46 protein-coding genes and 1 riboswitch (1 of these 47 cut by a window edge) are annotated in these 54,666 nt (G+C 60.6%); of the genes, 12 read left to right on the top strand and 34 right to left on the bottom strand.

Annotated elements, in window-relative coordinates; translation table 11 throughout:
• Positions 1-378: 378 nt before the first annotated feature.
• The 12 genes from lysS to pth all read right to left on the bottom strand — a co-directional run bounded on the left by lysS (position 379) and on the right by pth (position 15,283).
• Positions 379-1,869, bottom strand: coding sequence for a lysine--tRNA ligase (gene lysS / locus HII33_RS12370; protein ID WP_179396127.1), 1,491 nt, complete (start codon positions 1,867-1,869; stop codon positions 379-381).
• Positions 1,870-1,930: 61 nt separating this feature from the next.
• The gene (dusB, locus tag HII33_RS12365; RefSeq protein ID WP_179396126.1) at positions 1,931-2,956 is read right to left on the bottom strand and encodes a tRNA dihydrouridine synthase DusB; all 1,026 of its coding nucleotides are present in this window, start codon (positions 2,954-2,956) and stop codon (positions 1,931-1,933) included.
• Entirely contained in the window at positions 2,949-3,842 is an 894-nt protein-coding gene (gene hslO, locus HII33_RS12360) for an Hsp33 family molecular chaperone HslO (RefSeq protein ID WP_179396125.1), read from the bottom strand. The genes dusB and hslO overlap by 8 nt, the downstream gene beginning before the upstream one ends.
• Before the next feature lie 142 nt (positions 3,843-3,984).
• The gene (gene ftsH, locus HII33_RS12355; protein ID WP_179396124.1) at positions 3,985-6,111 is read right to left on the bottom strand and encodes an ATP-dependent zinc metalloprotease FtsH; all 2,127 of its coding nucleotides are present in this window, start codon (positions 6,109-6,111) and stop codon (positions 3,985-3,987) included.
• Positions 6,112-6,180: 69 nt separating this feature from the next.
• Positions 6,181-6,723 carry a hypoxanthine phosphoribosyltransferase gene (gene hpt, locus HII33_RS12350; RefSeq protein ID WP_179396123.1) on the bottom strand — a complete coding sequence of 181 codons (543 nt, stop codon included), beginning with the start codon at positions 6,721-6,723 and terminating at the stop codon, positions 6,181-6,183.
• Positions 6,720-8,048, bottom strand: a complete 1,329-nt coding sequence (tilS, locus tag HII33_RS12345; RefSeq protein ID WP_179396122.1) for a tRNA lysidine(34) synthetase TilS — start codon at positions 8,046-8,048, stop codon at positions 6,720-6,722. Before tilS ends, hpt begins: the two co-directional genes overlap by 4 nt.
• Before the next feature lie 254 nt (positions 8,049-8,302).
• The gene (locus HII33_RS12340) at positions 8,303-8,791 is read right to left on the bottom strand and encodes a S1 domain-containing RNA-binding protein (RefSeq protein WP_179396121.1); all 489 of its coding nucleotides are present in this window, start codon (positions 8,789-8,791) and stop codon (positions 8,303-8,305) included.
• 81 nt (positions 8,792-8,872) lie between these two features.
• A complete protein-coding gene (locus HII33_RS12335) occupies positions 8,873-9,250 on the bottom strand; it encodes an FtsB family cell division protein (protein ID WP_179396120.1) in 378 nt (125 codons plus the stop codon).
• A 70-nt stretch (positions 9,251-9,320) separates the two neighbouring features.
• The gene (locus HII33_RS12330; RefSeq protein ID WP_179396119.1) at positions 9,321-9,584 is read right to left on the bottom strand and encodes an RNA-binding S4 domain-containing protein; all 264 of its coding nucleotides are present in this window, start codon (positions 9,582-9,584) and stop codon (positions 9,321-9,323) included.
• 3 nt (positions 9,585-9,587) lie between these two features.
• On the bottom strand, positions 9,588-11,168 hold the full coding sequence (locus tag HII33_RS12325) for a putative polysaccharide biosynthesis protein (protein WP_179396118.1): 1,581 nt from the start codon (positions 11,166-11,168) through the stop codon (positions 9,588-9,590).
• Between the two features lie 26 nt (positions 11,169-11,194).
• Positions 11,195-14,698, bottom strand: coding sequence for a transcription-repair coupling factor (mfd, locus tag HII33_RS12320; protein ID WP_179396117.1), 3,504 nt, complete (start codon positions 14,696-14,698; stop codon positions 11,195-11,197).
• 27 nt (positions 14,699-14,725) lie between these two features.
• Positions 14,726-15,283 carry an aminoacyl-tRNA hydrolase gene (gene pth, locus HII33_RS12315; protein WP_179396116.1) on the bottom strand — a complete coding sequence of 186 codons (558 nt, stop codon included), beginning with the start codon at positions 15,281-15,283 and terminating at the stop codon, positions 14,726-14,728.
• A 408-nt stretch (positions 15,284-15,691) separates the two neighbouring features.
• Between pth and HII33_RS12310 the strand changes: the two genes are divergently transcribed.
• Both HII33_RS12310 and cbpA read left to right on the top strand, forming a co-directional pair.
• Complete coding sequence (locus tag HII33_RS12310) at positions 15,692-16,669, top strand: L-lactate dehydrogenase (RefSeq protein WP_179396115.1); 978 nt, start codon at positions 15,692-15,694, stop codon at positions 16,667-16,669.
• A 190-nt stretch (positions 16,670-16,859) separates the two neighbouring features.
• Complete coding sequence (gene cbpA / locus HII33_RS12305; RefSeq protein ID WP_179396114.1) at positions 16,860-17,525, top strand: cyclic di-AMP binding protein CbpA; 666 nt, start codon at positions 16,860-16,862, stop codon at positions 17,523-17,525.
• Between the two features lie 64 nt (positions 17,526-17,589).
• Here cbpA and HII33_RS12300 read toward each other — a convergent pair whose 3' ends face one another.
• From HII33_RS12300 to HII33_RS12260, 8 genes are all read right to left on the bottom strand, one after another.
• Positions 17,590-18,099 (bottom strand): QueT transporter family protein, encoded by a 510-nt coding sequence (locus tag HII33_RS12300; protein WP_179396113.1) that lies wholly within the window; start codon positions 18,097-18,099, stop codon positions 17,590-17,592.
• A gap of 6 nt (positions 18,100-18,105) precedes the next feature.
• Positions 18,106-18,151: riboswitch (PreQ1 riboswitch) on the bottom strand.
• Between the two features lie 2,587 nt (positions 18,152-20,738).
• A complete protein-coding gene (locus HII33_RS12290; protein WP_179396111.1) occupies positions 20,739-21,095 on the bottom strand; it encodes a type II toxin-antitoxin system PemK/MazF family toxin in 357 nt (118 codons plus the stop codon).
• A 10-nt stretch (positions 21,096-21,105) separates the two neighbouring features.
• Positions 21,106-21,357, bottom strand: a complete 252-nt coding sequence (locus tag HII33_RS12285) for an antitoxin (RefSeq protein WP_179396110.1) — start codon at positions 21,355-21,357, stop codon at positions 21,106-21,108.
• A 64-nt stretch (positions 21,358-21,421) separates the two neighbouring features.
• Positions 21,422-22,555 carry an alanine racemase gene (alr, locus tag HII33_RS12280; RefSeq protein ID WP_179396129.1) on the bottom strand — a complete coding sequence of 378 codons (1,134 nt, stop codon included), beginning with the start codon at positions 22,553-22,555 and terminating at the stop codon, positions 21,422-21,424.
• A 2-nt stretch (positions 22,556-22,557) separates the two neighbouring features.
• Positions 22,558-22,917 carry a holo-ACP synthase gene (gene acpS, locus HII33_RS12275; RefSeq protein WP_179396109.1) on the bottom strand — a complete coding sequence of 120 codons (360 nt, stop codon included), beginning with the start codon at positions 22,915-22,917 and terminating at the stop codon, positions 22,558-22,560.
• A 227-nt stretch (positions 22,918-23,144) separates the two neighbouring features.
• A complete protein-coding gene (cshA, locus tag HII33_RS12270; RefSeq protein WP_179396108.1) occupies positions 23,145-24,668 on the bottom strand; it encodes a degradosome RNA helicase CshA in 1,524 nt (507 codons plus the stop codon).
• Between the two features lie 439 nt (positions 24,669-25,107).
• Complete coding sequence (locus HII33_RS12265; protein WP_179396107.1) at positions 25,108-26,496, bottom strand: UDP-N-acetylmuramoyl-tripeptide--D-alanyl-D-alanine ligase; 1,389 nt, start codon at positions 26,494-26,496, stop codon at positions 25,108-25,110.
• Between the two features lie 19 nt (positions 26,497-26,515).
• The gene (locus HII33_RS12260) at positions 26,516-27,268 is read right to left on the bottom strand and encodes a hypothetical protein (protein ID WP_179396106.1); all 753 of its coding nucleotides are present in this window, start codon (positions 27,266-27,268) and stop codon (positions 26,516-26,518) included.
• Between the two features lie 105 nt (positions 27,269-27,373).
• Between HII33_RS12260 and HII33_RS12255 the strand changes: the two genes are divergently transcribed.
• Positions 27,374-28,015, top strand: a complete 642-nt coding sequence (locus HII33_RS12255) for an SMI1/KNR4 family protein (RefSeq protein ID WP_179396105.1) — start codon at positions 27,374-27,376, stop codon at positions 28,013-28,015.
• Here the strand turns inward: HII33_RS12255 and HII33_RS12250 are convergent.
• On the bottom strand, positions 28,003-28,662 hold the full coding sequence (locus HII33_RS12250; protein WP_179396104.1) for a DUF2238 domain-containing protein: 660 nt from the start codon (positions 28,660-28,662) through the stop codon (positions 28,003-28,005). The two genes, HII33_RS12255 and HII33_RS12250, sit on opposite strands and share 13 nt — an antisense overlap.
• Before the next feature lie 537 nt (positions 28,663-29,199).
• Between HII33_RS12250 and HII33_RS12245 the strand changes: the two genes are divergently transcribed.
• Together HII33_RS12245 and HII33_RS12240 are read left to right on the top strand one after the other, a co-directional pair.
• Complete coding sequence (locus HII33_RS12245; RefSeq protein WP_179396103.1) at positions 29,200-29,730, top strand: dihydrofolate reductase family protein; 531 nt, start codon at positions 29,200-29,202, stop codon at positions 29,728-29,730.
• A 54-nt stretch (positions 29,731-29,784) separates the two neighbouring features.
• Positions 29,785-30,255: a hypothetical protein gene (locus HII33_RS12240; RefSeq protein ID WP_179396102.1), complete on the top strand. Its 471-nt coding sequence runs from the start codon at positions 29,785-29,787 to the stop codon at positions 30,253-30,255.
• A gap of 69 nt (positions 30,256-30,324) precedes the next feature.
• On the opposite strand, the gene HII33_RS12235 is transcribed toward HII33_RS12240, so the two are convergent.
• The 4 genes from HII33_RS12235 to HII33_RS12220 all read right to left on the bottom strand — a co-directional run bounded on the left by HII33_RS12235 (position 30,325) and on the right by HII33_RS12220 (position 36,284).
• Positions 30,325-31,299, bottom strand: a complete 975-nt coding sequence (locus HII33_RS12235) for a DUF1002 domain-containing protein (protein ID WP_179396101.1) — start codon at positions 31,297-31,299, stop codon at positions 30,325-30,327.
• A 361-nt stretch (positions 31,300-31,660) separates the two neighbouring features.
• On the bottom strand, positions 31,661-32,587 hold the full coding sequence (locus HII33_RS12230) for a Ppx/GppA family phosphatase (RefSeq protein ID WP_179396100.1): 927 nt from the start codon (positions 32,585-32,587) through the stop codon (positions 31,661-31,663).
• Complete coding sequence (locus HII33_RS12225) at positions 32,587-34,755, bottom strand: RNA degradosome polyphosphate kinase (RefSeq protein WP_179396099.1); 2,169 nt, start codon at positions 34,753-34,755, stop codon at positions 32,587-32,589. Before HII33_RS12225 ends, HII33_RS12230 begins: the two co-directional genes overlap by 1 nt.
• Positions 34,755-36,284: a Ppx/GppA phosphatase family protein gene (locus HII33_RS12220; protein ID WP_179396098.1), complete on the bottom strand. Its 1,530-nt coding sequence runs from the start codon at positions 36,282-36,284 to the stop codon at positions 34,755-34,757. The genes HII33_RS12225 and HII33_RS12220 overlap by 1 nt, the downstream gene beginning before the upstream one ends.
• A gap of 204 nt (positions 36,285-36,488) precedes the next feature.
• Here HII33_RS12220 and HII33_RS12215 point away from each other — a divergent pair, with 204 nt between their 5' ends.
• A complete protein-coding gene (locus tag HII33_RS12215) occupies positions 36,489-37,406 on the top strand; it encodes an aldo/keto reductase (protein ID WP_179396097.1) in 918 nt (305 codons plus the stop codon).
• Positions 37,407-37,460: 54 nt separating this feature from the next.
• Here HII33_RS12215 and HII33_RS12210 read toward each other — a convergent pair whose 3' ends face one another.
• Positions 37,461-38,192, bottom strand: coding sequence for a hypothetical protein (locus tag HII33_RS12210; protein WP_179396096.1), 732 nt, complete (start codon positions 38,190-38,192; stop codon positions 37,461-37,463).
• A gap of 244 nt (positions 38,193-38,436) precedes the next feature.
• Between HII33_RS12210 and HII33_RS12205 the strand changes: the two genes are divergently transcribed.
• Positions 38,437-40,329: a helix-turn-helix domain-containing protein gene (locus HII33_RS12205; protein WP_179396095.1), complete on the top strand. Its 1,893-nt coding sequence runs from the start codon at positions 38,437-38,439 to the stop codon at positions 40,327-40,329.
• 84 nt (positions 40,330-40,413) lie between these two features.
• Here HII33_RS12205 and HII33_RS12200 read toward each other — a convergent pair whose 3' ends face one another.
• Positions 40,414-40,743 (bottom strand): helix-turn-helix domain-containing protein, encoded by a 330-nt coding sequence (locus tag HII33_RS12200; RefSeq protein ID WP_179396094.1) that lies wholly within the window; start codon positions 40,741-40,743, stop codon positions 40,414-40,416.
• Positions 40,744-40,969: 226 nt separating this feature from the next.
• Between HII33_RS12200 and HII33_RS12195 the strand changes: the two genes are divergently transcribed.
• Together HII33_RS12195 and HII33_RS12190 are read left to right on the top strand one after the other, a co-directional pair.
• Complete coding sequence (locus HII33_RS12195) at positions 40,970-42,022, top strand: LLM class flavin-dependent oxidoreductase (RefSeq protein ID WP_179396093.1); 1,053 nt, start codon at positions 40,970-40,972, stop codon at positions 42,020-42,022.
• Positions 42,015-42,701 carry an NADPH-dependent F420 reductase gene (locus tag HII33_RS12190; protein WP_179396092.1) on the top strand — a complete coding sequence of 229 codons (687 nt, stop codon included), beginning with the start codon at positions 42,015-42,017 and terminating at the stop codon, positions 42,699-42,701. Before HII33_RS12195 ends, HII33_RS12190 begins: the two co-directional genes overlap by 8 nt.
• Before the next feature lie 116 nt (positions 42,702-42,817).
• Here the strand turns inward: HII33_RS12190 and pepI are convergent, their stop codons facing one another.
• A complete protein-coding gene (pepI, locus tag HII33_RS12185) occupies positions 42,818-43,696 on the bottom strand; it encodes a proline iminopeptidase (protein WP_179396091.1) in 879 nt (292 codons plus the stop codon).
• 68 nt (positions 43,697-43,764) lie between these two features.
• On the opposite strand from pepI, the gene HII33_RS12180 reads away from it, so the two are divergent.
• The gene (locus tag HII33_RS12180; protein ID WP_179396090.1) at positions 43,765-44,880 is read left to right on the top strand and encodes a hypothetical protein; all 1,116 of its coding nucleotides are present in this window, start codon (positions 43,765-43,767) and stop codon (positions 44,878-44,880) included.
• A gap of 67 nt (positions 44,881-44,947) precedes the next feature.
• Here HII33_RS12180 and HII33_RS12175 read toward each other — a convergent pair whose 3' ends face one another.
• The 3 genes from HII33_RS12175 to HII33_RS12165 all read right to left on the bottom strand — a co-directional run bounded on the left by HII33_RS12175 (position 44,948) and on the right by HII33_RS12165 (position 48,630).
• Positions 44,948-46,882: an elongation factor G gene (locus HII33_RS12175; protein ID WP_179396089.1), complete on the bottom strand. Its 1,935-nt coding sequence runs from the start codon at positions 46,880-46,882 to the stop codon at positions 44,948-44,950.
• A 113-nt stretch (positions 46,883-46,995) separates the two neighbouring features.
• The gene (locus HII33_RS12170) at positions 46,996-47,853 is read right to left on the bottom strand and encodes an AAA family ATPase (RefSeq protein ID WP_179396088.1); all 858 of its coding nucleotides are present in this window, start codon (positions 47,851-47,853) and stop codon (positions 46,996-46,998) included.
• Positions 47,854-47,919: 66 nt separating this feature from the next.
• The gene (locus HII33_RS12165; RefSeq protein ID WP_179396087.1) at positions 47,920-48,630 is read right to left on the bottom strand and encodes an alpha/beta hydrolase; all 711 of its coding nucleotides are present in this window, start codon (positions 48,628-48,630) and stop codon (positions 47,920-47,922) included.
• Between the two features lie 64 nt (positions 48,631-48,694).
• Between HII33_RS12165 and HII33_RS12160 the strand changes: the two genes are divergently transcribed.
• Entirely contained in the window at positions 48,695-49,654 is a 960-nt protein-coding gene (locus tag HII33_RS12160; RefSeq protein WP_179396086.1) for a DHH family phosphoesterase, read from the top strand.
• 19 nt (positions 49,655-49,673) lie between these two features.
• On the top strand, positions 49,674-51,092 hold the full coding sequence (locus HII33_RS12155; RefSeq protein ID WP_425483994.1) for a C69 family dipeptidase: 1,419 nt from the start codon (positions 49,674-49,676) through the stop codon (positions 51,090-51,092).
• Between the two features lie 351 nt (positions 51,093-51,443).
• Here the strand turns inward: HII33_RS12155 and pgmB are convergent, their stop codons facing one another.
• The 3 genes in view from pgmB to HII33_RS12140 are tightly spaced (at most 58 nt apart) and all read right to left on the bottom strand, a layout consistent with a single transcriptional unit that may run on beyond the window.
• A complete protein-coding gene (gene pgmB, locus HII33_RS12150) occupies positions 51,444-52,118 on the bottom strand; it encodes a beta-phosphoglucomutase (protein ID WP_179396084.1) in 675 nt (224 codons plus the stop codon).
• A gap of 30 nt (positions 52,119-52,148) precedes the next feature.
• Complete coding sequence (treR, locus tag HII33_RS12145; protein ID WP_179396083.1) at positions 52,149-52,865, bottom strand: trehalose operon repressor; 717 nt, start codon at positions 52,863-52,865, stop codon at positions 52,149-52,151.
• Between the two features lie 58 nt (positions 52,866-52,923).
• Positions 52,924-54,666, bottom strand: partial view of a glycoside hydrolase family 65 protein gene (locus tag HII33_RS12140; protein ID WP_179396082.1) — the 3' portion only. The gene runs 879 nt beyond the window's last position; only the last 1,743 of its 2,622 coding nucleotides appear in the window; the start codon falls outside the window, past its right edge; its stop codon occupies positions 52,924-52,926.

Raw genomic sequence — 54,666 nt, 5'->3', positions numbered from 1 at the left:
GACTTCGCAATGTTTAATTCTCTTCGATTCAAGATCGAAAAGCCCTATCACATAACGAAACTTTGTTCAGTTTTCAAAGGACTACCTTGTCCATAAGACAACTCAGAAATCATACCACGCAGGCCGATCAGTGTCAACCGGAAACTTAATTTCCTTGACCGTCGCGACCCGGCTCGTTGCCTCAACGACGCCTTTTATCTTATCAGCCGGGCCCTTGCGCGTCAACCAATTTCGAGACTTTTTCACAAACCCGAACCGCCATTTTTGGCGACGTCATCAATGTTTGGTTTTACACGATTTTGACTCTTAGGCTGTGCCCTAACTTTCGCGTTTTAACCACAAAAAACGCGCCGCAATGCGACGCGTTTTGGCAATCAGTCATGGTCGAAGGGTCGGGAACAACAGGACGTCTCGGATCGACGCTGCGTCAGTCAGCAACATGACTAATCGGTCGATCCCGATCCCCAGCCCCCCTGTCGGTGGCATCCCATATTCAAGGGCTTCAACGTAATCGTCATCGATCCCCTGTGCTTCATCGTTACCAGCGGTCTTCTCGGCGGCCTGTGCCTCGAAGCGCTGGCGCTGATCGATCGGATCATTCAGTTCGGTGAAGGCGTTGGCGTACTCGCCGCCATTGATAAACAGCTCGAAGCGGTCCACGAACCGCGGATCAGCCACACTCTTTTTGGCCAGCGGTGAGACTTCGATCGGGTGACCATACACAAAGGTCGGCTGGGTCAGGGTGTCTTCAACAAACTCCTCGAAGAAGGCGTTGATGATGTGCCCCACGGTCCAGTACGCCTCGTAGTGCACACCCTTCTCGTCGGCCAGCGCGCGCGCCTGTTCAACGGTCATCGGCTGCCAGAAGTCGATCCCGGTCTTGGCCTTGATCGCGTCGACCATGTGCACGCGGGCAAACGGCGCCTCAAGGTCGATCGCCTGGCCCTGATACGTGATCTTACCCGTACCCAGGACTTTGTTGGCGGCGAAGCGGAAAATCCCTTCCGTCTCGTCCATCACATCGGTCAGATCCCAGTATGCCGCATAGGTCTCGAGCTCGGTAAACTCCGGGTTATGCTTCGTGTCGATCCCTTCGTTGCGGAACACGCGCCCGATCTCGTAGACCCGCTCCATCCCCCCGACGATCAACCGCTTGAGGTGAAGTTCAAGGGCGATGCGCAGGTAGAGGTCGATGTTCAGCGCGTTGTGGTGCGTGATGAACGGGCGGGCCGAGGCACCGCCGGCCTGGTTGTGCAAGACCGGGGTCTCGACTTCAAGAAAGCCGTTGCCATCCAAATACTCGCGCACCGCGCTAATGATCTTGCTGCGCCGAACGAAGCGCTCAAAACTGTCTTCGTTCGCGATCAGATCAAGATAACGTTGCCGGTAGATCTGCTCTACGTTGGTCAGGCCGTGGTACTTGTCCGGCAGTGGCCGCAGCGCCTTGCTCAGGTGGGTCAGATGCGTCGCGCGCACGGTCAGCTCACCGGCATCGGTCTTCATCACGTCCCCTTGGACACCGATGAAGTCCCCCAGGTCAGCCTTCTTGAAGATCTGGTAGTTCTCCTCGCCGACCATGTCCTTGCGCACATAGATCTGAATGCGGCCCGAGCGGTCGCGCAGGTCCGCGAAGCCGACCTTGCCCTTGCCACGCTTGGACATCATGCGCCCCGCGATCGTCACCTCAGGCGTGGTGTCGAGCAGTTCATCTTTGTCTTCCTTGTCGTAACTGGCGTGCAACTGAGCCGCCAGGTGCGTGCGGTCGAAGCGCGTCCCGAATGGATCGATCCCCGCCTCGCGCAGAGCATCCATCTTCTGACGGCGGGCGATCATCTGATCGTTCAATTCACTTTGTTGTTCCTTAGCCATGTTTTCCTCCGTTTTGTCTTCACGGGTATTCTGCCAATATTAGCGGCAAAAAGCAACCGTGTTATCGCCCACTAGCAGCTTTGGCCGCCGCTTGCGCTTGCGCTTCCGTCTCCTCGACGAAGGCATCAAAAATATCGCAGACTTCTTGTTCGGTCTCCACGGCCATGGCCGCGTTCTTGGTGCGTGCTGCGCGCGGGATCCCCTTCAGGTAGTAGGCCGCCTGGGAGCGGAACTCGCGCACCGCCAGTTGCTCCCCCTTGAGGTCGACCAAGCGGTGCAGCTGAAGCTCTGCCGTCGCGATTTTTTCACGCGGACTCGGCTCCGGCACCAGCTCACCGGTGCGCAGGTAAGTCTCCACCGACTGCAGGATCCACGGGTTCCCCAGCGCCGCGCGGCCGATCATCACCGCATCGGCCCCGACTTCATCCAACATCCGCTGGGCGTCTTCCGGCGTCCGCACGTCCCCGTTGCCCATGAACGGGATGTGGAGCTGCTGTTTGACTTCCTTAAGGATGTGCCAGTCGGCGTGGCCCGAATACAGTTGCTTGCGCGTCCGTCCGTGCATCGCCAAGGCGCTGGCCCCGGCACGCTCGGCGGCCAAGGCGTTCTCGACGGCATAGATGTGGTCATCATCCCAACCAGTCCGCATCTTGACCGTCACTGGCTTATGCACGGCATCGACGACCGCGGCCACCATCTCGTAGACCTTGTTCGGGTCCAGAAGCCAGTGGGACCCGGCATCGGTCTTCGTCACCTTAGGCACCGGACAGCCCATGTTGATGTCGATAATGTCCGCTTCAGTGTTCTGATCGATGAACTTAGCCGCATTGACCAGCGTCTCCTTAGTGCCCCCAAAGATCTGGATAGAGATCGGGTGCTCACGCGGATCAACGAACAGCATGCTCAGGGTCTTCTGGTTGTGATACATGATACCGCGATCAGAGATCATCTCACAGACGACCAGTCCGGCCCCGAACTCCTTAGCTGTCACACGGAACGCCGCGTTGGTGATACCGGCCATCGGGGCAACGACGACCCGGTTCGGGATCGTCACGTTGCCGATCTGCCATTCAAGTGGATTAGTCATGGTCCTCCGCCTTTCTCAATAAGTCTTGCAATTCTGGTTCAGAATACGCGTACCGGGCCCCGCAGAATTTGCAGGTAACCGTGGCGCCGTGGTCTTGGGTGATCATCTCACGGATATCTTGGGGCGCCAGCGTCGCGATGATCTCGGCAAAATGCGCCTTACTACAGGGACATGCGAACGCCAACGGAACGTCAGCGACCACCTTGAGTGGCAACTGACCGACCGCACGTTGCGCGATCTGCGCCGGCGTCAGGCCGCTCCTAAGCATCTCAGACACGAGCGGCAGGGTGCGCACGGTGGTCTCGACCTGGCGCAACGCAGTGTCACTCGCCCCAGGCAGTGCTTGGATCATGAAGCCACCGGCCACTTGGATCGAGTTGTCCGCGTTGACGAACACAGACAGCCCCACGGCCGCCGGGATCTGCTCGGACTTAGCCAGATAATAGGTAAAATCCTCACCGAGCTCACCGGACACCAGCGGCACCTGACCCGTGAACGGTTCACCGAGGCCGAGGTCCTTGGTCACCGCCAGGATCCCTTGGTCGCCGACCGCGCGGGCGACATCGATCTTACCCACTGGATTCAGCGGCAGGGTGACATGCGGGTGCTGAACGTAGCCACGGACCGTCCCGTGCGCCGTGCCATCCGCGACGATCGCCCCGACTGGCCCATTGCCTTGCAAGCGCACCGTCAACAAGTCAGCCTCATTCTTCAAGCCCGCTGCTGCCAGCAGGCTGGTCGCGATCAGCGTCCGGCCAAGTGCCGCACTGGCCGCGCTCCACGTGTCGTGTCGCTGCTGCGCGGCACTGACCGTCGCCGTCGCATCGACCGCAAAGACCCGAAACCCGCCGTCAGTTGAGACCGCCGTGATCATTTTATCTGCCATCCAGATCCGCTCCTTCGTATCGTGCTAAACGCCAATATCATACCAGAATCTGCCAGTGAGGCCAAATGAACAAGTGCACGAGTGCCCACGTCGGGCACAAAAAAACGAGCCATTGGCTCGTTTTTGAGGCGTGACCTGACGCTCAATCCGCATCATCCGAATGGTCGTCGGGCGCCTGCTCTTGGCTGGACGCATCATCGGTCGGGGCCGGTTCGACATCCGGCACTTCCGGCTGGTCTGGGTCTGGCGTGTTGGTGCTTTCGCCTTCCTCGGCCTGCTTTTCTGCGTCTTTTTGCTCCAGCGCCTTCTTCGCTTCTTCGAAAGACGCGGCCTTTTCGCTCGGGAACTCATCCTGCTTCTTCTCTGGCATCTGACCAGTCGTGAAAATGGCAAGGATTTCCTTTTCGTTCAACGTCTCGTACTTCAGCAGCGCTTCGGCGATCGCCTTATGCTGCTCGCGGTGGCTCTGAATGATCTCGTAGGCGGACTTGTGTCCTTCGTCGATAATGCGCTTGATCTCATCATCGATGGCAGCGGCAGTCTCCTGCGAGTATGCGGGCATCTGACCGTAGCTGGCGCCGACGAACGGCTGACCGTTGGACTCTAGGGTCACGGTCCCGATACGCTCGCTCATCCCGTACTGGGTGATCATCGCACGGGCCATGTTCGTCGCCTGTTCGAAGTCGTTGGACGCCCCGGTGGCTTCAACGCCGAAGACGATCTCCTCAGCGGTGCGGCCACCCATCAGCCCGGCGATCTGCTCCATCATGTCCTTTTTGGTCAGCATGAACTGATCTTCCTTAGGCAGGGTGATCGCGTAACCGCCTGCACGACCGCGAGGGATGATGGTGACTTTGCGCACGACGCGCGAGTCAGACAGGACCAGCCCGATCAAGGCGTGCCCGGCCTCATGGTAAGCGACCATCGTGCGGTCCTTCTCGCTCATGACGCGGTCCTTCTTGGCAGGCCCGGCCATGACCCGATCTTCGGCCTCATCGATGTCGCTGGCGTCGATTGCCTTCTTGCTCCGACGCGCGGCGACCAGCGCCGCTTCGTTCAGCAAGTTCTCGAGGTCTGCCCCGACGAACCCAGGCGTGGTGCGGGCGATCTCCTTGAGGTCGACATCATCCGAAAACGGCTTGTTCTTCGCGTGCACGCGCAGGATCGCTTCGCGCCCCTTCACGTCAGGCCGGCCGACCAAGATCTTCCGATCGAAACGGCCTGGCCGCAGCAACGCTGGATCGAGGACATCGGACCGGTTCGTCGCCGCCATCACGATGACCCCTTCGTTCCCGGTGAACCCGTCCATCTCGACCAGCAACTGGTTCAGGGTCTGTTCACGCTCGTCGTGACCGCCGCCCATGCCGGCGCCACGCTGGCGACCGACGGCATCGATCTCATCGATGAAGATGATCGCAGGCGCGTTCTTCTTGGCCTGTTCGAACAGGTCACGGACACGACTAGCCCCGACCCCGACGAACATCTCGACGAAGTCTGACCCAGAGATCGAGAAGAACGGGACGCCAGCTTCTCCAGCCACCGCTTTGGCCAGCAGCGTCTTACCCGTCCCAGGAGGGCCCTCGAGCAAGACGCCAGACGGGATGCGGGCACCGAGGCCGGAGAATTTACGGGGATCCTTCAAGAATTCGACGACTTCGACGAGTTCTTGTTTCTCCTCTTCCTCCCCAGCGACATCGGAGAAGCGGACCTTATTGGCCTTCTTGTCCGCCTGTTTGGCCTTGGACTTGCCGAAGCTCATCACCCGGCCATTGCCCCCGCCGCCTTGACCGGCCTGGTTCATCATCATGTAGAAGAAGACCAGGATCAGGATCATTGGCACGACGGTGATCGCAATGCTCAACCAAGTACCGGACTGCGACTCCGTCAGGGTGTTGGTCTTGACGGAATTCGCCGCCGCGGCCTTATCGATCGCAGCCAACGTCGAGTCGTTCGGCGTCACATACGCCGTGAAGTGCTTCGTAGTGGCCGTCGTACTGCCACCGAGTAGGGAGACCGTGTTGCTTTGGCCCGTCACCTTCTGAGCCTTACGGTACTCCCCACTGACCTTATATACACCGCCAGAGGGCTGGATCTCAAAGGATTTGATCTTATTGTCTTTCAGCTGGGTCACGAACTGGCTCGACTGCAGCTCTTGCGTCTGGCTGCCGCCGGTCCCCCGCAGGTAGTAACCGAACAGGGCGACCAGGACGACGAACAGCACGACAAAGCCGAATGTGCCCCCGAAGAACCCATTTTGTTTTTGTTTCATGCATAACCTCCAGCAACATATGACATCCAATATGACACGCGCTTAAGCGTGCCCGGTCCACCCGCGCACCTAGGCGTGAGTGTACACTTCCGGCTTCAGCACGCCGATGTACGGCAGATTGCGATAGCGCTCTGCATAATCGAGGCCGTAGCCGACGACGAATTCGTTGGGGACCGTGGTGCCCACATAATCCGCCGTCACGTCCTTGACGCGCCGTTCCGGCTTATCCATCAGCGTGCAGATCTTGACGGAGTTAGCCTCGCGCGTCTCGAACAGTTTCATCAAGTAACTCAGGGTCCGACCCGTGTCCACGATATCCTCGACGATCAGCACATCACGCCCGGCAACACTGGTGTCAAGGTCCTTGATGATCTTGACCTCACCGCTGGACTCCGTGGCGTCGCCGTAGCTGGAGACATCCATGAAGTCAATCTCCAAGTAGTCGTCGACTGCCCGCACCAGGTCGGTCATGAACATGATCGCCCCTTTGAGGATGCAGATGACCAGCGGCCGCTTACCCGCGTAATCCCGCTTGATCTCAGCGGCCAGGCGCTGGGTGATGGCATCAATGTCAGCCTTGGAATACAGCACTCTGAGAATATCGTCATTCATAGTCTTGTGTCGTCCCCTTGATTAGTGGTTTGAAATGCCAGTACAGCTTGAATTATATCAGTTCGGGGGAACTGAAACAATTCGGGTCGCTCTTTTCCCTGCACCCACACGACCGTGTCTTCGTAGGCGGCGACCAAGCGTTGCGCACGCTGTGCCACCGGCACTTTGGCGTTGATCAAAAAGCGCCGGAGCAGTTGGTGATGCCCGTTCGGCAACCGTAATCGGTCGCCGACCTGGCGTTGCCGGATCACAATGGGGCCAGCCGGGACCAGCGCCCATTCATCGACGTCTGCTGGTACCGCATCGAACAGTCCGACGCGTCCAGCTGGTAGCGTCACCCATTGGCCCAGCACCAGCGGTTGCGGAGGCTGAGTCGGTCCTGCGACCGCCTCCGTGGGCCGGAGCTCGAGCCGGTGTGTCACCGTCACCAGCGACGGTCCGAACGCCCGGCGGCCGCTGCCCACCTGCAAGGCGTGCAAGCAAGCCGCTTGCGTCGCCGGCGGTAAGAAGACCTGCCAGTTCGCCAGTTGCTGCGCCAAAAGCGCGGCTTGCACTGGTTCCGGCTGGCGCATCAGCGTTGTCCAATCGAGCACCCCAGGACGCACCAGCGCATCTTGCAGTAGCTGCGCGCCGCGCTGGTCGGCCAATGCGATCAGCCCCGTCAACTCAGTCGTCAGGCGTGTCGTGTGCGCCAGCACCTGCGGGTTCTCCCGCTTGAGCGCTGGCACGACGGTATGGCGCAGACGGTTGCGACTGAAAGCCAGGTCATCATTGCTCTCGTCTTCCGCCACGGCTAAACGGTGAGCGTCTGCATAAGCCCGTAGCGTAGCTTTGCTCACCTGCAACAGCGGCCGGATCAACGTCACGGCGCCGGCCGGGCGCGTTGGGCGGATCCCCTGCATCGCACGCACACTGCCACTGCGCGCCAGGCGAAACAGCAACGTCTCCAGCTGATCGTCGGCGTGATGCGCCAAGGCGATCACCGGCGCGTGCACCGCCGCCGCTGTTGCGGTCAAAAATGCGTAGCGCGCTGCCCGCGCGGCCGCTTCCAGTCCACTGACTGGATGAGCCGACCGCGGCCAAGTCCCGGTGACTACCGGCACCCCCAGCGCCCGGGCCTGTGCGACGACTAGCTGCTGCTCGGCCGCACTACTCGGCCGCAACTGGTGGTCGAACTGGGCGACCGTCAGCTGTAAGCGGCGCGGATGCATCGGCGCGAGCAGATGGAGCAACACCATCGAATCCACCCCACCGGATACTGCCAGCACGACCGAAGTCCCAGCCTCAAGCTGGAACGGTGCCATCAGCGTCTCACCGTCTAACATCGCAGTCTCCTTTCTGTGCACGTGCAGGCGCGACAGGCTCATCCCGTCCCAGTATGACAGGATGTCATTCACCATAGCATAGGGGACTGACCCCCGGCGTCCGCCTAAAGTCCGATTCTCACTCCACGTCACCGATCCCCAGTCGCGCCACAAGCCAATGCGCGCACGGTTAGATGACGCCCTCGGTGCTCATCTGCTTTGGATGACCAAACAGGGCCGTGACATCGTCACGGCCCTGTTTGGGGGTTCGTTCATTAGCTGCGACGGCCACCACGGCCGCCACGCTTGCCCTCTGTATTGCGACGGAGGCTGCTCAGCCGGTCTTCGCTGTCCTTCAAGAACCCGGACATCAAGCTGTCAAAGTCATCCTTTGGGGCCTGCGACTTGCCGAACGACTTCGGGCCGGTAGCAAATTCCCGCCGCGGCTTCGGCGCCCGATTGGCGCTAAAGTGTTGCCCACCGCCGTTGCTTGGGTGCGGTTCGCGGTGTTCGTGATGCTCGCCCGCCGGCTTATCGACCGCCTTACGGATCGACAACCCGATCTTACCGTCTTTGATCGACATGACCTTCACGGTGACGGGATCGCCCACGGTCAGCACATCGTGGATGTCCTTGACGAATGCGTCCGAGACCTCGCTGATGTGGACCAATCCGGTCTGACCGTCTCCCAGATCAACAAAGGCGCCAAAATTCGTGATTCCGGTGACCTTGCCGGAAACCTTTGCGCCAACTTCAACTGCCATATAAAAAGTTGTCCTCCTAGTGAATTGTGACTCCTAGTATACCATGCACCGGCCGACGCGCAAGCATGCCGCCTGCTAGGTTCAGCGGGTCGTCGGCAGATCCGGCAGCGAAAAGACCGTCTCACCCGGCTTGGACATCATGTACCGCTCACGCACCAGTTTGGCGAGGTATTCCTCGTTTTTGAGCTGGTCGATCTGCACCTTCAAGTCCGACTTCTTGGCCTTGACCTTCGCAAGGCCGGCCTTGGCGCTGTCGACTGCCGCCGTCTGAGTGGTGATCGCCTGACGCGTCGAGAATAGCTGGTAGCCACCAAAGCCACAGATTACCAAAAAGGTGGCCAACAGTGTCACCAGGCGCCGGCGATGCACGCGGTGGCGCCGCGGCGCACCGGTAGCCGGCATCGGTTGCGCGGACTGGGGCTGCTCGGGGTGCAGCGGTTGAATTTTAGGTTGTGGCATTCCGGATCCCACCTTGCATCGTTAGTTAACCCCAGTATAGCAAAGAATCCGTTTTCCGCGCACCCACAAATCAGTAATTTTCCTTGTAGGTTTCGCTCACGACCGTGTACAGGTCGCCGGCCAGTTCTTTTTTGGTGGTCTCGACCAAGTCGGTCACTTTGACCGTCAGGGTCTTGTTGCCAAATGCGATCACCAGCACGTCACCGATCGCCACGTCGCTGCTCGACTTCGCGAGCTTATCGTTGATCGTGATGCGGCCCTTATCCGCGATCTCCTTGGCGACCGTCCGCCGCTTGATGATACGGGAGACCTTCAAGTATTTGTCTAAACGCATGTGTCAATGTCCTTTCTTTGTCGTCAGTCGAAGCCATCGTTTCATAAATCGTCGGCCAAGCGGGATCGAAAGCACCTCGCGCACCGTGTAGAGTTGCACGACGGCCGCAAGTACGATGTACAGTGCGACCCCCATGCCGACGCCCGCCCCGACCAGCTTGAGCACGTCCGTGCGGCTAGTCAGGGCCATGTGGGTGGCCAGTGCGTGCACTGGCAAGCTCATCCCCGTGATCACTAGCAGTAGCCGCAAGCCAAACTGGCGCGGATCCGGCTGGCGGATCGCTTCTGGAAGTTGCAGGTACAAGAGCACGAGGATCACCGTCAGGCTCAACACCGTCGCCCAAGCAGCCCCCGCGGTCCCGTACAGCATCACCAGTGGCTGGTTGGCCAGCAACTTGAGCGCAAACCCAACGAACAACGCATAGGTCGTCGCGCGGAATTGGTTGAGACTTTGCAGGATCGCATTGTAGGCGTTGATCAGCGCGACGAGTACAATACTCAGCGCGTAGATGCGCAACGTGGTCGAATCGGCAGTATCGCCGAACAGCAACCAATTGATCGCCGGCATCAGCGCGATCAACCCACTAGTCGCCGCCAGCGACAGCGAGAGGTTGAAGCGGATCAGTTGGCGCGCAGTGGTCAAGAAGCTGTGCATCTGGCCTTTAGCCACAGAGCGTGTCAGGCTCGGCAACAGCGTGGTCGACAGCGACGTCGCGACCACCAGCCCCAGCTGCACCAGAGGTTGGCCTCGGTCGTACACGCCCTTGAGCGCCTTGGCCGCGGCCGGGGCAACACCCTGGGCCGCCAAGCCCCTGGTGACAGTGAAACTGTCCACCAGCTGCAACATGATCAGCATCGTCGCAAACAGTGCGATCGAGCCACCTTCGTTCAGGAACCGCCGGAACAGGTTCAGGTACGTCGAGAAGCCGGCAAAGGCGAAGTGTTTGCCGCGGAACACTTTGGCGTAGGCCCACCAGACCGTGGCGACGGCAGCCAGGCCCCCGAAAAAGGCGCCGCTCATCGCCCAAGTGCCCATGTGATACGGATCCCATCCACGCTGGACCGCCAACCAGGCTGCGACGAGAATCACACCCACGCGCACAATCTGCTCGACCACCTGGCTGATCGCCGTTTTGGTCATATCGAAAGTCCCCTGGAAGTACCCGCGCGCCGTCGCCAGCACTGGCATGGTCAAGAACATCAGCCCCACGCTGCGGATCAGTGGCGCGAGCGCCGCATCGGCCATCAGCCGCGCAATCACCGGTGCCCCGACCTCAAGGATCGCGAACATCCCGCCGCCCAGCCACGTCATCATCACCAACGCGCGGTGTGTGATCTCAGCTTGAGTCTCAGGCTCCCGGGCCTCGGCGATCAGCTTCGAGATGAAGACCGGGAACCCGGACAAGGCGAAGGTCATCCCGATCCCGTACAGCGGATAGACCTGTTGGTACACATAAAACCCGGTATCACCGACCAGATTCTGGAACGGAACGCGGTAGACCGCGCTGAGGACCTTGGCGATCAGCCCAGCGAGGCTCAGGATCCAGGCCCCCTTCATCAGGGTCTTCATCTCCGTGTTCTGCATCGTCTCACCTCACAGTGTCGTCGGCGTTAAGCCGCCTTCTTCGGGCCCAACGCTTGCGCGAAGGCCGTCAGCTGGGCAAGCCAAGCGGCTGGCGCCGTCCCCTTAGGCAACGCGAATGTCACCTGCAACCGGTCCTTGACGCTGGCCACGCGCGCCTTGAGCGTCGTGTGATCCAGTGCTTCAAACACCGCGTCTCCGCCCAGTTTGCCGCTAGCCGCCTGGCCCATCGTCACGACGAGCTGATCATCGGCTTGGCTGATCCGCTCGATCTGCGCCGCGTCGGTGAAGCGCTTGAGTCGTGTGACCGCCAGCAGGTTGGTGACGGGCTGCGGGAAGTCACCGAAGCGATCGATCAAGTCGTCTTCGATCTCGACTTCTTGGGCCTCACTGGTGCTTTCACGTAGCCGCTTGTACAGCTCGATCTTCTGGCGCGGATCGCTGACGTAAGTATCCGGCAGATAGGCTTCCAAGTCCAGCGCGATCTCCGTGTCGGCCTTGACCGGCTTGGCCTTGCCCTGCTTGGCCGCCACCGCGTCTTGGAGCATCTGGGTGTACAGGTCGTAGCCGACCGCGTCGATGAAGCCATGCTGCTGACTGCCCAGCAGATTCCCTGCGCCACGGATCGACAGGTCGCGCATCGCGATCTTGAAGCCTGCCCCTAACTCCGTGAAGGTGCGGATCGCGTCCAAGCGCTTCTCCGCTTCCTCGCTCAGCACCGAGTTGACCTTGTACATGAAATAGGCGTAAGCGACGCGGCTGGAGCGGCCGATCCGGCCACGCAACTGGTAAAGCTGCGACAGGCCGTAATGATCGGCGTCCTCGATGATCAACGTGTTGACATTCGGCATATCGACGCCGGTCTCGATGATGGTCGTCGTGACCAGCACATCGTAGGCGCCATGCAAAAAATCATAGACCACGTTCTCCAGTTGCGTCTCGGTCATCTGACCGTGCGCGTAAGCAATCGTCGCGCCAGGGACCAGTGCCTCCAGCTCCGCGACCGTGCGTTCGATATCGTGCACGCGGTTATGCAGATAAAAGACTTGCCCACCGCGCGCCATCTCTCGCTCGATCGCAGTGCGGATGGTGCCGGCGTTTTGCTCCATCACGAAGGTCTGGATCGGGTAACGGTTGGTCGGCGGCGTCTCGATCACACTGAGGTCGCGCACCCCCAACATAGACATATTCAACGTCCGGGGGATTGGCGTGGCCGTCAGTGTCAGCACATCGACATTCTCGCGCAACTGCTTAAGCTTCTCCTTGTGCTTGACCCCGAAGCGTTGCTCCTCATCGACGATCAGCAGTCCCAAGTCTTTGTACTGCACGTCCTTGGACAGCAAGCGGTGCGTCCCGACCACGATATCCACACGCCCGTCCCGCAATCCGGCCAGCGTGACCTTGGTCTGCGCTGGGGTGCGGAAGCGTGACAGCATCCCCACTTCGACGGGAAAATCCGCGAAGCGATCGACCATCGTGTCGTAGTGCTGCTGCGCCAAAATGGTCGTCGGCACCAGCAAGGCGACCTGCTTCCCGTTTTCGACCGCCTTGAACGCTGCGCGCAGCGCCACTTCAGTCTTCCCAAAGCCGACGTCGCCGACCAGCAGGCGGTCCATCGGCCGCGGGCGCTCCATATCGCGCTTGATCTCCTGGACCGAGCGTAGCTGGTCAGCCGTCTCCGGATACGGGAACTCGGCTTCGAACTGCCGCTGCAGATCGTCATCAGGTCCGAAGGCAAACCCTGGCTCCGCCTCGCGCGCCGCGTAAAGCGCGATCAGGTCATCGGCGATGTCTTCGATCTTGGCCGCCACCCGCTTCTTGGTCTTCTGCCACTCGCTGCCGCCGAGCTTATTGATCCGCGGCGCCTTACCGTCTGCCGCCACGTACTTTTGAACCAGGTGCAGCTGACTGACGGGAATGAAGAGCTTGTCACCCTTCTGGTAGATGATCGTGATGTAGTCTTGGTGCACCCCGTCAACTTCTAGCGTTTCGAGCCCGACATACTGCCCGATCCCATGGTTGACGTGCACGACATAATCACCCGGGGCCAGCTCCGTGTAGCTGCGCAACCGCTCCGCGTTCGCCAGCGTCTGGTGCCGTGCACGGCGGTGGACTTTGGTGTTGAACAGTTCGTGCTCCGTCACCACTACTAGGTGCAGGCTTGGCAGTTCGAAGCCGTTCTGCAGGCCGCCAGCCACCAATTGCACCTGGCCCGCTAACAGCGCATCCGGGTCGCTCACGACACTGTCGATCTCAAACTCCCGCAGGGTCTCACTCAGCTTAACCAGTCGTGCCGGTTCTTGGATCAAAAAGACGACCGTCTGCTTCTGCTTGCGCCAGCGGTCAACTTCTGTCTTGAGCAGGGGCATCTGGCTGAAGAACTGTTGCACGTTGCGACTGGTCAGGTTGGTCACACTGCTCAGCCGCAGATTCCCCATCCCTTTTTGAAACAGGCTGAGGTAAAGGTGCGCACGCTTGTCGGTGCGGTCGAGCACCTGCAGGGTCGGGTTCGGCTGACTGCCGGCAAGTTTACCGCCTTCTGTCAGCCCCGCGAACCAGTTGACCGTCTCCTCTAGCAGCGTGACGTCAGTGTCCTGTAACTTGGTGTAGTCGTCGTACACGACGAGCGCGTCCGGGGCGAGGTAGTCGCTCAACCCCACCGCATCGGGGTACAACGCCGGCATGTATAACGCCAGCTGCTCCGGCCGCTCACCCGCACTGAGCTGATCTGCGACCGTCAGTAGGCCATCTGTCACCGCCTGTTTAGCTGCTTTGTCTGTCGCCTTGGCCTTGGCCGCCAGCCCCAGCGTGTGCAGGCGGCTCCCAGCCTGGGTCAAGGTCTGCCGATCGGCGATCAGGTCGGTGGCCGGGACGATCTCCAGCGCATCCACCGCCTTGATGCTCCGCTGCGTCGCCATATCGAAGGTCCGCAGCGAGTCGACGGCCGTATCGAACAGCTCGATGCGCACCGGATCGTCTTGATTCAGCGGATAGATATCGATGATCCCCCCGCGGATCGCGAATTGCCCAGGCGTCCCGACCAGGCTGTCGCGCTTGTAGCCCATCGCCGTCAGCGTCTGCGCCAGCGCCTGCGGATCGACCGTACTGGTCATGTCGAGGTGCAGGCTGGCCGCCTGCCATGTCGCCGGCGGGACTAGCAATCGCTTGAGTCCGGCCAGGCTGGTGACCACGATCCCCGGCTGCCCCTGGCCAAGCCAGGTCAAGGTGTTGATCCGCTCATTCATCGTATCCGGCGAGCTGACGGCGACCTCGGCGGCCAGCACGTCTTCGACCGGAAATGCCCACACGAACGCATCACCCAGCAGGCTGGTCAGGTCAGCGACCAGCTCTTCTGCGTGATACCGGTTGTCTTCGACGACTAGCAGTTGCCGGCCGGTGTGCCGTAACACGGTGGCCAGCAGCAACGTCTTGGCCGACCCATTCAGGCCGGTCACTAAATGGCGGCCCGTCGTGAGCTTCGGCCACAGGGGGGCCAGCTCCGGCGTCGTCGCCATCATCTCGATCAGATTCATTTGCTTCCCTCTTCGCTTGTGTCGCGCTCAGTTGTACTTGTTCATCAAGGCGTCGAAGGCCAGCCCACCGACCCAATCTTGGACCGCGTCGGCCAGCCGGTCGAGCCCCGCAGCGATGTCGACCTGTGCATCGGCATCAAAAGGCGTCAGCACCCAGTCCACCACTTTTTGGTGTGCGGGGTGCTGGATGCCCAACTTGGCGCGGTAGAACGCTTGCGTCCCCAGCACATTGATGATCGACTTGATCCCGTTGTGGCCACCTGCAGACCCCTTGGGCCGCAAGCGCAAGCGCCCCATCGCCATGTCCATGTCGTCCTGGATGATCAAGAGCTCATCTGGGGCGAACTGGTAGAAAGCCATCAGCTGACCGACAGCGCGCCCGGAGTCGTTCATGAACGTCTGCGGCTTGACTAGAAGCACCTTCTCGCCGTCGACCCAGGCCGTGCCGGTCAGGGCGTTGAACTCCTGCTTCGCCACGGTCACGCCGTACGCGGCCGCGAGGCGATCGATCGCCATGAACCCGATGTTGTGCTTGGTCTTGGCGTACTGACTACCCGGGTTGCCCAGGCCTACGATCATCTTCACGTCGTTCCCTCCATTTCACGCAAAAAAGCTGGAAGCACCCTTCCAGTCTCGCTGTCTTCCATTATACCAGATGGTGGGATCAGTTACAGCCACCGGTCCGTTCACCGGTCCGCCGACCAGTACAGTTCGGCGATAATTGTACCAGCGCAATTTAATACAGTGGGCATAGCCGTTACCACGGCGTGTAAGCGCTGTGCAAGGGACGGCTAAACGTTATTGTAATCGATTGCAATCCCAGCGACAAACTGGTGAATAATTTCACGAAAGTCCCGGCAGACGAGGCTTGGCAAAATGTAACGATTTCAAATATAGGCCGATTTTTTTCTGCAAAAGTGCCGCATCTAAATGGAGATGTGTTATACTTCAAGATGAATTGCACAAAGGCAAATACGAAAGGATGATATCACCGTGGCAAACGCAAGCAAGGATCACCAAAAAGTAATTCTGGTTGGTGATGGTGCTGTTGGTTCTAGCTATGCATACGCAATGGTATTGCAAGGCATCGCTCAAGAAATCGGGATCGTTGACATTTTCAAAGACAAGACGAAGGGTGACGCGATCGATCTGAGCAACGCGCTCCCATTCACGTCTCCGAAGACGATCTACTCCGCTGAATACAGCGATGCGAAGGATGCTGACCTGGTCGTCATCACCGCCGGCGCCCCACAGAAGCCTGGCGAGACCCGTCTTGACCTCGTCAACAAGAACTTGAAGATCTTGAAGTCCATCGTTGACCCGATCGTTGAGTCCGGCTTCAACGGCATCTTCTTGGTTGCCGCTAACCCTGTGGACATCCTGACCTACGCGACCTGGAAGCTCTCTGGCTTCCCGAAGAACCGCGTTGTCGGTTCCGGGACCTCGCTGGACACCGCCCGCTTCCGTCAGTCCATCGCTGAGATGGTCGGCGTCGATGCGCGTTCCGTCCACGCCTACATCATGGGCGAACACGGTGACACCGAATTCCCTGTTTGGTCCCACGCGAACATCGGCGGGATCAAGATCAGCGAATGGGTCAAGGATCACCCAGAGATCGACGAGTCCAAGCTGGTCGACATGTTCGAAAACGTGCGTGACGCCGCCTACGAGATCATCAAGCTGAAGGGCGCGACCTTCTACGGGATCGCGACCGCCCTGGCACGCATCTCCAAGGCCATCCTGAGCGATGAAAACGCCGTTTTGCCACTGTCCGTTTACATGGACGGCCAGTACGGCCAGCACGACATCTTCATCGGTTCCCCAGCCGTGATCAACGCCAACGGGATCCAGAGCATTCTGGAGATCCCACTGACCGACCACGAACAGGAATCCATGGACAAGTCCGCGGCTCAGCTGAAGAAGATCATCGACGATGCCTTTGCTAAGGCAGAGATCGAGACTCGCCAGTAATCCGCTCGACCTGACCCTCAGCGCAATGCGCCGAGGGTCTTTTTGTGCACTCACCCGCGTCCTTTCTCACCAACATCTCATCTTGCACTTAGCTAGTGGTGGTCGTGCTTGTGCATCGAGATGATTGTGGTATGATAGATGTAAATGAGAAAGATTTAATAATTCCAGTCTCAATCGATGGGGGATAATCATGCTAATTAAATCATTGGTCCTAAAAAAGGAATTTCTGACCACTGTGAAGGAGACCGTGACGCTGGAAGAAGCACTCAAGGTGCTGGAAGACTCCGGCTTCCGCTGCGTACCGATCGTGGACGAAAGCGGCCAGATCTTCCGCGGTAACATCTATAAGATGCACATTTACCGCCACAAGTCCCAAGGCGGCGACATGAGCCTGCCGGTCACTTACCTGCTGAAGAACGCGACCAAGACGATCCCAGTCAACGCACCGTTCTTCAAGGTCTTCTTCAACATCAAGGACCTGCCGTACATCGCCGTGCTCGACGAGAACGCGAACTTCTACGGCATCCTGACACACGCCAAGTTGCTCGCGATGCTGTCCGAGTCCTGGAACATCGATGTCGGCTCCTACGTGTTGACCGTGATGTCCACTGGCTCCCGCGGTGACCTTGCCACGATGAGCAAGATCCTGGCCAAGTACGTCTCGTTGTCTGGCTGTATCACGCTGGACGCCAAGCGCGATGAGTTTGTGCGCCGTACCCTGTTCACCCTGCCGGCCGGTACTGACGAGGCCACACTGAACGAGATCGTCGCGAAGCTCGAGAAGAAGAACTACCGCGTCGTTGAGATCGATGACCTCCAAAGCGGCCAGCCGATCCGCGTCGACGAAGAGCTGTAAGACACACCAAAACGCCGCACCCCAGTTTGTCCGGGTGCGGCGTTTTTGGGCGGGCGGGTGTCACTCAGCGCATGCGCCGGTCGAAGTGTACGGCACGGTCGACCAACACCATCACCGGTGCGGCGATCACGAGCATCACGGCTTCGGATGGCAGGAGCGTTGCGAAGGTCGGTAGAAGCATTCCGACACCGAGGTGGCCAGTCCAGACAATCTCCCAAGCGATGATGATCATCGTCAGCGACATCGAGACAGTGGTCAACGCCAGCCGCTGCCACAGCTGCGTCAGCTTCGGTCCGAGCCACGCCACGAGGCCCAGCCCGATCAAGGTCTGGCCACCGCCGAAGACGACATCGACCCAACCCATCGGTGAGAATAAGGCGTTGTACAGCACGACGCCCAACGTGACCCCCAATAGGTATTTACGGTTGAACGCGACCAGGTGATTGAGTGACTCCGACAGCCGGAACTGGATCGGCCCGCTCGCCAGGTTGAATAGCCCCGACAGGATCGAGAGCACCACATAGATCGCAACGACCATGGCGTTGATCACCCATGGACGACTTTTTTGACTCATGAAAAATACCTCCTAGTTTTTTATCGTGGGATGGATTTCGAACCACGTTGTCTAAGTGTGGCACGCACGGGTAAGGTTGTCCAGCGTTTTTCTGCAAACACTGCCCAAGCCGGCGCAAATGGTGTACGCTTAGGAGAGGTAAAGAATAGGGCTTAAATCAGAAAGAGGTATTTGGATGACAGAAGCAATCGCGTACCGGCTCAAACAGATTATGACCGCAGAGCACTTGAGCCTGACTCAGGCTGCTAAGCTGATCGGGATCTCCCCTTCCAGCATGCGCAAGGTCCTCAAAGACACCCCGATGAGCCGGCCGATCATGTTCAAGATCAACCGCTTCATCGACGCACACCCAGTCGACGGCGCTGACAAGCGCAGCTTCACGATCTTTGACTCGGAAGCAGACGAAGTCAAACAGGCGCAGGCCACCCCAGAAGCGCAACCGAAGCGTGCGACCAAGCGCAGCGCCGCCAAGAAGACCGCAACCGAAGCGGCCACGAAGGCGAACGGCGAGCAAGATGCGACCCCTAAGCGTCAGCGCCAGACCAAGGCGACTGCGGCCGCTCAGACGACGCCCGCAGTCGCACCGACGGAACTTGCCACCCAACCAGCCCAAGCCGAACAGGCGAAGCCAAGCCGCCGGCGCAAGGCAAGCAAAGTCAACGACCAAGCCAAGCCAGAGCCGAAGGCGGACACCAAGGCTAGCGCCGACCAGCCGCAGACCGACCAACCACAGCCAAGCCGCCGGCGCAAGGCAAGCAAGGCCAACGACCAAGCCAAATCAGAGCCAAAGACGGACGCCAAGGCTCGCGCCAACCAGCCACAGTCTGAAGAAGCGCAGCCGATCCGCCGACGCAAAGCGGATAAGCCCGCCAAGCAACCGACGACGAAGACCGATCCCGACAACCCACAGGCGGCCAAATCCAGCCCAACGACCGGCCGCAAGCGCCAAAGCAAATCCGCACAGGCCGAGGCGGCCAGCGCGCAAGCCAAGCTCGACCGGCTCAACCGCCGGCACGCAAACCGCGAAACCCGACTCGCCAACGAGCAAGCTGGTGCAACGGCCACGCAGGCGACCCAACCTGCCCAAGGTAAGTCGCAACCGACCCGCACGGGCAATGCCTCGACCGATCAGACCAGCAACACCGCTCAGGCAGTGACCAAGCCGGCACAGTCGGCCCCACAGACAGCAGTCAAGTCTGACACCCCTGCGCGCGACGTCAAGGCGGCCGGGCAGAAGTCGTCGCAGAACCAGAACCAGAACCAGAACCAGAACCAGAACCAGAACCAGAACCAGAACCAGAACCAGAACCAGAACCAGAACCAGAACCAGAACCAGGCAAACGNGAACCAGAACCAGAACCAGAACCAGAACCAGAACCAGAACCAGAACCAGAACCAGAACCAGAACCAGAACCAGAACCAGAACCAGAACCAGAACCAGAACCAGTCAAGCGCGGCTGCCGCCGCGGTGCAAGCCCCAACTGCCCAGACGTCACAATCGACCCTGACGAGCCAACCCCAAGCCGCACCAGTGGCTAAGCCGATCGGCGTCGTGCCGGTCGCCCCAAAGCAAGATCGTCAGACGATCCAGATCTTCATGGATGAATCCTTCAGCGGTGGCTCCGACTACCAGCGTGCGATGTCGATCGGTGCAACGGTGATCGATCCGAGCAACGCGCAAGCGCTGGACACATTCACTAGCACTCTGTATCCGTTCGGCTGGCAGCCGGGCGACGAGGTCAAAGCGCGCGGTAAATCCAGTGCGCAGATCGCAGCGATGCTGGGCCGCGCGCACAACCCGCAAGTCCAAGTCTACGCAGTCCACTCCCCGCTCAGCGATGCTGGGAATTTCTCGCTGAGCTTCGGCGTCATGTACCCTTACGTCGCCGCGATCTTGCGCATCCTCGACGCGCAGACCGCCCTGCCGAGCAAGGTGCGCGTCACGCTTGATGACCGCAGTGAGATCGACACCCAGCAGCTGGGCATGGCCGCGCGAATGCTGCACGCGTACGTCAAGGCGCAGACGAGCCACGATGTCGCGTTCTTCTTCCGCACCGCGGACTCCAAGGACACGATTGGGGTCCAGTACAGCGATTTCGTCAGCCACGCCGCAATGTTTTTCACCAAAGAGCAGATGGCCACGAGCGGCATCCGCCGCCTCGCCAACATCGGTAGCCAACTCGGCGATTCCGTCACACTCTTCGCGATGGTCGGCTTGCAAAAAGACCTACTGGATGAACGCCCGACCACGGTACGCGCCGCGAGCTTCAAGCACCCTGTCTTGAATGCGGCAGAGCGTATGTTCCACCTCGCCACCAAGGCCGCCAGCATGACTCAGGTGCCGGACGAGACCTTTACGCAAGCCAAGCTGGTGATCACCCAACTGCTACAGATCGTTCCGGCCAGCGTCAACGGTGGGATCAACAAACTGCCATTCCAAAACTGGTACGACATGATCGCGCGTGCGACCAGCTTCCTGCACTACACGGATGCAACGATGCCGGAATTCGAGATCGACCCTGATGCGATGCAGATCGTCACCGATGCGCTCAACAACATCGCGACACTGCTTGCCGGCGGTCGCTAACACACGTCAAAAAGGCCGAGAGCTCAATGCTCTCGGCCTCCTTTTTGATGCCTCATACCGGACGCAGCCCGACCGAAACGGCCAGCGCCGCGTCGACGGCGGCCATTCGAGACGGCGACAGCGAGGTCACCTTGTCCATCAGCCGCTGCTTGTCAATCGTGCGGATCTGCTCTAACAACACGACGGAATCGCGCTCGATCCCGTCGGCCGTGCCGCTCAAGCCCACGTGAGTCTTCATCTTGGGCTTGGTGATCCGCGAGGTGATCGCCGCGACGATCACCGTTGGGCTGAAGCGGTTGCCCACGTCGTTTTGAATCACCAAGACCGGGCGCAGGCCACCTTGTTCGGAGCCCACCACCGGGGATAGGTCGGCGAAAAAAACATCGCCGCGCTTGATACCTTCGACCATGTTCCGCCTCCTAACGCACCAGTAAGTGGGCGTAGGCTTCGCTTTCGCAGGCCGTGAACTCATGGCAGATCTCGGCGTTGAGTGCGCCCATGTCAAGATAGCCGCCGATCATCTCCGCCACGTCTTGATTCTCACCCGCCAAAAAACACCGCAGGGCGACCGCCATCACGGCCTCCGCCGACACGGTATGTGCTTGACAGTACGCCGCCAAACTGCGCTGTAGCTGAGGCGCCAGCTGCTGGATCAGCTCATCAGTCGTCATCCGAGATCCCTCCACACACTTTCGTTTCCCTTATCCTACCACACCGACCGGCGTTGGCAAGCATCTAGTCGAGCGGCGCGACCGAGACGCGTGGCACGCGCTCCGCGATGTCACAGGCGATCTCATAGTGGATCGTGCCGGCGTGGTCTGCGACGTCTTGCAGACTGATCGTTGCTTGGCCACTCGTGCCGACCAAGACCACCGACGTACCGGCTGGATAGTCGTGCGGTAGGCGGATCATGAATTGATCCATGCAGACCCGCCCGACGATCTCGCAGAATTGCCCGTCGACCAGAACGTGGAACCCTTGCATCCGCCGCAGCCAGCCATCGGCATAGCCCATCGGTACCGTGCCGATCCACTCGTCTTGCGCCGCCCGGTAAGTCGCGCCGTACGACACGGCCTCGCCGGCGGGCAAGCGTTTGACGAAGCTGAGCGTCGACACGAGGCTCAGCGCTGGCACCAGCGGGTACGGTGTGGTCGGGATCGCCCGGCCTGATGGGTTGAGGCCGTACATCGCCACCCCGTAACGGATCATATTACCGTTACAGGCGGCGTGCCACAGACTCGTCGCAGAATTCGACACATGTACATAGCGTGGCTTGTGCGGCAGCGCCGCCAGGAAGGCCTTGAAACGACCAACTTGGAGCTGAAAATAACTCGGATCCGGCTCGTCTGCCGTGGCAAAATGCGTGAACAGGCCCTCAACGTCAAAACACTCGGGGTGAGCGGTCATTCGTGCACAAGCCGACTGTAGCGCCGTTACATCGCGAAAGCCGATCCGCCCCATTCCGGTATCCATCGCGACATGAACCGCGAGCGGTGGCAACGTCGACTGACTCAAGTGTGGCATCGCCGCGATCAGCCAAGCCTCGTCGCCCACCGGTACCGCGATGTGGTTAGCCGCGGCAATCCCAGCGTACGCCGGCTCGATGATCCCCAGCACCAAGATCGGTTCAGTGAAGCCTGCTTGTCGCAGCGCAAGCGCCTCGTCCAGGATCGCGACACAAAACCCGGTGGCCCCGGCCGCCTGAGCGACGCGTGCGACCCGTAGCAATCCATGGCCGTAACCGTCCGCTTTGACCACCGCGAAGAGCGCCGTGCCGTCAGCAAGCCCGGCCAAGGCGTGTTGCACGTTCTGATAGATCGCTTGCTCGCTCACCAGCACCCGCGTCGGGCGTAGCGTTGCCGTCACCATACTCATTGCGCTTCTGCCTCCAAGATCACTTCTGTCATCACCAACGTGGCCGTGTGCGAGATCGACACCAGTGCCCGCCCGGTGTACGGGTGCCGGGTCAACTCTGGTTTGCCGGACGGTGCATTGAGCGTCTCGACGTCCTGCAAGCCGACGCGGCCCAGCCCGGTACCGTACGCCTTCGCGTAGGCCTCCTTGACCGAGAAGCGGCCGGCCAAAAACTCTAGCGCTCGCTGCCCACTCAGCGCTGTATACTGCGCCCATTCTGCCGGTGTCAGGACCTTGCGCGCAAAGTGCGGGTTCTTGGTCTGTGCCGCCTCGATTCGCGCCAAGTCTGTGATGTCGATCCCCATGCCGTAAATCATGCGTGTTCCTCCTTGCACCCGTTATTGTTCCATTATACCCGTCTCCTTCCTCCGGCGGCGGGCTTCTGGCCTGAAAATCGGTCATGTTAGTGTGTCACGCGCTCAACCCGGCGCACCAGCAGAATAACATGCCGCTGAGCCGGTTGCACGTCAGACGCCACCGCGGTCCTCTGCGCCCGGCGGCGCTGCGCAAAAAACCGGCCCCTCACAGGGCCGGTCTGTTGTGCCTAGTCTTTATGCTTCTTGAAGCTGCTCTTGACGTTTTGACGCTCGGAGCGCTTCTCAGAGTATCGGCGGTTCTTGTCGAACTGGCGCTTGCCGTCGCGGCTGCCACCGTTGCGATGGTCGCCGTTGCTACGGCTCCCGCCACGGTAACTGCCACCGTGACCACCACCGTGGTTGCTGCTGCTACGCGCGTAGCCGCCGCGGTGCGGCAGCGGGCGTTCCGGTGTGATCTTGACCGGCACGGTCGATGCATCATCCGGGCTGACCGCCTTCAAGTAGGCCGAGACGATCTGCAGTGGCGTGTAACTTTCCAGCAAGCCCTCCGCCATCGGTTCATACTTCTCGAAGTCATCGGCTTCGATCTGCGCCTTGATGGTCTCAAGCCCAGTGGAGACTTGACCGAGGAAGGCCTCCTTGGCTGTCGGTGGCTTGAGGGGCATCATCCGCTTCTTGGTCAGGTCCTCGATCGTGCGCAGGTAGCCGACCTCGTTAGGGGTCACGAAGGTCACCGAGACCCCAGATTTCCCAGCACGGCCGGTCCGCCCGATCCGGTGGACGTAAGAGTCCGGATCCTGCGGGATGTCGTAGTTGTAGACGTGCGTCACACCGGAGATATCCAACCCACGCGCTGCCACATCCGTCGCAACGAGGAAGTCGAGCTCACCACCTTTGAACTGACGTAGCACGCTCATGCGCTTTTGCTGCGTCAAATCGCCGTGGATCCCTTCTGCACGGTAACCGCGCGCCTTCAAGCCACGGGTCAGCTCGTCGACGCGGCGCTTGGTGCGCCCGAAGATCAGGGTCAACTCAGGCGACTGAACATCGAACAGGCGCGTCATGATATCGAATTTTTCAAAATCCTTGGAGCGTACATAGTACTGATCGACGGTATCGGCCGTCAGCTCCTTAGACTTGATCTGCACCGTGACCGGTTCGCGCATGAAGGTGTTGGTCAGGCGCATGATCGGTGCCGGCATGGTCGCAGAGAACAGCAGGGTCTGCCGCGTCTCCGGTGCAGACTTGACGATGTTTTCGATGTCTTCGATGAAGCCCATATCCAGCATCTCGTCGGCCTCATCGAGGACCAGCGTGCGCAGGTTCTGCAACTTCAAGGTGTGGCGGTTCAGGTGGTCGAGCAGACGGCCCGGCGTCCCCACCACGATCTGCGGGTGGTCGGCCAGCCCACGGATCTGCCGGCGGATATCGGCGCCCCCGTAGACGGCCTGGACCTTGACGTGCTTGTCGACGCCGAGCTTGTACAGCTCCTCTTGCGTTTGCACGGCGAGCTCACGGGTCGGTGAGATCACCAGTGCCTGCACGTTGCGGTCGGCGGTGTCGATCATCTGCAGGATCGGCAGACCGAACGCCGCGGTTTTCCCGGTCCCAGTCTGCGCTTGACCGATCACGTCCTTGCCTTGTAGCATCAACGGGATCGTCTGTGCTTGGATCGGGGTCGCTTCTTCAAAACCGGACCGTTCGATCGTCGACAGCAGCTCTGGGGCTAAACCGAGTTCATTAAACTTCAAAAATGTTCCTCCTTAAATGTGTGCCGGGCAATGCCCGGCACTCCTGGTCATGCGAAAAGCCGCCCACGACCAAGAAGAAACACGGTGTCTCGGTCAACCACGGCTATTTTCTGAAAAGTGTCCTATCTATCTTACCATTGTTTGGAAGGGAACACAAATGTTTGTCTCCCCGCCGACAGATGCAATCAGGGGACGCACCATGAGCAACGGTTCGCGGTCGCCCGCAACGATCCCAGAACAGGACGCGCGATCAAGTCCGCCCGTTCCATCCCCCGTTCAGCGCATAAGCACGGCCCCAGTCAGCCCCACACTCGGGGTTGACTGGGGCCGTGCTTGAACTGCGAGCGAAAACTACGGATGTCGTCGCCTTGAGCCTGTCTGTGGTGATTCCGGCAGTGTACCGGACCCAAAAACTGAAACCAGCTGACCGCCGTTCGGCTCAGGCGCGCGTCCCGTTGATCAAAGCGGCCAAGACGACTTCGAGGTGTAGGCCGTGGCTGGCCTTGAGCATCACCATGTCCGCGTGGCCGACATCGTCCAGCAAGGCCGCGGTCAAGCGCGACTGATCCGCCTTCGGGAAGTAGTGCAGGTGCGCCGCATCGTATTTGGCCGCTAAGGCGTCGCGCAACGTCACGATCTCATCGCCGTATAGGTAGACGTCTTGCACCTTAGCCGGGTCCAGCGCCGTGGCAACGCTAGCGTGCAGCGCACCGCTGGCCTCACCGAGTTCAAGCATATCCCCGAGCACCGCGATGCGCCGGCCTTGGGTCGGAAATTCGCTAAAGTCAGTGAGGACAGCTTTCATCGCGGTCGGGTTGGCGTTGTAGACGTCGCTCAGGATCTGCTCACCGGCATCTCCAGTCACCCACTGCGTCCGGTTCTTGGTGATGGCAAAATCCGCCAGCGCTGACTGGATCGCTTCCGGGCGAATGTGAAAGCGGCGACCGACCAGGATGGCAGCCAAGGCGTTGGTCACGTTGTACTCCCCCATCACCGGGATGGTGAAGCGCAAGTCTGGCCAACGCGATAGCGAGAAGTCCGTGTGGTCCTCGAAAGTCGCGATATCACGTGCGAACAGTTTGTTGTCCGGGTCGAGGCCAAAGGTCCGCTGCTCCTGCGGCACCGCCGCTGCGCGTTCGCGCAGTAGCGGCTCGTCACCGTTGTAGACGAACAGGCCGTCCGCCTTGAGCCCGTCGACGATCTCCATTTTGGCGTCCGCGATCTTATCGCGTGTCTTGAAGAACTCGATGTGCGCCTCACCGATCATGGTGATCACAGCGACGTCAGGCTCGACCAACAGGCTCTTGTCATGGAGCTGACCCGGCCGGTCCATTCCCATCTCGATGACCAGCACTTCCGTATTGGTATCCATCGCAAGGATCGTCATCGGCACGCCGATCTCGTTGTTGAAATTGTCCTTGGTCTTCCAGACATGGTACTGCGTCGCCAAGACGGCGGCTGTCATGTCCTTGGTCGTCGTCTTGCCGTTGCTCCCCGTGATCGCGACCACCTTGGGGTTGACCTTCATCATGAGATAGTAACGCGCCAGGCTACGTAACGCAGTCATCGGGTCCGGGACGATCAGCTGAGGGATCGTCGTCGCCAGCGGGGCGTGGTCGGCCTGCACGAAAGTGGCCGCCGCCCCGGCCGCCGCCGCATTGGGAATAAAGTCGTGGCCGTCGCGCGCCGATATCAGCGGGACGAACAGCTCACCCGGCTGCAAGTCGCGCGTATCGAACGCGACTCCGGTGATCGTCGGGCAATCCTCTTCCGCAACCGGACACGTGGCCCCCACCACGCGTGCGATCTCACTCAGCTTCATCTTCATTGATTCGAACACTCCTTCTTTATATCGGTTGGGTCAATCCGGTCACTCGCCACTGACCGGTCGCGCGCACCAAGATCAGATCGCCGCGGCGCTCGCCTTGATCAGGCGCCAGCACCTGATCCGGCACAAAGCGGCCCTTTGGGTGCACCAGCGGGATCTTGACCTGATCACGGCTGAATCCGCCCCGACTGAGGTCGAACATCAGACCGTCCTCAAGCGCTGGGTACAGCGTCTCGATCACACTCGACGGCACCGCGGGAAAATGCTGCGATCGCAGCCGCAACCAGAACGGCTGGTCATTGGCGGCCAGCCGCAAGTTGCGCACGATCGCCGCCGACAACGTCTGACTGAACAGCTCAAGCTTGCGGACATACAGCGTCACCATGTCGTTATTCAGCGGCAGGTAGACGATCTGGTTTTGGAGCTTATAGTAGTAAGGCGGCTGAATGTGGCGCTTAGCGTGCCCGAGATACAAGAGCTCGGCGATCTCGCTTGGTGTCAACTCGCGCAGGTAAGTCCCATGCTTATAATCCAACCAGCTGCGGTCGCGCGCCTGTTTGCTCCGCAAAAAGGCGGCCACCGCCTCTGCGCCGCTAATCTCGTTGAAGCCAGTATGCGGATCGATGAACTCGTCATCCGACACCGGCGGCAGCAGCAGCAGGTGCCGAAACGGCACGCGCGCCGCAGCCAGTACGTCGCTTGCGGACAGGCCCGCCGTCAGGAATAGGTGCGCCAACGGTTCATAATGCACATAGATCAAAGTGTTACGCAACGTCTTGCTCCTTCTCCGTTCTACGCTGATTATACGACATTTCGGGGTGCCTTGCTGGGGAACGTGTTAGGATGAAAGCAACCCTACCGAAAGAAGGTCGCCTGCATGCACCCTTGGCCCAACTCGATCCCCCCATTACCCTTACCGACATTGACTCCCGATCCGCGGATCCCATCGGCGTACACTGCCTTGATCACGACGGGCCAATGGCCGCACACCTGGTTCCTACCGACGACCGAGCCGACCAGCTGGGCCCCAGACGGCGCGGCAATTCACGCCTTCTTGGCACCGGGCGAAGGCCCTGTGGCCGCCCCGGTGACCCCCGACCTCGTGCCGTTCGCCTGTGACGACGCCCAGCTATTCTGCTTTGATTTTACCACCACTCCACCGAGCATCCGCTACATCGACCAAGACGTCGATCAGTGGCTGACCGTGGCGCCGAGCTTCGAGGCCTTGCTTGCGCAGCTGACCTGGCGCGCCCCGACGCTGGCCGAGCCGATCACGGCACAGCAGCGTGCTCACGCGATGCTCGTGGCAGATGGGGCTAGTCTGCCGACGCTGTTCGCCACGCTACGTGAGGACTGGCCCGCGGATTGGGCGGCTTGGCTCCCAGTGCTCGCCACGGCGCCGGAGGCTGATCGGCGCGCCGCAGCCCAGGAAGAAGCGGCCTTCGTGCGGCGCTTCATGGCCCACCGCCTCACCCCTGCGCAGCACGCCGCCTTGGTTCGGTTCGATCAGGCGCGATGATCGAACATGAAGGTGTCTAGCCACGCGCGGTCATGTGACACGCCGAGGTACGTCCAGACCGCGAGCACCAACGCGCCGAACACGTCGGCGAACAGGTCTCCCATCGTGTCCATCAGTGCGGCGCGACCGACCAGCGGTGTGTGCCCACTCATATAGCGTTGCATGTTCAGCCCGCCGAGCCCGTCACCGGTGAATTCATAGAACTCCCAGAACACGCCGAGCAGCACTCCGAAGCTGAGCGCAAACAGCGCAAGGAGCAGCGGTGAGGTGCGTTGAAGCTGTGCGCGCGGGGTTAGTGCACCAAAGATCGCCAGGCCCAGACCGGCCAGTAGCGCCGCGGAGAATAGGTGCAAGAACTTGTCCCAGTACGGGATACTATAGAACTGCATCCCAGTACCCAGCAGGACGGAAGCGAGGATGAATGCCTCGTAGATCACCTTCAATAAGAGTGGAAAGCGAAAATGTCCCAGCCGCTCGATCAACAGCGGCGCTAACGCCAATCCGATCCCGGCGGCCACCTGTACCGCAAGCATCGTCTGACCGGGATACAGGGGGTGTCCCGCCAACAGTGCCGGAACGCACACGACGAGGTACGCAACCCCACCCAGCACGTTCAACCAATAGCCGACCTTCAATAGTTTCGCCATCATAGTCTCCCTTCATCCGACTGTGCGAACCCTGCGCATCACAGACATAGGCCAGGGTAGTTCGTTGGCCCCCGTCCCTTTGTCTCCAGTCTACCGGGGTGCGGACGCGCTGTCACCCTAATCCGCCGCACGTGACGAGTTTGTTCGCCGCGCCGCTGCCAAAGGGCAAAAAAAAAACCACCATCGCTGGTGGAAAAGTTTGGGGGAACTTTTTTGGGAGTGTAAGTTAATGTGTAAGCATAAGGCCGATTACCATTGCCTTAAGTATGGTTATATTGTATCGTGATTTTTCGCTAAAAGTCGGTCAATATTCATAAAAACACTTTAGTTTTTTTGTACGTCTCAACGAATTTTTAGATGAACGGCGGTGGGCCGGGCCCTGTGCGTTCGGGTCGACCGCTCGACCACCACATGTTGGCCAGCGTCAGCCGTGACCCACCAGTACCGGTTGCGGTCGATCGGCGGGGGCGGATTCATCCTGTGAGCGCTTTCTTTTTTGTGATACAATGAACGTATCAAGTGAAATGAGGTGGCAGAATGACCGAACGTAACGTGATCCTCTATCTATCTGAGAGTCTGGACGGCTTCATTGCCGAGCGCGATGGGTCGACCAGCTTCTTGAGCAAGCTGAACTCCAGCGCGGCCGACGCAGCGTACCAGGATTTTTACCAGAGCATCGATACCGTGCTGATGGGCCGCAAAACGTATCAGCGGGCGCTGCAAAAAGCCGGCGTCTACCCGTATCAGGACAAAGAAAGCTATGTCTTCTCCACCACGATGCATGACACCGATGACCCGACGACTGTCGTTGCCGGCAACATCCCGAACTTCGTGCGCCAGCTGAAAGCCAAGCCCGGTAAAGATATTTGGTTAGTCGGCGGGGCAGACATCTTCACCGATCTGCTCAAAGAAGACCTGATCGACACGCTGATCATCACCATCGCGCCAGTGCTCCTGGGCGATGGCATCAGCCTCGTCGCCAGCAACCTGACCGACGTCCCGTTGCAGCTAACCGATGCGACACAACACGACCAGTTCGTCACCCTGACCTACGCCGTTCAAAAATAAGTATGCCTGCGCCGGCGACCCTGCCGGCGTTTGTGTGTCCGAGAGGGCCTGCCGATGAAACGCACCCACATCCTGATCTTGATCCTGACCGCCCTAGCGCTCACCCTGGCCACCACGCTGACCCTTGTTAAGGCGACCCGGCGCAGCGATCACCAGCTCTATGCCAACTTGGTGTTGAGCACCGACAGTCCCGTGACTGATCTCACATTCACCGCACAGGTCCACAAGCAAGGTTTCGACCGTTACACCCTCAAACGTAGTCCGACCATCGACCTGACGCTCCAGACGCCAGTGCCGCGCGGGACTCGACTCACGCTGAAACTGACCGGGGCCACGCACCGCCTCTACTACCAGCGCACGGTCCTCGTCACGGCCACTCGTCACCAACTGACCGGTACAGCTGGTATCGACGCACAGACCCTCACCCACTTGGGCGCCGGTCTGCCGCTGACGCTCACCGCCACGGTGACGCTACCCAGCGGGCGGGTCTTCCACCACAGTGAGGCGGTCATCGACCTGAACTGAGCCGCCAGCACTAAAGCGCCGCTGATGCGATGACGGGTACGCATCACATCAGCGGCGCTTTAGTCTGTCCTAGTTGAACCACCCGGCAACCCAGTCGAATAGTGCCTTGAAAAAGTTGGCGATGCTATCGCCGACCTTCTGCAAAAAGTTGCGGTTCTCCGCCGTGTTCAGGCTCGCAAGCTTGTTGAATAGGCTCTTGGCACTATTCTGGATGCTCGTCGCCAGCTTCTGGGCTTGCGCCTTGAAGTCACTAGACTTCAGCGCGCCGGAGGATTGGATCTTCACCAGCAGGTTGACGATCTGCGTGCGCTGGTCGTTGGTAATGATGTTGGTCAGGTTATTTGCGTTCAGTTGCGAGTCCACGATGTTCCCGATCTGGTTTTGCGACAAGGTCTGCGTCCCGCTATTGCTCTGGTTCGCCATGTCCTTTTTCATCCCGGCAACCGCGTTGTTGAGTTGCTTATCGGTGTAGCCATCCTTGTCCTGGTTGGCGCTTGTGATCGCCGAAAGCGTGTTGACCTCGGACTGCGCGGCGTTGATCTGCGCGCTGTTGAGCGTCTGGCCATTACGCGCAAAAGCCGCGTAGACCCCGGCCAGTGCGCCCGAGCCGTCGATGCGGACTGCGCTTGTGATGTAGAGGTTGGCATTGGTCACCCCGGCGGTCAAGGCGGCATTGCGGTATTGGTCGGCCGTGATCGTCGTGATGTTGTTGGTCCCGTTGTACGGCACGATCTTGACGTTGATGCCCCCGTCATCGGTTTTTTGCACCAACGCGCTGGACCACACGCCGCTGGCGCTCGTGAACGTTGAGCCCGCCGGATTCAGGTACTTGACGAGCGTGTCGCCGGTGACGGTCAGCTCACTGACATTGGACACGCCGGCCGCATTCTCCAACGTGGTCAGTGTGCCACTTTTCTGATCGGCCGTCAGGCTCGTCCCCAGCGTCGCGACCGGCGCCCAAGTGTCATCTGCGTGGACTGGTGTGACGGCAAGGCCTAGCATACTTACAGCACTCAAGGTGAGCGCGATCAACCATTTTTTCATGTGCAATTCTCCATTCGTTAACGTGACCCCCCGTGATCATCCGCGGGTAGATCAAGCATAGCAGAGCGGTCCTGGGTGCACACGCCGGGGCACTTTTTTTAATGAAACCTTTGCACGCCGCCTTGCCATGGCCCGACACGACCATCACGCGGGTTAACGCCCAAAAAAGCGCAGTCCCCTATGACCCCGACGTGCGGGATCGACAGGTGGCTGCGCTTATCTGGCGCGTATTGCCCGTTCGAACGCCATGTGTGACAGGCCGGCACACGCTTAGACCGGGGCCACTGCAAGGCGCATCCCACGCTGAACTAGTCCTGAGCCATTGACGAGGTCATGCCCTGATGGCCTCAGCAGCCGACCCTCAGACCAGTTCGTGCGCGTTGAGGTAGGCGTACAACGCGCCTTCACGCAGCCCATTTTGGGAGAAGGTCAGCCGGTCGGAGTCGAGGTAGCGGATCATCGTGATCACCGGGATCAGACCGCCGACGATAATGTCGGCGCGCTCCTTCGCCAGGCCAGGGACCGCCTTGCGTCCGTCGAGGTCCTTGCTCAGAATATCGGCGAAGATCGCGTTGGCGGCAGTGGTCGCCATTCGGTAACCATGAATATCTTCAAAGTTCACCATCTGCTCCTTACGCCGCTGGATCTTAGCCAGCGTGCGGTTGGAGCCGCCCAGTGCGACGATCGGCAGGTTCAGTGCTTTGCGTAGCCACCAGATCGAGTTGAGCACGCGGTTGAATTCGGAGATCAGGTTGAAGAGCTCGGCGGCACTGATCTGATCACGGCCGAGGTAGCGCTCGGTCAAGTTGACCGAACCCACTGGCAGCGAGACGCGATGCTGCAACTTGCGGTTCTGGACTAGGACCAGTTCGGTCGACGCGCCGCCAGTATCAAGGATCAGCGCGTTTTGGATCGGCAATGTGTTGATCACACCGAGGTAATCGAGCTCGGCCTCGCGCGTCCCTTCGATCACGGTGATCACCAGGGCAGTCGCCTGGCGCACGCGGCGCAGAAACTCCTTCTGGTTGCTGGCCTGGCGCGTCGCGGCAGTCGCATACGCCTCAAGCGTCAAATCGTCAAAGGCTGCCGCCGCGGTCACAAAGCGGCTCAAGGCCGCAATGGTCCGACTCATGGCCGGCTCCTGTAGGGTACGCGTCGGCCCCATCCCCTCAGACAGGCGCACCATCTCCTTGAGTTTGAGGACCTGTTTGGGGGTCCCGTCGGCATCCAGCGCCCACACGCTCAAGCGCGCAGAGTTGGAGCCGAGGTCGATCACACCGTAATGCATCAGTCTTCCTCACTTTCCGGCGCCATCATCGGGGTGAACCGCCGCGTATTTTGGGGATCATCCGCAGCGGCCTCTTGGTCGATACCAGCCGCATCACGCAGCGTGTGCGCATTGGCCGCCGCCATGAAGGTCGCCTGTGCGTTGAGTTTGGTCTGACCGCGCAAGTCGATGCGCTCCCAGCTATCATCCGGCATCAACACACGCGTCTTGACATTATCATCCCACAGGGTCTGGAAGATCTCGCAGACCCGTGCGTGGATGTCTTCTTGTAGGATCGGAAATAGCAGCTCGACGCGCCGCGATAAGTTGCGCTTCATCAGATCGGCGGAGCTCAGGTACAGGTGTTCCTCCCCACCGGCGTAGAAGTAGTAGAGCCGACTGTGTTCGAGGTAGCGCCCGACGATCGAGTGGACTGAGATGTTCTCGGACACCCCGGGGAGCCCGACTTTGAGGTTGGTGATCCCCCGCACGATCAGCTCGACCTTGACGCCAGCCGCCGCGGCCTTGTACAGCTCAGCAATCATTTTGGCGTCCGACAGTGAGTTCATCTTCATCCGGATCAAGGCCTTGCGCCCTGCCTTGGCGTGCGCGATCTCCTCGTCGATACGCTCGGTGAGAAAGTCCCGGATGCCCAGCGGCGCGATCACCAGCTTGTTGAAATACGCCGGCTCAGAGAAACCCGAGAGCATATTGAAGATATTGGAGGCGTCGGCCCCCATCTCGGCGTTGGCCGTGAACAACCCGAGATCGGTGTAGAAGTTCGCGGTCACATCGTTGTAGTTACCGGTCGCCATATGCATATAGCGGCGGATCCCGGTCTCCTCACGCCGCACGACCAGCGCCAGCTTACTGTGCGTCTTCAGGCCGACCAGCCCGTAGATCACGTGACAGCCCGCGCGCTCCAGCTCCTGTGCCCAGTGCACATTGTTCTCCTCGTCGAAGCGCGCCTTGAGCTCGACCAAAACGGTGACTTGCTTGCCGTTTTCGGCTGCCTGTTTGAGGTAGCGAATGATCGGCGACTTCGAAGACACGCGGTACAGGGTCATTTTGACCGCCAGCACCGCGGGGTCGATCGCCGCCTGGTGGATGAACTCGACCACTGGCGCAAACGAGTCATACGGGTGTTGCAGCAGAATATCGTGGGCCCGGATCGCGTGAAAAATGTTCCCGTCGATCAGTCGTGGGTCGACATACGGCGCGAATGGCGTATACAGGAGTTCGGCATGGTCGCGGACCGCTTTGACCAGCTTACTCAAGACATTGAGATCGATCGGCCCCTTGATCTCATAGATGTCGTTCGGGTCGCGCATGTCCAGCCCTTTTTCCAGCCGCTTGCGCAAGTACTTGCTCATCCCTGCATCGATCTCCAGGCGCATCACCTTACCGCGCTGGCGCTTCTTGAGTTGCGACTGGATCTCCTTCATCAGATCGGACGCGTCCTCTTCGGCAACATCGAGGTCCATGTCGCGCGTCACGCGAAACATCGCGGTCTCCTGGACGTCCGCCCCAACGAACAACTCACCGACATAGGCCTGCACGATCGCCTCGAGCAGGATGAAGTCATTGGCCGCACCCGGCAACCGGAGCACGCGGGGAAAGACATCCGGCACCTGCACCATCGCGAAGCTGCGAGCCTTGTCGTCTTCAGCTTCCTCGGGGCGCTGCAGGCGGATCGCTAGGTTCAGCGAGTTGTTGCCAAGAAACGGGAACGGCCGCGTGGGGTCGACGCCCATCGGGGTCAGCACCGGGTAGAGCTCCTGATGGAAGTAATCCGAGACAAATTCGTGTTGCTTCGGGCTCAGGTCATCGAATTCGCGCAGCCGGATCGCCAGTCCCTCCAGCTTGGGCACCAGCGACCGCGACCACGTGCTGTACTGCTTGTCCACCATCGCATGCGCCGCCTTGGCGATGGCGCGCAGCTGGGCGGCCGGTGTCATCCCCGCCGGATCCGGCGCGTTGTAATCGACGGCCACCATCTTACGCAGCGACGCGACCCGGACGTTGAAGAACTCATCGAGGTTGCTCTGCGTGATGCCGAGGAAGCGCACGCGCTCCAGCAACGGGTTGTTATGGTCGCGTGCTTCTTCCAGCACGCGGTCGTTGAACGCGAGCCATGAAAGCTCACGGTTCGTGTAGTAATGGGGATCATTGAAGTCCAGTTTGGTCATCACAGTCGCGTCCTTCCCTTAAGCTCGATCGGTAGCCCGAAGACCGCCGCAAAAAACTGCCCCTTACGCCGTAGCGTCCAGCGCTCCAACTCCACATCATCGCTGGCGGTCGCGGTCAGCAACACTTTGTCTGGTTGCACCGACACGCGGATCTTGGCGATTTTTTGCTGGCGCGAGGCATCCAGCGAATCCGCCACGCGCAGTAGCGCCGAGAGCTTGGCGATCACAAGGCGCCGCTTAGAGTTCAGCTCGTGCAGATCGGACAGATCGGTCTGTGGCGTGTCTGAACTGTGGTAGCGCGCGATGGTCGCGACCATTCGCTGCTCAGCGGCGGTCAGCCCCATCAGTTCAGAGGCCTGGATGATGTAATCCGAGTGCTCGTAGTGCTTATGCGTATCGATGTAACTGCCGATATCGTTGACCGTCGCGGCGATCTCCAGCAGCAAGCGCTCACGCCGACCCAGTCCGTGGAGGCGGTGCAACCGATCGAACAGCTGCAAGGCGAAGGTCACCGTCGACTCACGGTGACGCACATCGACCTGGTAACGGTCCGCTAGGTTGCGGGCCGAGATCAGGATCTCCTTGGTCGGGTCGATCGTCACCGCCTTAGAACCAGCCGCCACGGCCCAGTTGACCTGCAACCCGTCTAGGAGCTTGAGATTCGAGATCCACAGGCGCTCGGAGTGCAAGTTCTTGACCAACCGGTAGACCAGAAGGACCGTTGGGAGCACCTGCGCCGTCTGCGTCGGTGTCAACCCGTACTGGTCACTCAAGTACTGGTCAGAGGCGTGCGTGACTTCGTGATAGATCATCGCCAACCCCTCGCTGTCCGTCTCGACCGTGCGCTCGCCGGTCGGGATCAGAGTCTCGAACAACGATAGCGCCGAGCCCATCAACACCATATTGGGATAGTGAACGTCGCGTGGCAGTAAGCGCATGAAGTCGACCAGCATCGAATCGATGTAGTCGCGCATCACCTCAACGTAATTCGGCACGCTACGCTGCAAGTCGCTCATCACCTCGAACACCCGCAGCGGGCCGATCGACAGGTTGCGAGAGAAGCCGAACTCGCCCCCATTGAAGGCCGTCAGCTCGACCGTCCCACTCGAGATATCGATCAGCAACGTCCCGGTCTGAGTGACCGCTTCGAAGTGCGGGAACTTGGCCAGCACCGCCTGCGTACGGAAAAACGATTCCTGCGAGAGCGTCAGCGGTTGCAGCGTCCAGCCGGTCCGACTGAGGATCTGATCGCGAACGAATTGCGCATTCTTGGCTTCATAGAAGCTGTGGCTCCCGACCACCTGGGTCTCGCGCACCCCGTAGTCGGCGAGCACCTGCCCGATCATCTGCAGCGCTAGGACCAGCGCGTCAACGGTGTCCGGCTCGATCTCGTGGGCAGCAAAAATATCCTCCCCGATCGCCACCGGGTATTGCCCCTGCTCGATGATGTCCATCGTCCGCAGGTTCGTGATCGCAAACGACACGCTTTGCGCTCCGATCACAACGAAGCCTTGCTCTGAGACTGCCATAGTCTGCTCCTCCTGTGCCCCAGCGCGGGGCCACTCCCTTGAATGGGGGCGGGACTCACCTTCGATGCAGTCACGACGAGTCCCGACCTGACACTAGGTTCATCATACCACGGGACGCCGCGACACACAGCGGGAAGCCGCTTTCATTTGCCTGGTCAGTGTGCTAGGCTGAAGGAGATTCTAGGCATAAAGGAGTGTCCTCTAATGAAAATGATCGACTTAGGCCAAAGCGGCCTGAACGCCTCGGCAATCGCGCTGGGGGTCATGCGGATCACCAAACTGGATCTTGCCGGCGCCACTGAACTGCTGGAGACTGCGCACGCGGCGGGCATCAATTTCTTCGACAATGCCGACATCTATGCCGGCGGCGAGGCCGAGACCCTGTTCGGCCAAGCTCTACGCAACGCGAGCTTCAAGCGCGAAGACGTGCTCGTCCAGAGCAAGGTCGGGATCGTGCCCGGCAAGCGCTACGATTTTTCGACCCAACACATTCTCGACAGCGTGGATGCGAGCCTGAGCCGGCTCGGCGTCGACTATCTCGATGTCTTGCTGCTCCACCGGCCGGACGCCTTGATGGAACCGGAGGCCGTCGCCGAAGCCTTCGACACGCTTCAAAACGCGGGCAAGGTCCGCCAGTTCGGGGTCTCCAACTGCAACCCAGGCCAAGTGGAGCTGCTGAACACAGCGGTCTCCCAGCACCTGATCGCCAACCAGCTCCAGCTCTCGCTGATGCACACCGGCATGATCGACGCCGGTATCCATGTCAACATGACCGACGACCGTGCAACGAACCGTGACGGTGGCATTCTCGAGTACAGCCGCCTGGCCGGCATGACCATTCAGGCGTGGAGCCCGTACCAGTATGGCTTCTTCGACGGCGTCTTCATCGATGACCCGAAGTTCCCGGAACTCAACGCTAAGCTGCAGGAGTTGGCCGACCAGTACCAGACGAACAAGAACGCGATCGCCAGCGCCTGGCTGCTGCGGCTACCGGGGACGCAGGTGATCGCTGGGACCACCAACGCCAAGCGCATCCAGCAGATCGCCGAAGCCGGCGACGTTCGCCTCGACGCGCAGGAATGGTATGACCTCTACTTCGCGGCAGGCAACGATCTGCCGTAAAGCCCGACTAAAAAAGCTTCTGGCCCAAAGTGGTCAGAAGCTTTTTTAGTCGACTCACGGCTTCAAGATCGCGTAAGCCTCGCCGATCGCATCTTCAACGCTGGGCGAGTCCGGCAAGATCAACGAGACCTTCGGGTACTCGAAGAAGCTGGTCAAGACGTCGAAGTGCCATTCGTAGTAATCCGTCGTGCTAGAAGACGTCTGGGTCTGCGCACCGCCGACCACGATCCCTGTATTACCGATGGCGGTCCCGCCACCGTACGTATTCGAAGTGCCACTGGTCTGCGCCCCAGTGTGGAGGCGCTCACGGGTGACCTCTTTGATGTCGGCCTTATTGTACCCGACGACGAGGCTCTGACTCGTGTTGAGGTACACGAAGCGGTCGTTATTGTACAGGATCACCTCCAGCCCATTGCGGTACCGCGTCCACGTCCCGCTCATCAGCTTCTGTCCGACCTCATACGCGACCATATCGGCATGCTCATACGCAACGTCCAGGAACCTCCGCTGCGCCGCTTGTAACTTAGGATCCAGGCCCTTGAGGAGCCAATTCAGGATCAGTAACGGAATGACAAACATCAGCCCCCAAAGATCCATGATCCCGATCACGATCAAGACGATGCTCCCGATCCGAAGCCACTTATACAGCTTGCGTTGCGATTCGATCGACGCCTCGGTCTCCTCATACGTCGTGGCGGCTGCCGCCCCTTTTTCCCACTGATCCATATCCGGCACGCCCAGTTGGGTGGCTGAATTCAATTTGAGCGGGAATGTGAATTCGCCCATAGTCTAATACCCCTTTCCGCCCCATCCATCGATTCGACAGGTTGAATCGTATGTTATCGATGAACCTTACGCGCTTCAATCCCTTTCGGCGTTGATCGATCAGTTTTTGTCCCGTTCTTGCATTTATGTAAAAAAACGGGTTGAGTCTGCCCGCGTTGTGCGCGATATTACAGATATGCAGAAGGTGGCGCTTGGGGGCAACGCACCGTCAGTTGGGTCAGGGTCCTCGAAAGGGTGTTATCAAATGAGTACACAGACGATCGGCGGATTCTTCCGCCAGTTTCGCAAGGAGCGCGGGCTATCGCTTGAAGAAGCCTGCGCGAATACCGGGTGTTCCCCCGCCGCCTTATCCCGCTTCGAGCGGGATCAAAGCGACCTGAGCGTCGCCAACGTCACCCAGCTGATCGGCAATCTCCGGCTCGCCGCCCACGATCTGCTGTGGTTCGATGCTAGCCGTGAGGACCTACTGGATATCAGCGTGTACTACGCCTTTTTGGCGGGCGACACCGCGACGCTGCACACCAAAGCCGCCGCGTACACGCGCACCCACCCACTCAAGGCCCGCTGGCCGCTCAACGGGCTCGTGCAGCTGCTGTTCAGCGTGAGCCAGTGGCCGGTGACCGCACCTGCCCGTCAATTGTCGCCACAGCAAGAGCAACAGCTCCAGTCGATCCTCATGCCGTTCCCAGGCTGGAGCTATGAGGTCCAGACGCTCACGCTGGCGGCCACACTTCAGTTCGCCAGCCACGAGCTGATGGCGACGATCACGCAACAGTTCATCGCATACGCCGAGTCGTTCACTGCCGCAACGATCGGCTCCTCGGTGATCACCGGCACAGACTATGCACACCTGCTAATCCACCTGCTCAGCCACCGCGAGTTCGCGCTGGCCGATGCCCTGCTCCCGGTCACGCGCCGCTACCACCAACTGCGGCTCGATCATCGGCCGGTCAGTCCAGTCGTCGTCTATGCGATCAACGCCACCCCGCTGATCCAATTCGCGCAGGCCGCTGCTGACTGGCTACGCGCACCGAGCCCGGCGACCACCGTCGCGGCCACCCGCCTGATCCACCAGGTGCACGAGCTGGGGGCCCAGAGCCTCGCAACTTACATGCAACGGATGTGGGCCGTGATCCAGCCAGGGGTCTCAAGTTGGCACAATCCCTCGCTGACCCCGGGTGTGCCGATCGCCTTTGACCCCGACAACTGGCAGTTCAATGGCTCGACACTCAAGGCGGTCCGCCAGTACTACCACCTTTCGCTTGCTCAGACTGCAGTCTCGTGGAGTGCCGCGACCCAGTCGCGCTTCGAGAACGGTCTGACACAGCTCGGCTTCAACGAAGCGCGAGCGCTAGCGGAAGCACTGCTGCTCAACCCAGTGATTTTCTACCTCGATCTCTACCCGTTGCCAGTCGCCACTTTAGCCAGAATGCTCGCGAACCACACCGGACCGGATCGCGTGGCCAACATCACTGCGGCGTTAGCTGACGCCCTTGAGACGCTACCCACTCAGCCTCAGGGCTACGAGTTGCTGATCAAGGCTGACCTTGAGGCACGGGCGATCCAGCTCCTTCAAGGCGAAGGCTTGACCCCGGCAGCCCTCGATCAACAGATCGATCGTGCGCGGGTGCGCCATGACGCCTTATCCGGCCTGTACCAACTTGAGCACGTGCAGTTCTCGGACTTGAATACGTTCTTGACTATTACCGACGTCCTGGGGTTCCCACCGGACGATATGGTCAATAGCTGGCGTTGGCTCTTCTCCCATGCGACCTTTGATCTGACTAAGAGCCAACAGGCGACTGATCTTCTCACCAACATGGTGATCACGCTGGCGGCACACGCGGATGTGCCACACATTCGCCAGCTGCGCCACGCAGTCGCCAATCTGATCCACCATCCCGTATGGATCTCTTACGTCGCAACAGCGACGCTGACGGAGCACCTCGTCGCCCTATACATGGCCCCTGAGCGCGCCGCGGTGACATGGGCCGCACTCGACCGCCAGCGCGCGACGATGCGCCAGTTCGCCTGCCCCAGTGACCCAACTGGCGGCTGGATCGGCGACGAGAACGAGCGCGTCGAAACAACGGTGCGTTCGGTTTTTGACCGGTGGCTACAAGCACACACCGACTAAGCCCTTGTTTGATCCAAACCGACCGCCCCCCGCCGAGCAAGCGTCACTTGCCAGGCGGGGGGCGGTCGTGTCAGCACGTTGGCGCTAACGGAGCGCGTTGACCATCCAGACGATGAAGCCGCCGAGCGCAAACAGTAACCACCAGTAGTGCGCCAACCACATCCAGCCATTCATCGGCGGTGTGGTCGGCGCCGAAGCTGCCGGCTGGGCTGGGGCGGGTGCACCGAGCACCAGCGTGTCGAGGCTGACCGCCAGCGTCTGGGCCAACTTCACCAGCGTGCGCAGATCCGGGGTCCCGTCGCCAGTCTCCCATTTTGATACGGCCTGACGTGAGACGAAGCACGCCGCCGCGAGGTCATCTTGCGATAATCCGCGCTGCGTGCGCAGTTGCTTGAGCTGAGTCGCGAATTCCATGAGGCCACTTCCTTTCTACTTCAGTGTAGCCGCTCACCGGCCGCAAGGCGAGCAACAGGACTGCAACGCGCGCCCGGATCGTGGTTGCGCACCGCCACCCTGGGTTGCGCAACCGGCGCGGAGCGCTGGTGGGCCGAACTGCGAGCGGTTGCGGGTCCCTGGGGCTTGCACTTGCGGAGTGGACCGGTTATACTTACTTTTAATAAGTGTACAGGAGGCGCATCACATGGCAAAGCAAGCATACACATTCGGGCTCGACACCTTTGGGGACATCGCATTTCGCGATGACGGCACGCAGATGGGCGCTGGCGAATCCCTACGCCAGGTCGTCAAAGAGGCCCAGCTGGCTGACGCGCTCGGGATCGATCTGATCGCATTGGGTGAACACCACCGTTCAGAATTCGCGATCTCGAGCCCCGAGATCGTTCTCGGGGCGATGGCTCAGGCAACCTCGAACATCCGGCTCGGCACCGCGGTCACCGTCCTCAGTTCGGATGATCCGGTGCGGGTGTTCGAACGGTTCAGTACCTTACACGCTTTGAGCAACGGACGCGAAGAGATCATGCTCGGGCGCGGCTCGTTCACCGAATCTTTCCCCCTGTACGGGTTCGACATGGAGAACTACGACGGGCTCTTCGAAGAAAAAATCGCCATGTGGGCTGAGCTACTCAAGGGCAAGCCGATGAACTGGGAAGGTAAATTCACGCAAAAGCTGACCGAGACCACGGTCTACCCACAGCTGCCCGCCGGTGAAACCATCGCCACGACCGTTGGCGTCGGTGGGTCGCCGGAGTCGATCATTCGTGCGGTATATTATGGCTTTCCGGTCGTCATCGCAATCATCGGTGGCGAACCGACGCGCTTCCGGCCGTATGTTGACCTCTACCACCAAGCCGCTAAGCAGTTCGACAAACCGGACTTACCGCTGGGCATGCATGCCCACGGGATCATCCTCGATGACGCCGCAGAGGCGACCGAGGTCGGCTGGCAGTACATCAAGGCCGAGATGGATCGCATCGGTATCGACCGCGGCTGGGCCCCGATGAGCCGCGACCGCTTCGAATTCGAGATCGACAAGGGCTCTTACTACGTCGGCACGCCCGAGCAAGTCGCTCAGAAGATCGCCAAAAACATGAAGGCGCTCGACATGTCCCGCTTCGACCTTGTCTACGGCACCGGGGGGCAGCTGGAACACCAGCGGCTGGCGACGATCCGCAACTACGGTGAGCGCGTGATCCCACGCGTCAAGGAGCTATTAGGAGGTGGCGCACATGACTGAGCCCGTGATCGGCATCCTCGGCGCCGGTAAGCTCGGGACCACGCTTGCTCGCCTCGGTGTTCAGGCTGGGCTGACGATTAACATCGGCAACCGGCATGACGTTGCCGACCTGAAGTGGATCATCGACACCATGGCCCCCGGCGCGCACACCATGAGCGCCGCAGACGTGATCGCGAGCGCTGACGTCGTGATCCTCGCCATCCCGCTGAGCCATGTCGCTGACCTCGACCCCGCGGCTCTGGCCGGCAAGCTCGTGTTGGACGCGACCAACTACTGGAAGGAAGTTGACGGCACAGTCAACCGCATCTCCAGCTTCACCCAGTCCTCCTCAGAGGTGGTGCAGGCGCACCTTGCGGCCAGTCAAGTCGCCAAGGCCTTCAACCACATGGGCTACCACGACCTGGAGATCGAGGTCGATCGTCACCCAACGGCTCGCCGCGCGATGGCTTACGCGACAGATCACGACGCCAGTCGTCCGGTCATCGAACACGTTTTGCAGGCGTTCGGGTTTGCCCCGTTCGACCTTGGCCCCCTGCGCTTCGGGCTCGTACTTGAACCTGGCAGTCCGCTGTTCGGCGAAGCGATCACCCCCGCCGAGTTCCAAGCCAAGCTCGACACGCTGTATGCGAGTCCCTTCGGTCAAAAAATCATCGCGGCGCGCGGCGGCAAGATCGACTAACCCGACCCAAAAAGGCCAAAAGCAACAGCTTTTGACCCTTCGCCCGCACGCCGTGCTCAACGCCAGCATAAAGCACGGGACCGTGTCATAACGCACAGCCCCGTGCTTTTTTGCGTTCAATCGTTAGCCGTCAGCCACTGATCGAGCACCTGCATGAACTCATCGTGCTGGTCGAGCAACGCAAGGTGGCGACTGTTGGCAAACAGGTGCCACTTGGCGCCCGGGATGTGGTCATAAACAGACTTGGCAATCAGTGGTGTGCACAAGTCGTCGGTCCCGTTGGTCACGAGCACCGGCACATGGATCTTGTGAAGTTCGTCCGTCAGCTCAAAGTCCGAGATCGTGCCGTTCTCGGTGAACTCGTTCGGCCCTTCCGCGATTCGGCTGGCGCGCTGTCCGTTAGTCGGGCGGCGTAGGCACTCCGGCGAGTCTTCAGTCGGCGCATCCCAGCAGTAGCGCGCCATGTAGCGTTCATTGGCCGCCCGGTACTGTGCTCCAGTGAAGTCGCCAGTCCGCTCGGCTTCGGCGATCGCCGCGCGGTCCTCGGCGCTCAGGTATGAGATCAACCGGTGCTGCTCTTGCGTCCACAAGCTGATTGAAGCCGGGGAACCGTCGATCATCACCGACTGGATCCCGCTGGGGTCGAACTGGGTCAGGTAGTACATCTCCAGCATCCCACCCCAGGACTGGCCCAGCATGTGCAGCTTATCAAGGTGCAGGTACTGGCGCAGGGCGATCAATTCTTCCACCCAAGTCTCCTTGACGTACCACTTCTCGTCTTCTGGCAGACTCGATCGGCCACAGCCGACCTGATCATACATGATCAGCTGTCGTCCGGTCTCGGCGTAATCGTCCATCAGCTCAAAGTAGTTGTGGCTCGACCCCGGTCCCCCATGGATCAGTAACAGCGGCGCCTTATCCGGGCTGCCTGCTCCGACGATCCGGTAATACGTTTGGAACCCGTGAAACGGCATGTAGCCTTCTTCGACCAACATGTGCAGACCTTCTTTCTTTTTGGTAACGTCTAGCTCGATTGTACGCTTCTTGGCGTATAATCGGACACATGAAAAAAATGATCATGGGTCTGCTGCTCGCCAGCCTCTTTGCCTTAAGCGCCTGCCAGAAGCCGCAATCGGCCCCCACCCCCAAATCCAACCATCTTCGCCAAAGCACACTGTCTGTCGCCCAGCAGGCCGATCAAGTCTGGCGACAGACTCAAACCGTCACGCAGGCAGCAAGCGACAAGCCCGAGCGCGCCACGGCCGCCAACACACTTGGGCCGTGGACAACAGACCGCGGCCGCTTCTACACCTCGACCGCCTTTGACCCAACCACCTTCAGCGCCAGCCGCAAGCGGCTGAGCCAGACCGGCCCCCTGATCAGCGTCGCGCAAGCCAACGCGACGCTTAAGGCAATGGGCGCCAAGGTTCAGCTCCAGTCGCTAGCCGACCTCGTCTACCTGAAGCAACGGGGCGGGACGACCTTTGACCAACCGATCGGCCTCTTGATCCGCGGTCAACACCTCTACCTGCTGCAGATGACGCGCGACCAGACCAGCGGGGCCATCACCACCGGCGCAGTCTACAGCCGGCGGTTCAACTATGCGAGCCGCCAAGTCCTGTCGCTTGACGCGATCACCGGGACTTGGGCGACCACTGAGGGTGACCAAGCACTGGTCCGTAACGGCCAGATCTTCACCCGCCAGTCCCAGGCCTATGTCCGCGGTAACATCCAGGCACTGGCAGCCTTGCCTGCTAAGACCTTGTACACCGGCATGGGGTTCTACCTCCGCCAGAGCCAAAGCGTCAAGGCCAGCGCGCGCCTGTCCCGCCAGTCGCTCATCGGTGGCGACCTGTACGATCACCTTTACTTGTTCCTGTCAGCCACCAAGATGGTCCGCCTCGATCGCGCTGGGGCAACGGTCTTCACCCGCACTAGCAAGGCCACGTCAGGCCTCGTGCCTGCGCAAGTCCTGACCGTCTTCGACCTGCTCGACCAGCAAGATCCGGACTCGCCAGTCGCTTACCTGCTGCCCCACGGCGCCAACACATGGTCCGCCGCATTGACCAGTAGCCTGGACTACGCGACCATCAATTACAGCGGGGGCACTACCGCGGCTGAGTCTGTCAGTCTGACCAATGGCCAACTCAGCATCGGCCACGACCAGAACCATAACTGATGGTCGACCCCAAAACACGCGTACTTCTGTCGCCAAGCGACAGGAACACGCGTGTTTTTTTGACCGCTCACCGCGGTCGCGCCGTCAAGTACGCCACATGGGCCGCCACCGGCACCTGATCCCAAGCGACTGGATAGCCCGCGCCATGCGCGCAGAACACTGAATCCGGTGTATTCGGCAGGTCAGCAGTCGGGCTGTACGCCGCGGCAGCGACCACCGCGGTGACGTCTTGGCAGGGTCGGTACCCCTCGACGCTGCATTCCAGCACCCCTTGGCCATGGGTGTACGCGTTGACCGTCTGGGCGTAGTTCTGCATCCCCGCCACCGGCGCCGCACCGGTCAGCGTGACTTGGGCGCCAGTCGGCTGCGGCGCGTCGAAGGTCCCACCGATGGCCTGAATGTCCGTCATCGCACGGCCGACCTGTGTCTGATCGACCGTCAACCGGTACTGATACCACGGCTCCAGCAGTTGTGCCGTGCCGGCGGTCCGCGCCATCATCAACCCTTGGCGCACCGCACGCCATGTCGCTTCCCGAAAATCCCCTCCGACCGAGTGTTTGATGCTCGCGCGTCCGGAGATCAGTGTGAGGCGCACGTCCGTCAGTGGGGCGCCGATCAAGACGCCGAGGTGTTCCTTGGCTCGCAAGGCCGCCATCACCTGTGATTGCCAGCTGGCCCCCAACACTTCCAGTGAACAGTTCGCAACGAACTGGACGCCGCTCCCCCGTGGCAATGGGGTCATCAGCAGGTGCACCTCCGCGTAGTGCCGCAAGGGCTCGAAGTGTCCCACCCCCTCGATCGGCGCAGTGAGCGTCTCCTTGTAAAGGATACTGCCCGCATCAAAGCGGACTTGTAGCCCAAAACGCGTCGCCAGAATCTGGGTCAGCACCTCCAATTGAACTGCGCCCATCAACTGAACGCGCAGTTCCTGGAGGTGGGCCGACCAACTGACCCGTAGCTGTGGGTCTTCCTCCGCCAACTCGCGTAGCGCGGCCAGGCAGGCGTGCTGGTCCGCGCCTTGCGGGACCACCGCGTAAGTCAGTACCGGCGTCAGCGTTGGCGCAGGGGCGTCCGGCGTCACGCCAAGTCCCTGGCCCGGATAGGTCGCCGTTAGATTCGGTAGCGCACAGACCGCGCCAGCCGCTACAGCTGGGGCCACGGTGTACTTCGTCCCGTTATACACCCGCAGCTCGCTGATCTTCTGGTCCCCCAACCCCATCTTCGGCCGTAGCGTCCCACCGGTCACACGCACCCAAGTCAGCCGCTCGCCTTTGTCGGTGTGGGAGACTTTGAAGACGCGCGCCCCAAACTCAGGTGCCGCTGATCGCTCGCGCGTCCAACGGCTCAATCCCTCAAGCAACTCATCAACACCATCCAAGTGAAGTGCCGCCCCCGCGTAGACTGGAATGACCGTACGCGCTTGGATCAGTCGCTGGACCGTCTCGGGCTGGATCTCATCTGTCACTAGGTACTCATCCATCGCGGCTTCATCCAGCGTCGCGACCTCTTCCTGCAGCGCCGGTGTCAGGCCCGCAGAAAAGGGCAGGCAGCCTGGCGCCAAAACGGCTTGCAACTGTTCGAGCACCCGGTCTAGCGCCGCTCCCGGTGCGTCCATCTTGTTGACGAAGATGAAAGTCGGCACCTGATAACGCGCTAACAGTCGCCACAGCGTGCGCGTGTGGCCCTGCACCCCGGCCGCCGCCGAGACGACCAAGATCGCGTAGTCGAGGACGCTGAGCACCTGTTCCGTCTGGCTGGCAAAGTCGACGTGTCCAGGTGTATCCAACAACGTCACGGCTAACGTCGGTGTCTGAAGCTGCGCCTGGTGCGAAAAGATCGTGATGCCGCGCTGTTTTTCAAGCGCATCCGTATCCAAGAACGCCGATCCGTTATCCACCCGTCCCAGTGCGCGAACGGCCCCGGCGCGGTAGAGCAGCGCTTCTGACAGCGTGGTTTTACCGGCGTCGACATGTGCGACGATCCCAGTGACGATGTGTTTCATCCTATCTCCCTCTTTGCTCGACCCGACGCGCACTCACAGTGGCACTCCTCACGCAGGCCACAGTCGCGGTGTCTCCTGCGCCCATTATCGCGTATCGCGCGCCTGTGCCACACTCACTCGAAAGCCGTGCGGTGCGCGTTGAAGAACTCGGCGTACACCCGCACCTCCGGCAACGCCGTCCAGGGCTTGGCGCCGACCGGGACCGCGTCAAGGTCATACACCTTAGCCCCGGGTAGCGCCAGCACGAACGGCGAATGCGTTGCGATGACGAACTGACAGCCGAAGAAGCGGGCACTGTCCGCCAACAGTCGCACCAACTCCTGCTGACGCGAGGGGGACAATGAGTTCTCCGGTTCGTCCAGCAGGTACAGGTGGTCACCCTGGATCCGGGTGGCAAAAAAGTGCATCGCACTTTCCCCGTTGGACTGCTCAGTCACGTTTTTGTGCAAGTGCTCGCGCACATAGCGCGACTGGGTTTTACGGCGAGTCTCTAGCGTTTTTTGCAACTCATCGTAGTCCGCCAAGTCGTGGTACTGAAAGTTGCCGAACTTGTGGTCGAGGTAATCCTTGAAGACCTCTTCGCGCTTAGCATCGATGCCCTGATTCAGCGCACGAAGGTCCAGCATATAGTTGAAGATCTCATCAGAAGTGATGATCGCCGAACCGCGGGGCAGCGGCACATGCATCGTGTAATCGCACAGCGCCAGGTAGTCTTCAAAGAAGCTCGACCGGTTGTACAATGCGCCGCGCGCCAGCCCCAGCTTCTCCGCGATCACGTTCAGCAGGCTCGACTTGCCCGACCCGTTATCGCCGTACAGGATCGTGATCGGCTCGAACCGCAGCGTCGGCATCTGTTTAGCGGGAAACAGCTGAAACGGATAGTAGTCCGAGTACGCCCGACTTTTCTGATCAATAAAAAACGCCCATTCCTGATCCTCACTGGCGAGGGTGAAGTCCTCAAGGTATAACATGTCTGGCCTCCTGACGCGAACGTGTGGTCCCTCACATTATAGCCGACTGACGGGCAAATGCACACGCTACTGCAGCCCATCCAACCACCCGATCAACTGCGCCGCGACCCAGCGGTTCTGCGCCGCCACGCTGACCGTCGCCGGGTGGTCCCCACGCTGATGCCCATATGCACCGAAACCCGCGTGGTTGCCCCCGGCGAGCTGCCGCGTCTCGGTCGTCTCGGGTAACAGTGCCTGGGCCTTGCGGTAAGCGGGACGATTCAAGACACCGTCTCGGCTGGCTGTCAGGGACAACACCGGCATCGTCGCCGGCAGTTGGCCCTGGGCATCCGGGTAGCTGGCCAGGAAGAAGACCCCTGCACAGGTCGCGGCGTGTGCGGCCGCGTAGCGACTCGCCATCACGCCACCGAGTGAGTGCCCACCGATCACATACCGCTGCCCCTGCGTCAAGACCGTCGACGCCTGCCCGCCCGCCAGCACGGCCAAGTCGTAAGGAAAGCGGACGATCGCGACGCGGTAGCCTGCGGCCGCTACCGAGGCGGCCCAGTCCGCGTAGGCCGCTGGCTCGACGAAGGCCCCCGGGTAGACCACCACGGTCAGGCGCGCGGTCGGCGCGCCGAACAGCAGGGTACTGCCAGCCAGAGTAGCGGTCTCGGCCGCCGCCCAGGCGCGCGCCGCTGGATGGTGGACCTGCAGCCGCAAAGCCGCGTGCCCGATGCCCAGTAGCGCGATCAGCGTCAGGCCAGCAGCAAGCGCGCGGCGTTGCCATTTTTTCATCTCGATCCCTCCTTGTATTCTCCCCCCATTCTACTAAACTTAGAGGCAGAATGGAGGCTTCAATATGTCCGCAACGCTTGCACAGCTACTGGCCGCATTCAGTCAGTACGACACCATCATCATCCACCGCCACCGTGAGCCCGACCCGGATGCCATCGGGGCACAGACCGGCCTGCAGACGATCCTGCAGACCGCTTACCCGACCAAAACGGTGCTGGCCGCCGGCGAACCCGCACCGGCACTCGAGTGGATCGGCGCACAGCAGCAGGTCGCCGCCAGCGCTTACGCCGGTGCACTCGTCGTCGTGATCGACACCGCGAACATCCCACGTATCGCCGGTGAGCACTGGGCGACAGGGGCCCTCTTGATGAAGATCGACCACCACCCCGACCGCGAGCCCTTCGGCGACCTCAGCTACGTGGATACCACGGCGTCCAGTTCCAGCGAGATCGTCGCGGATCTGGTCGCCGCCAGCGACAAGTTGCGCCTAACGCCGGCCAGTGCCGCGCAACTCTACGCCGGTATCATCGGCGACACCGGCCGCTTCCTGTACGACTTGACCCATGCGCACACCCACACTGTGGCCGCCCGACTGTTGGCCCAGGGCATCGACGCACCCGCGATCGGCCGGCGCGAAGACGAGTGGTCCCCGGCCGTCGCCCGCCTGATTGGCGACGCCTTGTGCCGCGTACAGGTCACCACAGCCGGGGCGGGTCACCTTGTGCTCACACAAGCGCAGCTGGCTGACTTCGGCGTGGACGCCAACACCGCCCAACTCGTGGTCGGCATCGTCGGACGACTCGCTTCAGTCCAGGCTTGGGCGGTGTTCACCGAGCGCACCGACGGCCAGTATCGCGTCGAGCTGCGCGGCAAGACTGTCGCGATCAACGCACTGGCCGTCGCGCACGGCGGCGGTGGCCACCCACTGGCTAGCGGGTGTGTCGCGCCGGATCGTGCGGCAGTGGCGACGATCACCGCCGAACTGGACGCACTGGTCGCCCACCACACATCGCGTTACAATTAGACTATCAACCAAGAAAGAGATGACCATTTTGACCCAACGCCTTAAAGGTTCCTGCACCACGATCCTAGTCGGCAAGAACGCCAGCCTCGATGGCAGCACCATCATCGCGCGCAACGAAGACGGCAACGCCCCGCTGCACCCGCAGAAGTTCGTGTTCGTCAAGCCGGCTGACCAGCCGCGGCACTACCAAAGCGTGCTGAGCAGCTTCAACCTTGACCTGCCCGACGACCCGATGAGTTATACCGCTACCCCGGAAGCAGTGGATGACCATGGGCTCTGGGCCGCGGCTGGCATCAATGCCGCTAATGTCGCGATGACGTCCACCGAGACGATCACCACCAATAGCCGGATCCTCGGTATTGATCCGCTTGTCGCCGCCGGCCTCGGTGAAGAAGACATGCCGACCATCGTGCTCCCCTACATCCACTCTGCACGCGAAGGCGTGACGCGCCTCGGCGCTTTGCTGACCGAGTATGGAACCTACGAGACCAACGGCATCTGCTTTGCCGATAAGGATGAGGTCTGGTACTTCGAGTCGATCGCTGGCCACCACTGGGCCGCCGTGCGCATCCCAGACGACGCCTACGTGATCGCCCCGAACCGCTTCAACATCACCGATTTTGACTTCGACGCCGCCGACACCCTGTGCAGCGCAGACCTGAAGGCCCTGATCGAAGACAACCAGCTCAACCCCGACCCGGTCGGCTACAACCTACGGCACATCTTCGGGTCGGCCTCGTTCAAGGACACGCGCTACAACAACCCGCGCGCGTGGTATGGTCAAAAGTTCTTCAACCCCGAATTCGACACCACCCCGATCGATCAAGACCTCCCGTTCATCTGCCGCACCCCGCACAAGATCTCGATCGAAGACGTCAAGCTCGTGCTGTCCTCGCACTATCAGAACACACCATACGACGTCTACGGTAGCCTCGGCACGCCTGAGGAAAAAAAGCAGTTTCGACCGATCGGTATCAACCGCAACCAGGAGCTGCACATCCTGCAGATCCGCAACAACGTCCCGGCCGCCATCGCCGGGGTACACTGGCTAGCATTCGGGCCGAACACTTTCAACGCGGTGATCCCGTTCTACGCCAATGTCACCGACACACCGGCGACCTACCGCGACACGACCGGCGACTTCGATCCGACCAAGATGTACTGGCTATCCAACCTGATGGCTGTCTTCGGTGACACCGACTTCACCTTATTCGAAGACCAGGAGAACGTCTTCGAAGAAAACACTGTCGCCGAATGCCGCTACCTACAGCGTCAGGCCGATACCGCCAGTGCGGCCCAGCCCGATCTGCCGGCCTACTTGACGCAGATCAACGCGCAGATGGCCGACATCGCCTTCAAGAACAGCAACAAGTTGCTCGGCCAGATGGTCGAGCTCGCTGCGCCGCGCATGGCGTTGCAGTTCACCCTGCACGACTAAGCGTGTGCCTCGGGGCCGTGACAACAGTCACGGCCCTATTTTTGTGCACGCCTGTTCTAGCCGAGTAACAGGCCCCCCAAACGTGCCCAGCTCTGACCACACGAATAAGTGGCTGTGCCATAACGCGGTTTTAGCCCAGAGTATAAGAGCGCTCCCCTGAAAAACCCGAACTTAGGTTTTGCAGGGGAGCGCTCTTATACGACTTGCGCTGCCCGTTCGAACGCAGTGAGTTACAGGCAGACATGCGTTAGAAAGGGCGTTGCGTTATGGCACGTAACGTTCTGGAGTAGTCGTGCCACCAGAGGTTATGGCGCAGCGCCCTCTGTGTACGCCCCCGCAACGGCGCCCACGTCACCCCGCGTGTGCGGCGGCAAAGGCAGCTTGGACCCGCGAAAGCGTGAGGGCGGCGGTGTCCGGCACGATCAGATCGGCTCCAGCCAAGAGGTCAGCCGCCCCGATTCCGACAGCGAACATCCCTGCCGCCCGGATCGCCGCAACGCCAGCGCTGGCGTCTTCAAAGGCGACGGTCGTGGCGGCCGGTGATGCGATCATCGCCGCGGCCGCTTCGAACAGGTCCGGCGCCGGTTTGCCGTGCGCGACGCTACCGGGGTCGACGATCTGTGTCAGCACGTCGCCCAGCCCCAACCGGGCGATGATCGCCGGTGCGTTGAAGGAGGCCGAGGCGATCGCCATCGGCGCACCGAGCGCCGTGATGTCGGCCAGCAACTGCGGGATGCCTGGCAGCAAGTCAGCTGGCGTGATCGTCTCGATCAGCTCGCGGTACTGCGCGTTTTTGACGTCGGCCAACGCGGTCAGCTCGGCATCGGTGTAGCGGCCCTCTTGGCCGCCGAACTGCAAGATCGCGTGCAGCGAATCCATGCGCGAGCGCCCTTTGAGCAACTCATTGACCGCCGGGGTGATGGTGATGCCTAGCCTGTCTTGCGCAAGTTGCGCCCAGGCTTGGTAATGAAACTTGGCGGTATCTGTGATGACCCCATCGAGGTCGAAGACATATCCAGTGATCATATTTCCTCCTGTGGTGCCGCCGATCCCGCGCTAGATGTGCCGCCGCCGCGCAATGTCGACGAACCGAAACTTATCGAGGATGTGGCGCGACTGCGTGTATTGGAAGCAGGTGTTGTCCTCGAGGTACACCAGACTGCGGATCACCACGACCTTGTTTTCCTGTCCGAGGTCGAGCAGCTCACGGTCGCGCCGCGTTGCCGGCTCAACGGTGATCGCTTTTTGCGCGTAGGCGACCTCCAGCTTCAGCTTGCCCTCAATGTAGGCATACGTTGAGTCCTGCGCGATCTTCTTGGTCAGCTGTGGGACGATGTCGGCGCGAAAATCATCGATATCGAGGATCGCACCGCGCCCGTCGACCTTGCGCAAGCGTTCAACGTGCCAAACGTCGGTGCCGGCTGGCCACTGAGTCAGCGTCTGCAGTTCCGCGGGCGCTTGCTGTTCAGCGAGCGTCAGGACCACGGTCTCACTGTTGAGGCCGAGGTTCTGCTGCAACTCACGGTAACTGGTCAGCCCGGAGACAGGAAAGGCAAAGCGATTCGGGTCGATCACGATCGACCCTTTGCCCTGCTTTTTCTGGATCAGCCCCTGCACTTGGAGCTCCCCTAGGGCCTTACGAATGGTCTCGCGCGACACGTTGTACAGCCGCATCAGGTGTGGTTCGCTTGGCAGCAGCGTCTCCGGCGGGTATTGCCCGGAGCGGATCTTCTGCTCGAGATCAGCGGCGATCTCCTTGAACTTGTTATTCATCAGCGTGCCCCTTTCGTTCCCAGCCATTATAGCATGGCGCGCAAGGGTTTTCATGGCGTCAGACTGGGATGGTCTGGCTGATCGGGCCGACGGTGACGGGCTCCCCGTTCACGGTCAACTCAGCGGGCTGATCGGCGCTCACTGTCAGCTGTGTCGGGGTCAGCTGCACCCGGAAGACCACCCCGCGCCAGGTGAATTGGAAGCCCAGCGACTGCCATCGATCCGGTAGGCGTGGGGCCAACGCCGGTTGCTCGCCAGTCAGGTCTAACCCGGCAAAGGCACTTTGTGCGACCCAAAGCGTGGCGCCCATCACCCCAGCGTGGATCCCCTCGGCGGTGGTCCCGCCTTGGATGTCGTGATAATCCGAGCTCAGCGCAGCCTGATACAACTCGTCGGCCAGCGCGCGCTCCCCGATCAGCTCAGCCAGATGCGCATGCACCACCCGCGACAACGTCGACCCGTGCACCGTGCGCGCCAGGTAGTAGCGCAAGTTGCGGGCGACGTAATCCGTCGGTAGCTGATACCCCAGATCTGCGAGCAAGGCGTCGACCTGGGGTTTGGCGAGCACGTAGAACAGCATCAGCGTGTCCGCCTGCTTGGCGACTTGGTAGTCATCCGCGCTTTGGCCTTCCGCCGCCAGGATCCGGTCCATGCGGTGAATGTCCCCGTACTTAGCGCGATAGGCGTCCAGGTCCAGCGTCTTCAGGTCAAAATACCCAGCGTACTGCGCGATCACACCATCTGGCGCGATCGTCAGCTGCAAGCGGTGCTGTAGCGCGATCGCCCGCGTGTGATCGGCCGCCGTGAAGCCAGCCTTAGCCGCCGCAGCCGCATACTGGGTGGGGGTCAGCTGAGTCTGCAGATCGGTCAGCTGGCCCAACAGCCAAGCAACCATCACGTTCGTGTAGGCGTTGTCCTGCATCCCGCCGGTCGTCGCACCAGGATAGGCTTCGTGAAATTCATCCGGCCCCATCACACCACGGATCGTCTCGCGCCCCGTGGCCGGGTCGAGCTCGGCCTTGTGCACCCAGAACTTGGCGATCGCGAGCAGCATCTCCGCCCCGTGATCGACCATGAATGCCTCATCACCGCTGACGTGGCAGTATGACCAGACATTGTAGGCGATCGCAAGGTTCACGTGCCGCTGTAGGCGGCTGTGGTCCTCTCCCCACTCCCCGGTCAACGGGTTCAAGTGCAAGCGCTGTGACTGCTCGCTGCCGTCGCGCCCGGATTGCCACGGGTACATCGCCCCGGCCTCGCCCACCGCTTCCGCAGCGGTGATCGCGGCCGTCAGCCGGCGGTAGCGGTACATCAAGAGCGCCTTGGCCGTGGCCGGAAAATGCGTGATGTAAAACGGCAGGACGAACAGCTCATCCCAGAAAATGTGACCACGGTATGCCTCTCCGTGCAGGCCGCGCGCCGTCACCGACGCATCCAGCGTCGGGTTGGCCAGCGGGCTCGCCGAGACCACTAGGTGGTAAGTGTGAAGATTCAGCAGCTTTTGACTCCAAAGGTCGCCGCCCACCATCAGGCCCATCGTCGGCCACAGTTCAGCCCACGCCGCTGCAGAGGCCTGCTGCTGCTCGGCGTAAGAGGTGAAGGTCACCGGCGCCGCCCACGCGGCATCGGGATCCCCGTCTGGCAGCACGCGAGCGACGTAGACGAGTTTCTCAACGGTAACAGGCTGACCGACCTGGACCGTCAGCGTCGCATGCTGCGTGATCGCAGTCGCCGTCTGTGTCACGGTCGGTGCAGCGGTGAAGGGCCCGCGCAGACTAGCGGTCTGCATGACCTGATCCCC

It is taken from the genome of Lacticaseibacillus absianus, assembly GCF_013407595.1.
Taxonomy (GTDB): Bacteria; Bacillota; Bacilli; order Lactobacillales; family Lactobacillaceae; genus Lacticaseibacillus; species Lacticaseibacillus absianus.
Note: the sequence above shows the minus strand (reverse complement) of the source record. Positions and strands in the feature narration are given on the sequence as shown.

Excerpts from the sequence above, each read along its gene's own strand:
- HII33_RS12180 (WP_179396090.1), top strand. The coding sequence starts at position 43,765 with ATGAAAAAAATGATCATGGGTCTGCTGCTCGCCAGCCTCTTTGCCTTA.
- HII33_RS12160 (WP_179396086.1), top strand. The coding sequence starts at position 48,695 with ATGTCCGCAACGCTTGCACAGCTACTGGCCGCATTCAGTCAGTACGAC.
- mfd (WP_179396117.1), bottom strand. The coding sequence starts at position 14,698 with ATGAATCTGATCGAGATGATGGCGACGACGCCGGAGCTGGCCCCCCTG.
- treR (WP_179396083.1), bottom strand. The coding sequence starts at position 52,865 with ATGAATAACAAGTTCAAGGAGATCGCCGCTGATCTCGAGCAGAAGATC.
- HII33_RS12155 (WP_425483994.1), top strand. The coding sequence starts at position 49,674 with ATGACCATTTTGACCCAACGCCTTAAAGGTTCCTGCACCACGATCCTA.
- pgmB (WP_179396084.1), bottom strand. The coding sequence starts at position 52,118 with ATGATCACTGGATATGTCTTCGACCTCGATGGGGTCATCACAGATACC.
- HII33_RS12330 (WP_179396119.1), bottom strand. The coding sequence starts at position 9,584 with ATGCGTTTAGACAAATACTTGAAGGTCTCCCGTATCATCAAGCGGCGG.
- pepI (WP_179396091.1), bottom strand. The coding sequence starts at position 43,696 with ATGTTGGTCGAAGAAGGCTACATGCCGTTTCACGGGTTCCAAACGTAT.
- cbpA (WP_179396114.1), top strand. The coding sequence starts at position 16,860 with ATGCTAATTAAATCATTGGTCCTAAAAAAGGAATTTCTGACCACTGTG.
- HII33_RS12215 (WP_179396097.1), top strand. The coding sequence starts at position 36,489 with ATGAAAATGATCGACTTAGGCCAAAGCGGCCTGAACGCCTCGGCAATC.
- HII33_RS12325 (WP_179396118.1), bottom strand. The coding sequence starts at position 11,168 with ATGCAGAACACGGAGATGAAGACCCTGATGAAGGGGGCCTGGATCCTG.
- HII33_RS12340 (WP_179396121.1), bottom strand. The coding sequence starts at position 8,791 with ATGGCAGTTGAAGTTGGCGCAAAGGTTTCCGGCAAGGTCACCGGAATC.
- HII33_RS12300 (WP_179396113.1), bottom strand. The coding sequence starts at position 18,099 with ATGAGTCAAAAAAGTCGTCCATGGGTGATCAACGCCATGGTCGTTGCG.
- hpt (WP_179396123.1), bottom strand. The coding sequence starts at position 6,723 with ATGAATGACGATATTCTCAGAGTGCTGTATTCCAAGGCTGACATTGAT.
- HII33_RS12195 (WP_179396093.1), top strand. The coding sequence starts at position 40,970 with ATGGCAAAGCAAGCATACACATTCGGGCTCGACACCTTTGGGGACATC.
- HII33_RS12230 (WP_179396100.1), bottom strand. The coding sequence starts at position 32,587 with ATGCATTACGGTGTGATCGACCTCGGCTCCAACTCTGCGCGCTTGAGC.
- tilS (WP_179396122.1), bottom strand. The coding sequence starts at position 8,048 with ATGTTAGACGGTGAGACGCTGATGGCACCGTTCCAGCTTGAGGCTGGG.
- HII33_RS12220 (WP_179396098.1), bottom strand. The coding sequence starts at position 36,284 with ATGGCAGTCTCAGAGCAAGGCTTCGTTGTGATCGGAGCGCAAAGCGTG.
- acpS (WP_179396109.1), bottom strand. The coding sequence starts at position 22,917 with ATGATTTACGGCATGGGGATCGACATCACAGACTTGGCGCGAATCGAG.
- hslO (WP_179396125.1), bottom strand. The coding sequence starts at position 3,842 with ATGGCAGATAAAATGATCACGGCGGTCTCAACTGACGGCGGGTTTCGG.
- HII33_RS12165 (WP_179396087.1), bottom strand. The coding sequence starts at position 48,630 with ATGAAAAAATGGCAACGCCGCGCGCTTGCTGCTGGCCTGACGCTGATC.
- HII33_RS12265 (WP_179396107.1), bottom strand. The coding sequence starts at position 26,496 with ATGAAGATGAAGCTGAGTGAGATCGCACGCGTGGTGGGGGCCACGTGT.
- HII33_RS12285 (WP_179396110.1), bottom strand. The coding sequence starts at position 21,357 with ATGACGACTGATGAGCTGATCCAGCAGCTGGCGCCTCAGCTACAGCGC.
- HII33_RS12290 (WP_179396111.1), bottom strand. The coding sequence starts at position 21,095 with ATGGTCGAAGGTATCAAGCGCGGCGATGTTTTTTTCGCCGACCTATCC.
- alr (WP_179396129.1), bottom strand. The coding sequence starts at position 22,555 with ATGGTGACGGCAACGCTACGCCCGACGCGGGTGCTGGTGAGCGAGCAA.
- HII33_RS12190 (WP_179396092.1), top strand. The coding sequence starts at position 42,015 with ATGACTGAGCCCGTGATCGGCATCCTCGGCGCCGGTAAGCTCGGGACC.
- HII33_RS12255 (WP_179396105.1), top strand. The coding sequence starts at position 27,374 with ATGCACCCTTGGCCCAACTCGATCCCCCCATTACCCTTACCGACATTG.
- lysS (WP_179396127.1), bottom strand. The coding sequence starts at position 1,869 with ATGGCTAAGGAACAACAAAGTGAATTGAACGATCAGATGATCGCCCGC.
- HII33_RS12170 (WP_179396088.1), bottom strand. The coding sequence starts at position 47,853 with ATGTTATACCTTGAGGACTTCACCCTCGCCAGTGAGGATCAGGAATGG.
- ftsH (WP_179396124.1), bottom strand. The coding sequence starts at position 6,111 with ATGAAACAAAAACAAAATGGGTTCTTCGGGGGCACATTCGGCTTTGTC.
- dusB (WP_179396126.1), bottom strand. The coding sequence starts at position 2,956 with ATGACTAATCCACTTGAATGGCAGATCGGCAACGTGACGATCCCGAAC.
- HII33_RS12205 (WP_179396095.1), top strand. The coding sequence starts at position 38,437 with ATGAGTACACAGACGATCGGCGGATTCTTCCGCCAGTTTCGCAAGGAG.
- HII33_RS12250 (WP_179396104.1), bottom strand. The coding sequence starts at position 28,662 with ATGGCGAAACTATTGAAGGTCGGCTATTGGTTGAACGTGCTGGGTGGG.
- HII33_RS12235 (WP_179396101.1), bottom strand. The coding sequence starts at position 31,299 with ATGAAAAAATGGTTGATCGCGCTCACCTTGAGTGCTGTAAGTATGCTA.
- HII33_RS12240 (WP_179396102.1), top strand. The coding sequence starts at position 29,785 with ATGAAACGCACCCACATCCTGATCTTGATCCTGACCGCCCTAGCGCTC.
- HII33_RS12200 (WP_179396094.1), bottom strand. The coding sequence starts at position 40,743 with ATGGAATTCGCGACTCAGCTCAAGCAACTGCGCACGCAGCGCGGATTA.
- HII33_RS12210 (WP_179396096.1), bottom strand. The coding sequence starts at position 38,192 with ATGGGCGAATTCACATTCCCGCTCAAATTGAATTCAGCCACCCAACTG.
- HII33_RS12245 (WP_179396103.1), top strand. The coding sequence starts at position 29,200 with ATGACCGAACGTAACGTGATCCTCTATCTATCTGAGAGTCTGGACGGC.
- HII33_RS12225 (WP_179396099.1), bottom strand. The coding sequence starts at position 34,755 with ATGACCAAACTGGACTTCAATGATCCCCATTACTACACGAACCGTGAG.
- HII33_RS12335 (WP_179396120.1), bottom strand. The coding sequence starts at position 9,250 with ATGCCACAACCTAAAATTCAACCGCTGCACCCCGAGCAGCCCCAGTCC.
- HII33_RS12175 (WP_179396089.1), bottom strand. The coding sequence starts at position 46,882 with ATGAAACACATCGTCACTGGGATCGTCGCACATGTCGACGCCGGTAAA.